This window comes from Arthrobacter sp. YAF34 (genome assembly GCF_052113245.1).
Lineage (GTDB): Bacteria > Actinomycetota > Actinomycetes > Actinomycetales > Micrococcaceae > Arthrobacter.
This window is the reverse complement of record NZ_JBFRCV010000005.1, coordinates 1-55,804: the sequence shown is the minus strand read 5'-3', so window position 1 is coordinate 55,804 and position 55,804 is coordinate 1. Positions and strand designations below refer to the sequence as shown.

At 66.9% G+C, this 55,804-nt stretch carries 54 protein-coding genes, 1 tRNA gene and 1 rRNA gene (1 of these 56 cut by a window edge); 15 read left to right on the top strand and 41 right to left on the bottom strand.

Annotation, left to right across the window (positions count from 1 at the left end):
- The 11 genes from AB4Y72_RS07720 to AB4Y72_RS07670 all read right to left on the bottom strand — a co-directional run.
- Positions 1-1,928 carry the 5' portion of a flagellar biosynthesis protein FlhA gene (locus AB4Y72_RS07720; RefSeq protein WP_441425572.1) on the bottom strand. The gene continues 121 nt to the left of window position 1, outside the view, so the window shows 1,928 of its 2,049 coding nt (coding positions 1-1,928); the start codon lies at positions 1,926-1,928; its stop codon lies beyond the left edge, outside the window.
- A gap of 109 nt (positions 1,929-2,037) precedes the next feature.
- A complete protein-coding gene (locus tag AB4Y72_RS07715) occupies positions 2,038-3,123 on the bottom strand; it encodes an EscU/YscU/HrcU family type III secretion system export apparatus switch protein (protein WP_441425571.1) in 1,086 nt (361 codons plus the stop codon).
- Positions 3,123-3,881, bottom strand: a complete 759-nt coding sequence (locus AB4Y72_RS07710; RefSeq protein WP_441425570.1) for a flagellar biosynthetic protein FliR — start codon at positions 3,879-3,881, stop codon at positions 3,123-3,125. Before AB4Y72_RS07710 ends, AB4Y72_RS07715 begins: the two co-directional genes overlap by 1 nt.
- A gap of 1 nt (position 3,882) precedes the next feature.
- Positions 3,883-4,158: a flagellar biosynthesis protein FliQ gene (gene fliQ, locus AB4Y72_RS07705; protein ID WP_441425569.1), complete on the bottom strand. Its 276-nt coding sequence runs from the start codon at positions 4,156-4,158 to the stop codon at positions 3,883-3,885.
- Positions 4,155-5,021 carry a flagellar type III secretion system pore protein FliP gene (fliP, locus tag AB4Y72_RS07700; RefSeq protein WP_441425568.1) on the bottom strand — a complete coding sequence of 289 codons (867 nt, stop codon included), beginning with the start codon at positions 5,019-5,021 and terminating at the stop codon, positions 4,155-4,157. The genes fliQ and fliP overlap by 4 nt, the downstream gene beginning before the upstream one ends.
- Positions 5,018-5,647 (bottom strand): flagellar biosynthetic protein FliO, encoded by a 630-nt coding sequence (fliO, locus tag AB4Y72_RS07695; RefSeq protein WP_441425567.1) that lies wholly within the window; start codon positions 5,645-5,647, stop codon positions 5,018-5,020. Before fliO ends, fliP begins: the two co-directional genes overlap by 4 nt.
- Positions 5,648-6,370, bottom strand: coding sequence for a flagellar motor switch protein FliN (gene fliN / locus AB4Y72_RS07690; protein WP_441425566.1), 723 nt, complete (start codon positions 6,368-6,370; stop codon positions 5,648-5,650).
- Entirely contained in the window at positions 6,367-7,263 is an 897-nt protein-coding gene (locus AB4Y72_RS07685) for a flagellar motor switch protein FliM (RefSeq protein ID WP_441425565.1), read from the bottom strand. The genes fliN and AB4Y72_RS07685 overlap by 4 nt, the downstream gene beginning before the upstream one ends.
- 110 nt (positions 7,264-7,373) lie before the next feature.
- A complete protein-coding gene (locus tag AB4Y72_RS07680; protein ID WP_441425564.1) occupies positions 7,374-8,198 on the bottom strand; it encodes an OmpA/MotB family protein in 825 nt (274 codons plus the stop codon).
- Entirely contained in the window at positions 8,195-9,013 is an 819-nt protein-coding gene (locus AB4Y72_RS07675; RefSeq protein ID WP_441425563.1) for a motility protein A, read from the bottom strand. Before AB4Y72_RS07675 ends, AB4Y72_RS07680 begins: the two co-directional genes overlap by 4 nt.
- 2 nt (positions 9,014-9,015) lie before the next feature.
- Complete coding sequence (locus AB4Y72_RS07670; RefSeq protein WP_441425562.1) at positions 9,016-9,309, bottom strand: flagellar FlbD family protein; 294 nt, start codon at positions 9,307-9,309, stop codon at positions 9,016-9,018.
- A gap of 288 nt (positions 9,310-9,597) precedes the next feature.
- Between AB4Y72_RS07670 and AB4Y72_RS07665 the strand changes: the two genes are divergently transcribed.
- A complete protein-coding gene (locus tag AB4Y72_RS07665) occupies positions 9,598-10,764 on the top strand; it encodes a cytochrome P450 (RefSeq protein WP_441425561.1) in 1,167 nt (388 codons plus the stop codon).
- 136 nt (positions 10,765-10,900) lie between these two features.
- On the opposite strand, the gene AB4Y72_RS07660 is transcribed toward AB4Y72_RS07665, so the two are convergent.
- From AB4Y72_RS07660 to AB4Y72_RS07575, 18 genes are all read right to left on the bottom strand, one after another.
- Entirely contained in the window at positions 10,901-12,076 is a 1,176-nt protein-coding gene (locus tag AB4Y72_RS07660; RefSeq protein WP_441425560.1) for a flagellar hook protein FlgE, read from the bottom strand.
- A gap of 31 nt (positions 12,077-12,107) precedes the next feature.
- Positions 12,108-12,572 carry a flagellar hook assembly protein FlgD gene (locus AB4Y72_RS07655; protein WP_441425559.1) on the bottom strand — a complete coding sequence of 155 codons (465 nt, stop codon included), beginning with the start codon at positions 12,570-12,572 and terminating at the stop codon, positions 12,108-12,110.
- Positions 12,573-12,590: 18 nt separating this feature from the next.
- Positions 12,591-14,258 (bottom strand): flagellar hook-length control protein FliK, encoded by a 1,668-nt coding sequence (locus tag AB4Y72_RS07650; RefSeq protein WP_441425558.1) that lies wholly within the window; start codon positions 14,256-14,258, stop codon positions 12,591-12,593.
- On the bottom strand, positions 14,255-15,028 hold the full coding sequence (locus AB4Y72_RS07645) for a C40 family peptidase (protein ID WP_441425557.1): 774 nt from the start codon (positions 15,026-15,028) through the stop codon (positions 14,255-14,257). The genes AB4Y72_RS07650 and AB4Y72_RS07645 overlap by 4 nt, the downstream gene beginning before the upstream one ends.
- Entirely contained in the window at positions 15,025-15,459 is a 435-nt protein-coding gene (locus AB4Y72_RS07640; protein WP_441425556.1) for a flagellar FliJ family protein, read from the bottom strand. Before AB4Y72_RS07640 ends, AB4Y72_RS07645 begins: the two co-directional genes overlap by 4 nt.
- The gene (locus AB4Y72_RS07635; RefSeq protein WP_441425555.1) at positions 15,456-16,784 is read right to left on the bottom strand and encodes a FliI/YscN family ATPase; all 1,329 of its coding nucleotides are present in this window, start codon (positions 16,782-16,784) and stop codon (positions 15,456-15,458) included. Before AB4Y72_RS07635 ends, AB4Y72_RS07640 begins: the two co-directional genes overlap by 4 nt.
- Positions 16,781-17,470 (bottom strand): FliH/SctL family protein, encoded by a 690-nt coding sequence (locus tag AB4Y72_RS07630; RefSeq protein ID WP_441425554.1) that lies wholly within the window; start codon positions 17,468-17,470, stop codon positions 16,781-16,783. Before AB4Y72_RS07630 ends, AB4Y72_RS07635 begins: the two co-directional genes overlap by 4 nt.
- On the bottom strand, positions 17,460-18,476 hold the full coding sequence (gene fliG, locus AB4Y72_RS07625) for a flagellar motor switch protein FliG (protein ID WP_441425553.1): 1,017 nt from the start codon (positions 18,474-18,476) through the stop codon (positions 17,460-17,462). Before fliG ends, AB4Y72_RS07630 begins: the two co-directional genes overlap by 11 nt.
- On the bottom strand, positions 18,473-20,083 hold the full coding sequence (gene fliF, locus AB4Y72_RS07620; protein ID WP_441425552.1) for a flagellar basal-body MS-ring/collar protein FliF: 1,611 nt from the start codon (positions 20,081-20,083) through the stop codon (positions 18,473-18,475). The genes fliG and fliF overlap by 4 nt, the downstream gene beginning before the upstream one ends.
- A complete protein-coding gene (fliE, locus tag AB4Y72_RS07615) occupies positions 20,083-20,388 on the bottom strand; it encodes a flagellar hook-basal body complex protein FliE (RefSeq protein WP_441425551.1) in 306 nt (101 codons plus the stop codon). Before fliE ends, fliF begins: the two co-directional genes overlap by 1 nt.
- Positions 20,388-20,780, bottom strand: coding sequence for a flagellar basal body rod protein FlgC (locus AB4Y72_RS07610; RefSeq protein ID WP_441425550.1), 393 nt, complete (start codon positions 20,778-20,780; stop codon positions 20,388-20,390). Before AB4Y72_RS07610 ends, fliE begins: the two co-directional genes overlap by 1 nt.
- Positions 20,780-21,121, bottom strand: coding sequence for a flagellar basal body rod protein FlgB (locus AB4Y72_RS07605; protein ID WP_441425549.1), 342 nt, complete (start codon positions 21,119-21,121; stop codon positions 20,780-20,782). The genes AB4Y72_RS07610 and AB4Y72_RS07605 overlap by 1 nt, the downstream gene beginning before the upstream one ends.
- 146 nt (positions 21,122-21,267) lie before the next feature.
- Positions 21,268-21,675, bottom strand: a complete 408-nt coding sequence (locus tag AB4Y72_RS07600; RefSeq protein WP_441425548.1) for a hypothetical protein — start codon at positions 21,673-21,675, stop codon at positions 21,268-21,270.
- Positions 21,676-21,685: 10 nt separating this feature from the next.
- Positions 21,686-22,189, bottom strand: coding sequence for a flagellar export chaperone FliS (locus AB4Y72_RS07595; protein WP_441425547.1), 504 nt, complete (start codon positions 22,187-22,189; stop codon positions 21,686-21,688).
- Positions 22,186-22,629, bottom strand: a complete 444-nt coding sequence (locus AB4Y72_RS07590; RefSeq protein ID WP_441425546.1) for a flagellin hook IN motif-containing protein — start codon at positions 22,627-22,629, stop codon at positions 22,186-22,188. The genes AB4Y72_RS07595 and AB4Y72_RS07590 overlap by 4 nt, the downstream gene beginning before the upstream one ends.
- Before the next feature lie 169 nt (positions 22,630-22,798).
- Positions 22,799-23,146, bottom strand: coding sequence for a hypothetical protein (locus tag AB4Y72_RS07585; protein WP_441425545.1), 348 nt, complete (start codon positions 23,144-23,146; stop codon positions 22,799-22,801).
- A 3-nt stretch (positions 23,147-23,149) separates the two neighbouring features.
- A complete protein-coding gene (gene fliD, locus AB4Y72_RS07580; protein ID WP_441425544.1) occupies positions 23,150-24,538 on the bottom strand; it encodes a flagellar filament capping protein FliD in 1,389 nt (462 codons plus the stop codon).
- Between the two features lie 135 nt (positions 24,539-24,673).
- Entirely contained in the window at positions 24,674-25,561 is an 888-nt protein-coding gene (locus AB4Y72_RS07575; RefSeq protein ID WP_441425543.1) for a flagellin N-terminal helical domain-containing protein, read from the bottom strand.
- 293 nt (positions 25,562-25,854) lie between these two features.
- Between AB4Y72_RS07575 and AB4Y72_RS07570 the strand changes: the two genes are divergently transcribed.
- The 4 genes from AB4Y72_RS07570 to fliW are packed head-to-tail and all read left to right on the top strand — an operon-like array spanning position 25,855 to position 29,099.
- On the top strand, positions 25,855-26,343 hold the full coding sequence (locus AB4Y72_RS07570; RefSeq protein ID WP_441425542.1) for a flagellar protein FlgN: 489 nt from the start codon (positions 25,855-25,857) through the stop codon (positions 26,341-26,343).
- Between the two features lie 10 nt (positions 26,344-26,353).
- On the top strand, positions 26,354-27,772 hold the full coding sequence (flgK, locus tag AB4Y72_RS07565; protein ID WP_441425541.1) for a flagellar hook-associated protein FlgK: 1,419 nt from the start codon (positions 26,354-26,356) through the stop codon (positions 27,770-27,772).
- A 2-nt stretch (positions 27,773-27,774) separates the two neighbouring features.
- Positions 27,775-28,698, top strand: a complete 924-nt coding sequence (flgL, locus tag AB4Y72_RS07560; RefSeq protein WP_441425540.1) for a flagellar hook-associated protein FlgL — start codon at positions 27,775-27,777, stop codon at positions 28,696-28,698.
- 11 nt (positions 28,699-28,709) lie between these two features.
- Positions 28,710-29,099, top strand: coding sequence for a flagellar assembly protein FliW (gene fliW / locus AB4Y72_RS07555; protein WP_441425539.1), 390 nt, complete (start codon positions 28,710-28,712; stop codon positions 29,097-29,099).
- Positions 29,100-29,207: 108 nt separating this feature from the next.
- Here fliW and AB4Y72_RS07550 read toward each other — a convergent pair whose 3' ends face one another.
- Positions 29,208-29,510 carry a DUF4193 domain-containing protein gene (locus AB4Y72_RS07550; RefSeq protein WP_390205829.1) on the bottom strand — a complete coding sequence of 101 codons (303 nt, stop codon included), beginning with the start codon at positions 29,508-29,510 and terminating at the stop codon, positions 29,208-29,210.
- Between the two features lie 169 nt (positions 29,511-29,679).
- Entirely contained in the window at positions 29,680-30,171 is a 492-nt protein-coding gene (locus tag AB4Y72_RS07545) for a GyrI-like domain-containing protein (RefSeq protein WP_441425538.1), read from the bottom strand.
- A gap of 243 nt (positions 30,172-30,414) precedes the next feature.
- Here AB4Y72_RS07545 and AB4Y72_RS07540 point away from each other — a divergent pair, with 243 nt between their 5' ends.
- The 4 genes from AB4Y72_RS07540 to AB4Y72_RS07525 all read left to right on the top strand — a co-directional run bounded on the left by AB4Y72_RS07540 (position 30,415) and on the right by AB4Y72_RS07525 (position 36,585).
- A complete protein-coding gene (locus AB4Y72_RS07540) occupies positions 30,415-31,512 on the top strand; it encodes a nitrilase-related carbon-nitrogen hydrolase (protein WP_441425537.1) in 1,098 nt (365 codons plus the stop codon).
- Positions 31,509-32,567, top strand: coding sequence for an agmatine deiminase family protein (locus tag AB4Y72_RS07535; RefSeq protein WP_441425536.1), 1,059 nt, complete (start codon positions 31,509-31,511; stop codon positions 32,565-32,567). Before AB4Y72_RS07540 ends, AB4Y72_RS07535 begins: the two co-directional genes overlap by 4 nt.
- Positions 32,564-34,132 (top strand): APC family permease, encoded by a 1,569-nt coding sequence (locus tag AB4Y72_RS07530; protein WP_441425535.1) that lies wholly within the window; start codon positions 32,564-32,566, stop codon positions 34,130-34,132. The genes AB4Y72_RS07535 and AB4Y72_RS07530 overlap by 4 nt, the downstream gene beginning before the upstream one ends.
- 662 nt (positions 34,133-34,794) lie before the next feature.
- Complete coding sequence (locus AB4Y72_RS07525) at positions 34,795-36,585, top strand: adenylyl cyclase (protein ID WP_441425534.1); 1,791 nt, start codon at positions 34,795-34,797, stop codon at positions 36,583-36,585.
- A gap of 199 nt (positions 36,586-36,784) precedes the next feature.
- Here the strand turns inward: AB4Y72_RS07525 and AB4Y72_RS07520 are convergent.
- Positions 36,785-36,861 (bottom strand) — tRNA-Thr (locus AB4Y72_RS07520).
- 230 nt (positions 36,862-37,091) lie between these two features.
- Complete coding sequence (locus AB4Y72_RS07515; RefSeq protein ID WP_441425533.1) at positions 37,092-37,982, bottom strand: DsbA family protein; 891 nt, start codon at positions 37,980-37,982, stop codon at positions 37,092-37,094.
- 182 nt (positions 37,983-38,164) lie between these two features.
- On the opposite strand from AB4Y72_RS07515, the gene AB4Y72_RS07510 reads away from it, so the two are divergent.
- Together AB4Y72_RS07510 and otsB are read left to right on the top strand one after the other, a co-directional pair.
- Positions 38,165-39,685: an alpha,alpha-trehalose-phosphate synthase (UDP-forming) gene (locus AB4Y72_RS07510; RefSeq protein ID WP_441425532.1), complete on the top strand. Its 1,521-nt coding sequence runs from the start codon at positions 38,165-38,167 to the stop codon at positions 39,683-39,685.
- The gene (gene otsB / locus AB4Y72_RS07505; RefSeq protein WP_441425531.1) at positions 39,675-40,499 is read left to right on the top strand and encodes a trehalose-phosphatase; all 825 of its coding nucleotides are present in this window, start codon (positions 39,675-39,677) and stop codon (positions 40,497-40,499) included. The genes AB4Y72_RS07510 and otsB overlap by 11 nt, the downstream gene beginning before the upstream one ends.
- Before the next feature lie 17 nt (positions 40,500-40,516).
- On the opposite strand, the gene AB4Y72_RS07500 is transcribed toward otsB, so the two are convergent.
- The gene (locus tag AB4Y72_RS07500; RefSeq protein WP_441425530.1) at positions 40,517-40,927 is read right to left on the bottom strand and encodes a VOC family protein; all 411 of its coding nucleotides are present in this window, start codon (positions 40,925-40,927) and stop codon (positions 40,517-40,519) included.
- Positions 40,928-41,189: 262 nt separating this feature from the next.
- Here AB4Y72_RS07500 and AB4Y72_RS07495 point away from each other — a divergent pair, with 262 nt between their 5' ends.
- Together AB4Y72_RS07495 and AB4Y72_RS07490 are read left to right on the top strand one after the other, a co-directional pair.
- Complete coding sequence (locus AB4Y72_RS07495) at positions 41,190-42,272, top strand: ABC transporter ATP-binding protein (protein WP_441425529.1); 1,083 nt, start codon at positions 41,190-41,192, stop codon at positions 42,270-42,272.
- A gap of 173 nt (positions 42,273-42,445) precedes the next feature.
- Complete coding sequence (locus tag AB4Y72_RS07490) at positions 42,446-43,861, top strand: DUF4032 domain-containing protein (protein ID WP_441425777.1); 1,416 nt, start codon at positions 42,446-42,448, stop codon at positions 43,859-43,861.
- A gap of 52 nt (positions 43,862-43,913) precedes the next feature.
- On the opposite strand, the gene AB4Y72_RS07485 is transcribed toward AB4Y72_RS07490, so the two are convergent.
- The 5 genes from AB4Y72_RS07485 to AB4Y72_RS07465 form a co-directional block, all read right to left on the bottom strand.
- Positions 43,914-45,284, bottom strand: a complete 1,371-nt coding sequence (locus AB4Y72_RS07485) for an FAD-binding oxidoreductase (RefSeq protein ID WP_441425528.1) — start codon at positions 45,282-45,284, stop codon at positions 43,914-43,916.
- 49 nt (positions 45,285-45,333) lie between these two features.
- On the bottom strand, positions 45,334-47,244 hold the full coding sequence (locus AB4Y72_RS07480) for a glycoside hydrolase family 13 protein (RefSeq protein WP_441425527.1): 1,911 nt from the start codon (positions 47,242-47,244) through the stop codon (positions 45,334-45,336).
- 2 nt (positions 47,245-47,246) lie between these two features.
- Positions 47,247-48,230, bottom strand: coding sequence for a sugar ABC transporter permease (locus AB4Y72_RS07475; RefSeq protein ID WP_441425526.1), 984 nt, complete (start codon positions 48,228-48,230; stop codon positions 47,247-47,249).
- Positions 48,227-49,879, bottom strand: coding sequence for an ABC transporter permease subunit (locus AB4Y72_RS07470; protein ID WP_441425525.1), 1,653 nt, complete (start codon positions 49,877-49,879; stop codon positions 48,227-48,229). Before AB4Y72_RS07470 ends, AB4Y72_RS07475 begins: the two co-directional genes overlap by 4 nt.
- A gap of 124 nt (positions 49,880-50,003) precedes the next feature.
- Entirely contained in the window at positions 50,004-51,302 is a 1,299-nt protein-coding gene (locus AB4Y72_RS07465; RefSeq protein ID WP_441425524.1) for a sugar ABC transporter substrate-binding protein, read from the bottom strand.
- Between the two features lie 280 nt (positions 51,303-51,582).
- Here AB4Y72_RS07465 and AB4Y72_RS07460 point away from each other — a divergent pair, with 280 nt between their 5' ends.
- Positions 51,583-53,361 carry a glycoside hydrolase family 13 protein gene (locus AB4Y72_RS07460; protein WP_441425523.1) on the top strand — a complete coding sequence of 593 codons (1,779 nt, stop codon included), beginning with the start codon at positions 51,583-51,585 and terminating at the stop codon, positions 53,359-53,361.
- Between the two features lie 2 nt (positions 53,362-53,363).
- Positions 53,364-54,395: a LacI family DNA-binding transcriptional regulator gene (locus AB4Y72_RS07455; protein WP_441425522.1), complete on the top strand. Its 1,032-nt coding sequence runs from the start codon at positions 53,364-53,366 to the stop codon at positions 54,393-54,395.
- A 159-nt stretch (positions 54,396-54,554) separates the two neighbouring features.
- Here the strand turns inward: AB4Y72_RS07455 and AB4Y72_RS07450 are convergent, their stop codons facing one another.
- Together AB4Y72_RS07450 and rrf are read right to left on the bottom strand one after the other, a co-directional pair.
- Positions 54,555-55,055 carry an SRPBCC domain-containing protein gene (locus AB4Y72_RS07450; protein ID WP_441425521.1) on the bottom strand — a complete coding sequence of 167 codons (501 nt, stop codon included), beginning with the start codon at positions 55,053-55,055 and terminating at the stop codon, positions 54,555-54,557.
- 382 nt (positions 55,056-55,437) lie between these two features.
- Positions 55,438-55,554, bottom strand: a 5S ribosomal RNA gene (gene rrf, locus AB4Y72_RS07445).
- Between the last annotated feature and the right edge of the window lie 250 nt (positions 55,555-55,804).

The window sequence follows — 55,804 nt, the reverse complement described above, 5'->3', positions numbered from 1 at the left end:
TGGATGGCGGGCCGGAGCGCCGGCGCGCAGACGAGCACGGCCTGGCGGTTGGCGGCGGCCGCGGCGTCCACGGCGGAGCCTACGGAGCGCAGCACGGCGTCGAGGCGGTCCTGCCCCATGACGATCTGGCTGCCGCCTTCCGCGGGCCTCATGTCCTCGAGCATGTGCTGCTCCAGAACGGGGTCGATCATGATGACGTTGAGCACGGGGCCGTCCATGAACTTGGCCGTGAGCGCCGGGCCGAGGGCTTGCCGTGCCGCCTCGACGAGGGATTCCGGGTCCGTGGAAATCTTGGCCCGGAGGGTGAGGGCCTCGTAGATACGGGGAAGGTCGTTGATGGGCACCTGTTCGTCCAGGAGGCCCTGGAGGACGCGCTGCAGCTCGGCGAGGGAGAGAAGTGCCGGGGTCAGTTCGTCTACCGCGGACGGACTCTGCTTCCGCACGCCCTCGGTCAGCACGCGGACGTCTTCGCGGGAAAGCAGCCGGGCTGCGTTCGCGGAGACGATCGAGGACAGATGGGTGACCAGCACGGACACCCGGTCGATCACCGTGGCACCGGTCATTTCGGCGTTGTGGCGCATCTCCCCCGGGATCCACTTCCCGGCGAGACCGAACACGGGCTCGATCGTCGCCGGGCCGGGGAGCGAGTCCAGGTTGTCGCCCAGGGCGAGCATCTGGCCGCTGGGGGCCGTGCCGCGCCCGGCTTCCACTCCCGCGATCCGGATTGAATACGTGGCCGGCGGCAGGTCGACGCTGTCCCTCGTGCGCACCGGCGGGATGACCAGGCCCAGTTCCATGGCGATCTTGTGCCGGAGGGACCGGACCCTGGCCAGGAGGTCATCGGACGCGCCCGAGACCATGTCCACGAGGTCCGGCGCCAGCAGAATCTCCACCGGATGGATGCGCATGTCCTCCAGGAGCTTCTCATTCGGATCCATCTCCGGGAAGTTCAGTGCGGTGGACTCCGCCTCCCGGGCGCTCGCCTCCCGTTTCTGGCTGGCGGCGGTGCGGCGGGACGCGAGGATCAGTCCGGCACCGACGAGCACGAACGGGATGGGCGGCATGCCGGGGATCAGTGCCATGGCCAGGGCGGCGACGCCGGCGATCATGAGCGCGTTGGGCGACTGCAGCAGCTGCGTGGAGGCCGTCCGGCCCATGTCCGACTCGGCATTGGACCGGGTCACAATCATGCCGGTGGAGACGGCCATGAGCAGCGCCGGGATCTGCGTGACGAGACCGTCACCCATGGTCAGCAGGCCGTAGGTGTTCAGGGCGTCACCGATGTCCAGGCCGCGCTGAATCATGCCGATGGCGATGCCGCCGACGAAGTTGATGATGATAATGATGATGCCCGCGATGGCGTCGCCCTTGACGAACTTCGAGGCACCGTCCATGGCGCCGTAGAAGTCGGCCTCGGCGGAGACCTCGGCCCGCCGTTCCCGCGCCTGGGTGTCGGTCAGGAGTCCCGCGTTGAGGTCGGCGTCGATCGCCATCTGCTTGCCGGGCATGGCATCGAGGGTGAAGCGCGCGCCCACCTCGGCCACGCGCTCGGCACCCTTGGTGACGACGACGAACTGGATCACCACGAGGATCAGGAACACGACCGCGCCAATGATCATGGAGCCACCGACCGTCACCTTGCCGAAGGCATCGATGACCTGGCCGGCGTACCCGTTGCCCAGGACCAGGCGGGTGGAGGCGACGTTGAGTCCCAGCCGGAACAGCGTGGCCACCAGCAGCAGGGACGGGAACACGGAGAAGTCCAGCGGCTTCTTCACGAACATGCTGGTCAGCAGGACCAGCAGGGCCAGCAGGATGTTGCAGACGATGAGGAAGTCGAGCAGCGGCGCGGGCACGGGGACCACCAGCAGCAGCACGATCCCCACGATGCCGATGGGCACCACCAGCCGGCTCAGTCTGTTGTTCATGGTGCGGTCCTTTCACAGACGCTGATTCCCAAAGTTTTCACGCCGTGATTCCCGCCGCGCGTCCGGTGATTCGCCGTGTGTTCCATCGCGTGTGTCCTGTACGGCGTGTTCATACGGCGTACGCCGTGCTCATGCGGTGCATCCCCGCGGCGGCACCGCGGGACTTCAGGGCCATGACGAACGCCAGGACGCCGGCCACGGCCCGGTAGAAGTCCACCGGGATCTCGTCCCCCAGCTCACAGGCCCCGTGAAGCGCCCTGGCCAGGGGGATGTCCTGGACCATGGGCACGTTCTTCCGCTCGGCCTCTTCCCTGATCCTGGCCGCCACGTGCCCGGCGCCCTTCGCCACTACCCTGGGCGCGGACTTGCCGGGCTCGTATTTGAGGACCACGGCCACGTGCGTGGGGTTGACCAGGACGACGTCGGCGTCCCCGATCGCGGCGATCATACGGTTCCGGCTCATGGCCATCTGGCGCGCCCGGCGCTGGGACCGGATGAGCGGATCGCCCTCGCTGCTCTTGTTCTCGTCCTGGACTTCCTTCTTGGACATCCGGGTCTTCTTGCGGTTGCGCCGCATCACCACGAAGAAGTCCGCCGCGGCCAGCACGATTCCGGCGGCTACGGCGAACTGGACCAGCGAGGAGATGCCGCCTGCCGCGGCCGCCGTGACACCGGCGACCGGCAGTCCGCCCGCGGTCAGCAGCACCGGGACCAGGCCCTGCACAACCGTGTAGAGCACCAGCCCCACCACGCTCACTTTCAGCAGCGCCTTGACGCCGCCCCACAACGCCTGCATGCCGAAAAGCCGTTTGATCCCGGCGAGCAGGTTGAAGTGTTCGAATTCGAGCCGGAATTTCTTCAGGTGGACGCCGCCCTGGAGGGCGGAGCCGGCCAGGACGGCCACAAAGACCACAATCAGCAGGGGCCCGACGATCCCGGCAATGGACGCGAACCCGCTGTCCAGTGCCTGGACGGCCTTGCCGGGATCGGGCGCGGAGACGATGCCGCGGGCAGTGAAGAGCTGGTCCGTCGCGGCGTTGGCCGCCCGCTCCACGGTGCTGGGCAGCATGAGCGCGGCGGCGCCGACGCCGAGCCAGGCGGTGAGGTCCTGGGAACGGGAAAGCTGGCCCTTGGAGCGGACCTCTTTCATCCGCTTGTCGGTCGCTTGCTCGGTTTTCTCCTGTGAATCAGCCATCAGCCCACCCCCAGCACTGCTTTGGCTGCCTGTCCGGCGAGGCTGGAGACGATCCGCGGCAGGGCCAGGAACATGAAGCCGGCCAGCGAGAGGGTCAGGAGGATCTTGAGCGGGAACCCGAGCTGGAAGGCGTTCAGGGCCGGCGCCACGCGGGTCAACAGGCCGAGGCCGACATCGGCGAGGAACAACACCACCAGGAGGGGGCCGGCGATCTGCACGGCGGCAAGGAACATGCCGGACACCGCGGTGATGATGGCCTGCACCGGCTGGGCCAGGTCAATTCCGCCGGCCAGGGGCAAGGCCGCGAAACTGCCGGTGAGGCCGGTGATGACCAGCTGGTAGCCGTCGGAGGCGAACAGCAGGGCCAACGCCGCCATCTGCATGAGCCTGGTGAACTGTGCGCCGTTGACCATCATTTGCGGGTCAAAGGCCTGGGCCATCTGGAACCCGCTGAATAGGTCGACCAGGCTGCCGGCGGACTGGATGGCCGAGAAGATCACCAGGACCAGGAATCCCAGGACGAGCCCGGTGAGGAGCTCCAGGACCACCCCGGTGAGGAATGCCGCGGTATCACGGGGCGTGTAGCCGCCAACCATGCGCTGCGTCACTGCCAGCCCCAGGCCCAGTCCCAGCATGGCCTTTACCCGCGCCGGAAAGGCTTGGTGCGAGAAAGGCGGTGCCACGATCAGGAAAGCGGTCATCCGGACCGTCGCCAGCAGCAGGACTTCCAGCCAGGTCGGGTCGATGGGGATGCCCACCTCACGGGCCTCCGAGCAGGGACGGGATCTTTGCGAAGAGGTCGTTGGTGAATCCGACCATTTCCGAAATCATCCAGTGTCCGCAAACGATCAGGGCCACGGCCACCGCGGCTGCCTTCGGCACGAAGGAGAGGGTGGCTTCCTGCAGCTGCGTGACGGACTGCAGCAGCGAGATGGCCAGGCCCACCACCAGTGCCGTGACGAGCACGGGCGCGGCGAGCTTCGCGGCCACGATCATGGCCTGGAGGCAGATGTCCAGGACGGCGTTGGTGTTCATCCGGTGCCCGCATAGCTTTGCACGAGCGCGGTGATGATCAGGCCCCAGCCGTCCACAAGGACGAAGAGGAGGATCTTGAAGGGCAGCGAGATCATGACCGGCGGCAGCATCATCATGCCCATGGACATCAACGCCGCTGAGACCACGAGGTCGATCACGAGGAACGGGATGAAGATGACGAAGCCGATGATGAACGCCGCGCGGAGTTCGGAGACCATGAACGCCGGAATGAGGGTCTGCAGCGGGACGGCCTCCGGCGTGGCCGGGTTCTCGGCCCCGGCGGCGCGGGACATCAGGGCGATGTCCTCTTCCCGCGTGTGGGCGAGCATGAAGTGCTGCAACGGTCCCGACGCGGCACTGACCGCACCGTTGAAGTCCAGTTTGCCGTTGAGGTAGGGCTGGATGCCGAGGTTGTTCATCTCGTTGATGACGGGCCACATGACAAAGATGGACAGGAACAGTGCAAGCCCTGCCAGGACCTGGTTTGGCGGGATGGACGGCAGGGAGAGCGCATTGCGGGTCATCGCCAGGACCACGAAGATCTTGGTGAAGGACGTCATCATCAGCAGTAGCGACGGCGCGACGGCCAGCAGCGTGATCCCGATCAGGGTCAGGACGGCGGTGGAGGGTTTGCCGTCCGCCCCGTTGATCTGGATGTTGACGTTCCCTGTGCCGGGGCTGGCCGGATCGGCCGGCGGCACCGGCGGTGCCGGGTCGATGGGTGCGGCGTGGCCGGCCGAGGCATTGAGCCACAGCAGCAGGAGGGCCAACAGCACGGCGGCAAGCCCCAGGGCCAGGAGCCGGAGGGGTCTGGCGCTGGCGGGATTCAGCCGGGTCAGAGGGGTGGAGAAGGCGGGAATCAATTGCGGCGTCCGCTCCTGAGAGCGGCCGCGGCCTGCTTCCACGTGGAGCCGGCAAGGATCGATCCGTGCAGGGGCGGATGGGCCGGGGCGCCGGGGGCACTCCCCCGGCCGGCGGGTCCGCGCGTCTGCGAGCCCCGGTGAAGGGAGCTGCGGCGGGACGGCGGCAGTTCCGGGCCCGCGACGGAGCCATCTGCGTGCGGGTCAGCACCGAGCGGGTCAGCACCGAGCGGGTCAGCCCCGTACGGGCTGTCGACGGCGGGCCCGGCGGGCCGGCCGCTGAAATGGTTACCGGCGAGCGGCTTGGCTTCGGCAAGCATCCGGGCGAAATCCCCGAAGCCGCGGCTGATGCCGGGGGCCGGGGCTTCTTCTGGTTCGGGCGGGATGTCCCCGGTGTGCAGGACGTTCACGGCGTGGTCGGTCACGCCCAGCAGGAAGCGCTGGCCGCCGGCGTCGACCACAACCACGGACGCCTTTTGTCCGAGGCTCTGCCGGCTGACGACGGTCAGGGCACGGTCAGCCCTGCGGCGCCCGGTGCCCTTGCCCAGCCTGCGCTGCAGGAGCCACATGAGGCCCAGCACCGCGCCCAGGGCCACGACTACCCGCAGCCCGAGGATCAGTGCATCCATTCAGCTGAGTCCCTCGGCGACGTCGAGGATGCGGGTGATTCGCACCGCGTAGTCCTGGTCCAGGACCACGACTTCGCCGTGCGCGATCAGGCGGCCGTTGAGCAGGACGTCGGCCGGGGCGCCCGCGGAGCGGTCCAGTTCGATGATCTTGCCCGGTTCCAGTGAGAGCACGTCGCGGACCGACATCCGGGTGCGCCCGATCTCCACGGTCAGCGCCATTTCGATGTTGTTGATCCGGCCGAGCCGGCCCGCCACCGTGTCTCCGCCGGCGAAAACGTCCCCGGCCCGCTCCTGGCTGTTGCCGTGTTCACGGAGCCGGACAGCGAACCAGGCCGCGGCGTTGACGCCGTCGGAGAGTTCGAAGACCGCCGTGTCGGGGTCCGAGAGGAGCCCGGAGACGTCGGATTCGCGCAGATCAGACAGGACGCCAGCGCCGAAGACCGAGCTGGCGCTTTCCATCGCCGGGCGCAGCACGTCAGTGACGGACACGTGTCCGAGCTGCGATCCTGCCCCGGCAGCCTCGTCCAGGAAGGTGCGGTCGCTGAGCATGAGCGCGAGGTCGGCGGTGACGGCGCCGACGAACGTCGCGGTGACCGCCTGGCGGGCGTAGGCGGCGGCGGCCCGGGCCGGGACCAGGGCGACGACCTTCAGGGCCACCGGGCTTGGCAGTTCCTCGACGAGCCGCTCCGCCGACAATTCGTGCTTGGTCAGGGTGATGCTCATCGTTGGTTCTCCTCGATTGTGACAATTACTGCGGCCGCGCGGGAGCCGTTGCGGGCCGGGGCGGCCGTGGCCAGCCGGGTTCCGTCCAGGGTGAGGTCAAAGGGCCGGTTTTCCAGGTGCGGCAGGGTCAGGACGTCGCCGACGGCGAGGCCCAGGATCTGGCTGGGGGTGACCAACGACGTCGAGAGCCGCACCGACAGTTCCACCGGCACCTGCTCCAGCTGGGCGCCGATGCGCGCGGCGGCGTCGCCGCGTGTGTCGGTCGGGTTGACCTTCTTGAGCCGTCCCAGCAGAATGGCGGCCGGAACGGCCAGGGTGGCGGGGGCGTTGACGTCGCCGACGCTCATGGTGAAGGACGCAACGATCATCAGCTCGCTCGGCGCAGCGGCCTGGGCGAACTGGGAGTTGTACTGGATCGTGTCCACGCGGACGGCCTCGCTGAGCAGCGGGCCCAAGGAGTAGCCGAGGTCCTCGAGGGCCTCGTCCATCAGGCCCTTGATCAGGGCCTGCTCGATCTGGGTGAACTTCCTGTCCGGCATGGGCGAATCGTGCGAGGCGCCGAGCATGCGGTTGACCCAGCCCAGGGCGGCTGGACCGGGGAACTGCACCACGAGTTTGGAATCGTGAGCCTCGACGGTGCACAGGACCATGGCGGTCACTGCGGGCAGCGAGGCCGCGTACTCGTCGTAACTGAGCATGCTGACGTCTTCGAGGCGCACCACGGACTTGACCCGGACCTTGGCGGTCAGCTGGGTGCCCCACTGGCGGGCGAAGGTTTCGAAGGCGAGTTCCAGCACCCGGCTGTGTTCACGGGCAAGCGTCGCCGGACGGCGGAAGTCATAGACGCTAACGGTCCGCTCCCGTACTACTTCCCGCTCATCCAGAACACTCACGGTTGCCACTATCGGCAAGTGATCCGCCGTCGTAAGCGTTCGGCCCTCGGCAATATCAACGGGCAATATTGGAAAATAACAACAGGCAATCCGCAGCGGGCAGGGACTGCCTATTTCTTGCTCAGCTTCAGCGCTTCCGGGATCAGCGCCCGCACGACGTCGGGCTTGTCGGAGAGGACAACGATGTCCACCCGGCGGTTGCGCTCCATCAGCGCCGGGGTGGAGTCGTCATTGACCTGGCGGGCTGAGCCGAAGGCGACGGCTCCGATGGTCCCGGGGGCAATGCCGCCGTTGTCCACCATGTACCGCAGCACATTGACGGCGCGCGCCGAGGACAATTCCCACGTGGACGGGTAGGCCGTGATGCCGTTCGCGGCGTGTCCCTCGATCATGATTTCCATCTTGGCCGGTTTCAGGACGGGGGCGATGATTCGCAGCACGTGGGTGGCCCGCGACGTGAGTTCGGGCCGGTCCGGTTCGAAGAATGCCTGGGATCCGACAAGTTTGACTGTCAGCCCGCGCTGATCGATTTGGAACTCGACATTGGCGGTCAGCCCGGCGGCCGCCAACCGGGACTGCATTTTCGCCTGCAGCGCCTTGAGCCGGTCCACTTCCTTGATTGCCTCGGCCATGTTCGCGGGGGATGTAGTTGCCGCGCCCTTGACGGCGGCGAACGCCTCAAGGTTTTTGTCGACCAGATCCGGCGGCACCACCGTGCCCGACGCCGTGTCCACGGTCTTCGACGAAACCGCGCCGAAGCCCGTGGCCAAGGAATTGCGGAGCTTTTCAAATTTGTTCGCGTCCACACTGGACATCGCGTACAGGACGATGAACATGCACATCAGAACCGTGACCATGTCCATGTAGGACGCCATCCAGCGCTCGTCTACGTGGTGTTCTTCCGGCTTCTTCCGCCCGCGCCTCCGGGAGCTCACGCTGCTTCTTCCAGCGCGTCGGAGTTTTCCTTGGCGCCGGCCTTCTTGTCCCCGCCGGAAGCCTTGAGCTGGTGTTCAGGAACCATGGAGCGCAGCCTTTCGGCGAGCAGCAGGGGCTGGGCGCCGGCCTGGACGGCCAGCATGCCTTCCATGAGCAGCGTCATGCGTTCGACGTCCAACTCCGACAGCCTGGCAAGACGGCCGCTGAACGGGAGCCAGAGGAAGTTGGCGGACAACAGGCCCCAGAGCGTGGCGACGAAGGCTGAGGCAATCATTGGCCCCAGTGCGTCGGGGGTGGAAAGGTTTTCCAAGACGTGTGTCAGGGACACGACCGTGCCGATGATGCCGACGGTGGGGGCGTAGCCGCCGAGGCTCGCGAAGAATTTAGAGTTGGAGTGGTCGCTGCGGGACTTGGAGTCGATCTCATCCTCCATCAGCATCCGGAGTTCCTCGGCGTCCGTGCCGTCGGCAATATTCTGCAGTGCCCGCGTCAGGAACGGGTCCTTGACGCTGGTCGCTTCTTCCTCGAGGGACAGCAGGCCCTCACTGCGCGCCTTTTCCGCGAACCTGACCACTTGGTCGATGCTTTCCTGCGGTTTGGACGTCTTTCCCGCAAACATCTTGGGCAGGGATTTGAAAGCCTGAATGACATCTTTGAGCGTGTTGCCCGCGATCCCGACGGCGAGCGTGGCACCGAAGACCAGGATCATGGGGGCGGGAAGCAGGAGCGAGGCGACACTGCCGCCTTCCATGGTCACCATTGCGATAACGGAGCCAAAGGCGAGGAGCAGTCCGATGACTGTTGCGGGATCCATGGTTACTTTCTGGGGTGCAGGGGCGCCGTAGGGCCGGCGCCGTCAAGGTCGTCGTCAGTATCGGCCGGGACCAGGCTCAGCGGGTACCCGGTGATGGCCGGAAAGTCCCGGGCCTTGCTCAGGATGTACGCCCGGTAGTCGGCGATGAGTTCAACCACTTCCGCGAGGCTTTCGAGCACTACGTAAGCGGCGCCGTCGAGCGTCACCAAATGCGTATCCGGGCTCTCGTGGATGCGTTCAATGAGGTCAGGATTGACCGCAAAGCGCGTTCCGTTGAGGCGTGTGACGACGATCATGGGCCGATTCTGCTTTGTGAGGGGAATGGTGTTCTGCTCCGTACTGTCGGCAGGACCGGCGTGTTCGTTAGGCGCCGTGGCCGGGTGCCGGTTCCGCCGGGCGGCCGACATGGGCCAGATTGCCCGGGTCAAGGGCTGGTGCGCGGTACTAGGGTGGGAGCTGACGGGGCCACGCGGCCCGCCCCGTTGGGTGCCTGCTCTGTTGCAGCCCGTCCCTGGCAGTTGGTCCATTGCAGTTGATCCTTTGCTAGGACGCGACGGCCGCCCGCCTCATCAGGAAGGCCAGCCATGGTGCCATATCCCGCTCTTGAGCAGCCGTTGAACCCGTTTCCCCGCTACGAAGCCATGCGGCGAAGTGAGCCCGTTTTCCAGGATCAGGAGACCGGCGTCTGGCACGCCTTCCGGTACGACGACGTGCAGCGCGTGCTGTCCGAGCACGCCACGTTCTCTTCCCGGATCGGCGGAGACAACCCCTCCGAAACGGGCCAGCTCTTTGCCGCCAGCCTGATCAACACGGACCCGCCCCGGCACCGCCAGTTGCGTTCCTTGGTGACGCAGGCGTTCACGCCGCGGGCGGTGGAAGCGCTCGCCCCGCGCATCTCTGACCTCACCGACGAACTTCTGGACCCGGTAGTGTCCGCCGGCACGGCGGACCTGATCGAACAGCTGGCCTATCCGCTGCCGGTCATCGTGATCGCGGAACTCATGGGCATCCCGGCCGCGGACCGGGACCGGTTCAAGCAGTGGTCCGACGTGATCGTGAGCCAGACCCGCCCGGGCGCCGACGAGTCCAGCCATACCGCCGCCCACCGGGAAATGGCGGAGTACTTCATGGGCATGATCGAGCAGCGACGGCGCCAGCCGGGCGACGACCTCATCAGCGCGCTCCTGGGCGCCGAGATCGACGGGCAGAAACTCAGCGTCATCGAGCTGCTCGGCTTCTGCAGCCTGCTCCTCGTGGCGGGCAACGAGACCACCACCAACCTGATCGGCAACGCGGTGCTGTGCTTCACTGAAACGCCGGGCGTGGCGGAGAGCCTGATCGCCGAGCCGGCCCGGCTCCCACAGGCGATCGAAGAGGTGCTGCGGTACCGCTCGCCGGTCCAGTCCATGTACCGGATCTCCGCCGTCGAAACGACGCTGCGGGACCGGTCCATCCCGGCCGGGTCGCCGATCGTCGCCTGGATCGGTTCGGCGAACCGCGACGGGGAGCAGTTCCCGCACCCGGACGTGTTCGACGTCGGACGCTCGCCCAACCGCCACCTCGCCTTCGGGCAGGGCATCCACTTCTGCCTCGGGGCGCCGCTGGCCAGGCTCGAGGCAAGGATCGCGCTGCAGGCCGTGCTGTCGCGGCTGCCGGGGCTGGCCGTGGACCCCGACGCGCAGTTGGAGCGGATGGAAAGCACGATCGTCTTCGGGGTGAAGCAGCTTCCCGTGGCCTGGCGGGCTGCCTGACGGCGAGCGCCGTAGTTCCTCCCCGCCCGTCCCCCACCGCCCGGCCCGCCCCGTTGCCCCATCAGTCCTTGCTGCCTTCGGACCAGAAAGGCAGCAAGGACTGATGGGGCAACCCCGGGGGGTAGGGCGCCTGGACCTAGCGCTTCAGCTGGGTCAGTTCCTGCAGGACCTCATCGGAGGTGGTGATGATGCGGGCGTTGGCCTGGAATCCGCGCTGCGCCACGATCAGGTTGGTGAACTCCTGGGACAGGTCCACGTTGGACATCTCCAGGGAACCGCCGGCCAGGGTGCCGATGCCGGGGTCGCCGGCGCCGCCCAGCTGGACTCCGCCCGAGTTAGCCGTGGCCACGTAGGAGGAGCCGCCGGCCTTTTCCAGGCCGGTGGGGTTGGTGAACTTGGCCAGCGCAATCTTGGCCAGGACCTGCTTGGTGCCGTTGCTGAACGAGCCGATCAGAGAGCCGTCGTTGCCGAGGGTGAAGGACTCCAGCTTGCCCGTGGCGGAACCGTTCTGGCCGCTGATTGTCAGTGAGCTCATGCCTGCGTAGCCGGAGACCTGGGAAAGATCGATGTCGATGCCGTCAACTGTCAGCGCGGCGCCGGGGTCGAGCTTCCCGTTGGTGAATGTCCGGGTGATCGGTCCGCCGCTGGCGATGCCGTCGGTGCCCCCGATCTTCCAGCTGTTGCCGCCGTTGGCTGTGAATGTCAGGGTCAGGTCGCGGGCCGCGCCAGTGGCGTCGTAGACCTTGACGACGCGATCGAAGGTGGTCCCGGCGGCCGCGTCGCCGGGCAGGTTGCCGTCCAACGTGACCTTGGAGGTGGCCGTGGCCACCATGTTGTTCGGGTTCAGGGTGATGTCGCCGATGGCTCCGGCCGTATCGATGACCCCACCACTCTTGGCCGTCCAGCCCTGGAGGATTCCGCCGTCGGGGCTGACCAGCTGGCTTGCCGCGTCAAAGTTGAAAGATCCCGCACGGGTGAACAACTGCTGTCCGCCCTTGTTGGTGACGAAGAAGCCCTCGCCGGAGATCATCATGTCGGTGGCGCGGCCGGTGCTCTGGGAGGAGCCCTGGCTGAAGTTGGTGCTGACACCGGCCACGCGGACGCCGAGGCCGATCTGCGCCGGGTTGCTGCCGCCGGACTGCGTCTGCGGGGCGGACGCGCCCTGGGTCATCTGCGAGAGGGTGTCCTGGAACTGGGTGGTGGAGGCCTTGAAGCCGGCCGTGTTGACGTTGGCGATGTTGTTGCCGGTGACGTCCAGCATGGTCTGGTGGGCGCGAAGGCCGGAGATTCCGGAGTACAGCGAGCGGAGCATGGGAACTGCCTTTCTACGGGTGGAAAATTGGTCAGGAAGCGGCCGGCGCGGTGAGCCCGGTGATGGAGTCGAGTGGGACGGAAAGATCGCCGACCTTGACGGTCGGAACTGCTCCGGCGTAGGACACGGAGCCGGCGAGACCGGTGCCCGTAGTGCCGTCGGCGAGGGTGTAGTCGACAGTGTGACCAATCAGCTGGGCTGCGGCGGACCGCATCTGGAGCGAAAATGCCTCCTTGTTGTTGGCGGTCATTTCGGTCGTCTTCTCCATCATGGACAGCTGGATGGTCTGGCTCATCATCTGGTTGGTGTCCATGGGGGCGCTCGGGTTCTGGTTCTTCATCTGGGCCACCAGCAAGGTCATGAAGACGTTGGCATCCATGCTCTGGACGGGGGTCCGTACGGCGGACGCTGCGGCCGTGGCCCCCGCGCCGGAGACCGGCTGAGGCGTGACCGACTGCGGCGCGATCGGCTGGGATGCGATGGGTTGGATCGTCATGAGTCGCGTTCCTTCGTGTCAGACAAGAATGTCGAGGGTGGTCTGGGGGCCGTTCAGGGTCCTGGCGCTGCGTAGGGCCGCGGCGTCGGCCAGTGCGTCCCAACGGGTAGCGCTGCGCGGTTCGCCGGGTCCGTTGCGGCTGCCTCCGCCGTCCCTGCCTGGGTCCCCGCCTGCACCGCCCTGCCCTGCCGTTCCGTGACCTGCGCGGTCCTGGGCTGCGCCGTCCTGGGCTGCGCCGCCCGGTCCGCTCTGCTCGGAGAGGTCCAGGCTCGCGCCGAAGCCGGCGTCCGTGAGTTCCTTGCGGAGCTCGGGCAGGATGCCCCGGACAGCCTCGCGTCCCGCGTCGCCGGGGGCGAAGAGCTCAATCCGGACCCCTGCGGCGTCGATATGCGCCCGGACCGTCAGCGGCCCAATGTCCTCGGGGCTGACTTTGAGGGTCATGATGTGCTGGCCGTGGGCTGCGCCGGCCAGGGTGAAGAGCGGCTTGGCGAGCTGCGGCTGGAGGGCCGCAGCGGTCTGGGGCGCGGCAGGCGCTGGCTGTGGCCCTGCCGACGGGACCGGGGCCGACGCCGGCTGGCCGGCCGGCGTCGCGCCTGGGACCGGCGTGCCGGCATCGAGCCCTCCGGCAGGGGCTGCCGGAGCCGCGGAGTCGAGAGCCGTCGTGTCGAGAGCGGTGTTGCCGGCGGTCTTGGATTCCGCCGGAGCGACGCCGGGAAGACCGGGCAGGGCTCCGGACACGCCGACGGCGTCCGCAGCCGTCACCGACGCCGTGACACCGGCCGCGGCAGCGACGACCGGCGCCGACGCGCTCACCAGGGCACCCACGGTGGCCGGCGCAGTGCCCGGGGCAGTGACCGGCGCAGTGGCCGGCGCAGTGGCCAGCGAGGAATTCGCGAGGGCCGAAGCGTCGGCCAATGGACGCATGGAGCCTGAGCCCGCCAGTGGCTGCGCCGTAGCTTTCGCCGGTGCATCCGAAGCGCCGCGCTGGACAGCGGTGCCGTTGGCAGCCGGAGTCAGGCCCGTCGCGGCCGGAAAGGTAGTCCCGGACTGAGATGCTGCTGTCTGAACAGTATTTGCCTGAACGGCACCTGTCTGGACCGCATTTGCCTGAACTGCACCAGCCTGAGCCGCACCTGCCTGAACTCCGGCATTCTGCGGGGCTGCCACCTGCGCGGTTCCGGCGAGGGCTGCGCCCGGCACCGAAAGGCGCGGGTCGGGCAGGCCGGACGTCAGAGTGACGGCCACCGTCCCGGGCGTCGTCGCCGCTGCCGGGGAAGTCGACACAGCCTGGTCGTCCGGCGTCCCGAGACGCGCAGCCTGCTGGGCAGGGATTGCAGACGGCGTGGAGCCAGCGGCTGAGGCGGCGGCAGTGCCGGCGACGGCGGCAGCGTTGACGGCGGTGCCGGCCGGAGCCGAATCAGTGGGAGCGCTCCCCTTCTCAGCCCGGAGAGCACGCTCGTGGCCGGAACCCTTGGCGGTCTTCGGCGTTCCGACCTGGCCAGCACTGCCTGCCGTCCTATCCGAAGACGTGTCCGGTGCGCCCTGGACATCGTTGAGGACGGTGTCGAAGGATCCGGCGTCGGCGTTCCCGGTTTCGGACCGCGAGCGCGCACCATGCTGCGACCGTGCGTGCACCGGAGCGGCGGGCAGCGCGGCCGCAAGATCCGCCGATGCCATGGCCTTCATGATGCCGTCCCTGCCGGAACGATGCGCCGGATGGCGGTCAGGTTGGACTGCTGCTCCCAGGCGTCGCGGATCTGGATGGTCTTGCCGGGCACGGGAGCGTCGATCGCCTTGCCGTTGCCCAGGTAGATGGAAATGTGGTTGCCACCGAAGCTGACCAGCAGGTCTCCGGGCTTTGCCTCGGCGAGGGATGCCACCGGGGTCCCCTGGCGCATCTGGTCGCTCACCACACGGGGAATCTCCACGCCGAGGTCTTTGAAGACCCGCTGGGTGAAGCCGGAGCAGTCCATGCCGGTGGCCGGATTGGTGCCGCCCCAGACGTAGGGAACACCGATGTACTTCTTGGCCATCGCCACAACGTCGTTGCCTGTGGCGGCTCCGCCGGTGTGGACAGTTCCGGTCGGTTGGGCGCCGGTCAGGCCAGCCGCACTGATCAGGGCAGCCGCGCCGGTGAGCGCGGTGGACCCGGCCGCCGTCGTCCCGCCCAGTCCGGGCGAGGTACCCAGTCCGAGCGAGGCATCCAGCCCCAGCGGGGTGCCCAGCGCCGGGTTGCCAGTGAGGGAGGCGGTGTCCGTTGATCCGGTCCCGCCCATTGCGGCGGCGAGTGCCTGCGTGAAGGATGCGGAGTCGCCGGTGCCCGTGGCGGTGGCGAGCGAGGACGCCGTCGCAGCTTTGGCGGTTGCGGCGGTGGTTTCCGTCGGCGCCGGGCGGGTGAGTTCCGCGATCATTGATTGGATGCCCTGCATCCGGCTGATTGCCTCGGTCATGCTCATGGCTTCACCTGCTGGTCTTCGCGGTGCCACAGGGTCGAGGCGATCTCGTCGAGAACTGACTGCTCGGCGCGCAGGTCCGCGGAGTTGATCTCGGCGTCGTGGCGGGCCTGGAGTTTTTCCAGGCCCACGGACCGGGTGCGGGCAGCGATGAACTCGTCGCGGGCAGTGGCTTCGTCGGCCTCGGCCAGGCGCGTGAGGTTCTGCAGATCCGCGAGCATGCTGTGGGAGGAGGACCGGGCGGCGGCCACGGCGCGCAGGGAGGCGGAGCTGGAGACGGGATCGTCCGTGGCTGCCAGTTCGCGGCGCGCGGCGGCTTCGCGAACCCGGACGGAACTGGAGCGGGAGCGGGCGCGCGCGAGCCCGGTGGCCGCCTGGTCCTGCTGGAGCTGGCGGAGGCGCAGGAGCCCTGCCAGAGAGAATTCGCGGTTCATGCTGCTGCTCCCAGGATCGAAGTAAGGTGGCCGAGCCGCTGCCAGGACTCGGGGTGGGCGGTGGATTCGTCCATCGGCTGCTGCAGGAAACCGCTGACCTCGTGTTCGTGGTTCAGTGCGGCGTCCACCAGCGGGTTGGTTCCAGTCTGATAGGCCCCGACGTCGATCAGGTCCTGCGCCGCCTTGCGGGCCGCGAGAACCCGGCGGAGGGTGGCCGCGGCGTCGAGGTGCGGCCGGGAATTGACCTTGGTGGCCACCCGGGACACGGATCCGAGCACGTCCACGGAGGGGAAGTGCCCGGTGACGGCGAGTTTGCGGTCCAGCACCACGTGGCCGTCCAGGATGGACCGGGCGGCGTCGGCGATGGGTTCGTTGTGGTCGTCGCCGTCGACGAGCACCGTATAGATACCGGTGACGGAGCCGGTCTCGGCCGTGCCGGCGCGTTCCAGCAGCCGGGCCAGGATGGAAAAGGTCGACGGCGGGTAGCCGCGGGTGGCGGGGGGTTCGCCGGCCGAGAGTCCGATCTCGCGCTGGGCCATGGCCACGCGTGTGAGGGAGTCCATCATGAGGACCACATCCTGGCCCTGGTCGCGGAAGGACTCGGCGATCCGTGTGGCGGTGAAGGCCGCGCGCATGCGCATGAGGGCCGGTTCATCGGACGTGGCCACCACCACCACGGAGCGTGCCAGGCCGGCGGCGCCGAGGTCGTCCTCGAGGAACTCCCGGACTTCGCGGCCGCGTTCGCCCACCAGGGCAATGACCGAGACCTCGGCGTCCGTGCCGCGGGCGATCATGGAGAGCAGGGAGGACTTGCCGACGCCGGAGCCGGCAAACAGGCCCATGCGCTGGCCCTTGCCGAGCGTCGTCATGGTGTCCAGGACGCGCACGCCGGTCTGCAGCGGGGTGTCGATGCGGGCGCGTTTCATGGCGTTCGGTGCCTCGTTGTCGATGGGCACGCGGGGTCCGCTGAGGAGCGGGCCTTTGCCGTCGATCGGGCGTCCCAGACCGTCCAGGACGCGGCCGAAGAGCCCCCGCCCGGTGGGGACGAGGACGGCGCCGCCCTTGGTGCGGACGGGGTCACCGGCCGCCACGCCGGCGAGCCGGCCCAGCGGCATGCAGCGCACGGAGCCGTCCAGTGCGGCCACCACTTCGGCGTCAAGGCCCGGGCGCTCCCCCACTGTGACGAGGTCACCCAGAGCGCAGTCCAGACCTGACACTTCAAGGCCCAGTCCGATGACTGAAGTGACGACGCCGACACGTTGCGGGGCAGCCGCGGCCAGCGCGGCGGCGTAGTCGGCACCCTTGGGGCGCCACTCGGCGATCATGCCTGGCCCCGGTACGCGCCGTCGGAACGAACTCCGGCGGGTGCGCCGGCGGGATCGGCGTCGGCCTGGTCGGCTTCTCCCAGCAACGCCGCGCGGGCACGGTCCAAGGCGCCGCGGAGGCTGGCGTCGAACCAGCCATGCTGGTATTCGACCTTCGCGTCACCGCGGCCCAGGGAGGGGTCGGCGATGAGCGGCAACCCGGCGGGCACTTCCTGCCCTTCCCGGCTGAGGACGTCGATGTCCGCCGGGTGAAGCCGGATCGCCAGCATCGTGGCGGCGTCGTTTCCCGAGAGGGCGCGGGCCAGGGCGGCGCGTGCGGTCCGCGTCCCCTCCGCCAGTTCGTAGCCCAGGATGGCCTCGGCCAATTCCAAGGCCGTGCGGGCCAAGATTTCTTCGGCATCCTGCAGAGCCTGCACGTTGCGGTGCGCGAAGTCGGTCCGCGCCACGGCGAGGGCGCGCACGGCACGGTCCAGGTCCTGCTGTCCGGCGGCCAGCGACGCAGCCTGCTCGGCGGCCATCCGGTCCCGCCAGCGGCGCTGTTCCTTCGCGGCGGCACGCACACCGGCGGCGTAGCCTGCGGCGTGGCCCTCGGTGTAGCCGGCCTGGTCAACGGCCGGGCCGTTCCCCCGCAACGAGGGAAAGACGATCCGCGCCGGGGCAGCGGCAGCGCCGCTGTCAGTAGACATAGTCTTCCTCGTCCCCGCGCTGGATGGTGATCTGGCCTTCGGCCTCCAGCTCACGGATGGACCGGACCACCGCGGCACGGGCCTCTTCGATTTGCGAGGCACGCAGCGGGCCCAGGCCGGCGATCTCGGATTCGAGGATTTCCAGGTTGCGCCCGGAAACGTTGGTGGTGATGGTCTCCAGGACCGGCTCGGAAGCGCCCTTCATGGCGACCGCCAGGACGGCCGCGTCGAGTCCGCGCAGCACCAGCTGGACGTCGCGGCGTTCGAGTTTCACGATGTCGTCGAACGTCACCATCTGCGCCCGGATCTCCACCGCGAGGTCGGGATCGAGCAGGTCCAGGCCGTCCAGCACCGATCGTTCCGTGCCGGCGTCGGTCCGGTTGATGATCTCCAGCAGCGGCTGGATTCCGCCCACCACCTTCGAGGCCTGCTGGGACACCGCCGCGCCGCCGCGGAGTTTGAGGGTATCGGCGACGATCCCGATCGCTTCGGGCGCGCCGGATCCCATCGTGGCGATGCTGAGGGCGACGTCGGCGCGCAGCGAGCCGGGCAGCCCGGACATCACGGCCGAGGCCTTGCGCGGACTGAGGTGGGCCAGCACCAGGGCGATGGTCTGCGGCAGTTCGCCGTCGATCAGGGCCAGGATCTGCACGGGTTCGATGTCTTCGAGGAACTCGAAGGATTTGCCCGCCATGTTGACCGTCAGGCGGTTCATGAGTCCGGCGGCCCTTTCCGAGCCGAAGGACGCCTCGAGCAGGCCCTCGGCGAGTTCCCGGCCGCCCCGGGCCTGGCGCGGGCTGGTCAGCGCGGTCTGGTGAAAGTCCTTCATGATCTGCTCGGCGACGTCCGGGTCCACCTTGCGGAGCTTGACGATCTCGCCGGCGATCTCCTCTGCCTCGTTGTCCGTGAGCTGGGCCATGACCTTGGCGGCATTCTCGGGGCTCATCTGCATCAGGACGACGGCGGCGCGCTGGGTGCCGGTGAGGAGCGTATCGGCCGGTTTCATGCCGGCTGCCTGTCATCCATGAGGCCGCGGAGGTAATCGGCGGCGCGTTCCGGGTTGGCGGCAACCATGCTGTCGATCTCAAAGCGGCGGCGCTCGGACTCCAGCTGTTCCGTGCTGGGACCCGGCAGCGGAGGCAGGGCGGTGATGGGGATAGCCGACGTCGCAGGCGCGGGCGGAAGGGCCACAACAGGCGGGGCCACCGGCATGATCTCCAGGTCCAGGCGTTCGCCAAGATCCACGGGCTCACGCTTCTGGCGACGCCGCAGGATGATGATGACCACCAGCGCCAGAATCAGCAGGCCGAGCAGGATGCTGCCTGCGATGATGATGGTGCTGAAGAACGCTTGCTGCTTTTCGGCCTCGGCGTTGGCCTGGGCTTCGGCGAGGGCTTTGGCTGCGTTATCGGCGGCAGCGGTGCTGAACGGCACCACCTCAACCGTGACGACGTCACCCCGCTTGGTGTCGACGCCGGCGGCGGAGGTGACGAGGTTCTTCAGCGAGGCGAGGTTCAGGCCGCCGGCTGCGGCCTGGCTGACGGCGACGGAAATCGTCTGCCGCGTGACGGCACCGGCCGGGATAACCCGGTCCTCGGTGACCTTATTGACGGCGTTGTTCTTGGTGGCGGTGGTGGAATCGAAGTTGCCGTTCCCGCTGGTTCCGCCGGGAACGGCGATGTTGTCCGGGCCCAGCACACCCGCGGCCCCTCCCCCGCTGCCGGTGTATTTTTCGGTCTTGGAGGACTCGCTGAGCGGCAGAGCGCCAGCCGTGTTGGAGAAGGTTTCGCTCTTCTGCTGCGCGGATTCCCCGGTGACGTCGGCGGCCACCGCGACCGTGGAGTTGCCCGGCCCCACCACGCGGTCCAGGACCGCCCTCACGGCGTCGGACGTGCGGTTTTGGTAGTCAGAGGCCTGCTTGGAGGTGGACCCCGTCGACCCTCCGCCGACCGTGGAAAGCACGTTGCCCTGCGAGTCGACCACCGAGACATTGTCCGGCTTGAGGTTTTCAATGGCGGCGGAGGTCAGGTGGACGATTGCCTGCACCTTGTCGCTGGAGAGCGTGGTCCCGGCCGCGGTATCGATGAAGACCGAGGCCGTGGTGTCGGGGGTCTTGGACACAAAGACGCTCTTGTCCGGGATGGCCAGGCGGACGGCGGCGGTCTTCACGCCGTCCATGGCTTCGATCGTGCTGGCGAGTTCGCCTTCGAGGGCGCGCTTGTAGGTGACGGACTGCTGGAATTCCGAGGACGTCACTCCCATTTTGTCCAGCAGGGAGTACCCGGTGGCCGCAGCTGTCGGCAGCCCGGCGGAGGCCGCCTTGAGCCGTTCGTCGTAGACCTTGTCCTGCGGGACCAGAATGGTGGAGCCGCCGTCGCTGAGCTCGTAGGCAACGTTGTCCTTCTTGAGCTGGTCCACGATTCCGCTGGCGTCGGTGCTCTTCAGCCCGGAGAACAGCGGGGTCAGGGCCGGGCGGGTGAGCCAGGCGGACAGGGCCACAATGCCCACCACCAGCAGGGCAGCACCGAGCACGGCTAGGGTGCGCTGGCCGGCGGTGAAGCTTTTCAAGCCCGCGCCGAAGCGCTGGAAGAAGACGGTTATCTGCGGAGGCATCAGGCCTGCATCCTCATGATCTCGTTGAAGGCGTCAACGCCCTTGTTGCGCACGGTGGCCATGAGCTCGAGCGTGACCTGGGCGCGGGTGGCGGCGAGCGTGGCGTTGTGGATGTCGTCCAGGTTGCCGGTGACGGCGGAGACGGCCAGCTGGTTCGACGTCGACTGCAGCTGCTGGAGGTTGTCCACGGCACCGGTCAGGGACGTCGCGAAGGCGGAGCCGTCGGTGCCGGCGGCGGGGGAAGTGCCTGCGACGTAGTTCGTGGGCAGCACACCCTGGACGGGGGCGATGGGGGCAACAGTCATTAAGAGCGTCCAATCTGAAGGGCAGCCGTGTAGGTCTCGCGGGCGCGGTCCACCACCTGCGCGTTGGCCTGGTAGCCGCGCTGGGCGATGATGAGCGCGCCCATCTGTTCTGCCATGTCGATGTCCGGGTACTTCACGTTGCCATTGGCGTCGGCCAGCGGGTGGTCCGGCTGGTAGACGACCCGGCCCGCGGCGCTGCCGAGCTGGGTCCCTTGGACGTACACGCCGGAGGTTCCCGAGCCCGCTGCGGCCTCGACGTAGCGGGCCTGGAAGGCCGGGCCCGACGTGCGGGAGACGTTGTTCATGTTGGCGAGGTTGTCCGAGACGGCGTCGAGCCACTTGCGGTGGACGGTCAGGGCGGAGCCGGCGATGCCGATCATGTCGAAGGTCATCAGCTGGTCCTCAGTGCGGAGCGAACGGCGGTGAACTCGTTGCCGGCGGCCTGGGCGGCGAACTGGAACCGCAGCACGGTGTCGATGTTGGACAGGGTTTCGGTGTCCAGGTTGACGTTGTTGCCGTTCAGCTGGGTGGGCTCCAGGGAATCCGCGGTCGTTGCCTGAACGTTGCCGTCGCCGGCCTGCACCGATTCGGCGAGGGCGTCCTCAAAGCTGACGCGCTTCGCGTGGTAATTCGGCGTGTTGACGTTCGCGATGTTGTTCGCGATGGTCCGCTGGCGCAAAGCCAGCCCGTCCATGGCACTGGCCAGGGCGGCGGAAGTCACGGATTCGAGCACAGAGTCCTGCCTGGGAAAGGTGGAGGGTGGCCGATCCGTGGCCGGGAAACGAGCGATCCGTGCTCTTACAGTGGTTATCGGCACTGCTCAGCGCCGCGTTAGGGGAAATCAAGAGAGTATTTCAGATGTTTTGGAGCCGGCGATTCTTAGCCGTTGACATCGAGGTAGATCGCGCCGGACGGGCCTCCGACGCCGGGCACCGAGGAGACCGCCTGGAGCTGCCGGGCTACGTCCTGCCGGGCCTCCTCCAGCCGGCGCGCAACGCGCTCCTGGGCCGCTGCCAGGGCGGTGGCGCGGCGCCGGGCAGCCGCCGGTAACTGCCCCGGCAAGGATGGCGGGGTCCAGCGCTTTTCCGGCCGCGGCTCCGCCACGGACCCGGCGGGTGAGGCGAGTGGGCCCAGCGGATCCTTCAGGGTGCGTTCGGCGGCCTGTACAGCCATTTCGAGCACGTCCAGGACAGCCAGCCAGGCGGCCAGGGTGGTGTCTGGAACCGGGGACTCGGCCGGGGTTGAATCGGTGTGGTCGAAGCTGGCTCCCCCAAAACCAGTTTCCACGCCCGTGTGGTTACCCAAAACCGAGGCTCCCGCCACCTGTTCCTGGCTGTGTGTTCCAGGCCCCCGTTCCCGCGAACGCGGGTGTGGCGGCCCTGGCCGGGAAAGGGGCTGCGCCCGTCGCCGGCGCGGGAATTGCCGCAGCAGCATCATGCCAGGCCTGGCGCAGGGGTTCCAACAGCTCAATAGCTTCGCGGGTCAAGGCAGGATTGCGCTGGATGTTGGCGTTGACCAGGGCAGTCAAAGCGTAGTTGTAGATGCCCAGCAGTCCGTCAGCACCGTCCCAGACGTCTACCTTCAAGGACGAAGCCAATTCAGTAATGATGGCCTGCGCATGAAGGAGATTCTCCGAGGCGACGGGCCAGTTAGCGGCCTGCTGCGCGGTCTCCGCGCGGCCAAGGTCCAGCAGGAGCCGGTCGTAGAGCATGGTCAGCAGCCTCGCTGGTGGGGCCGAGAGCACGGAATCCGCCAAATACTGGTTCCGCTGGGCTGCGCTTCCATAGCTTGTCGAGGTCATGCCGGGGTGCTTCCTGTGGAGGGGCCGAAGATCTGCGCTGAGAGCCAGGCAGACTGGGACTTGATTTCGCTGAGCGACACGTCGAGGGCGGACTGGGATCGCTGGAGAATGGACTGCCGGGCAACCAGCCCGCTGTCCCAGCCGGATGGACGGTCCGCCGCATCCCCGGGCTGCGCGTCGATCTTCAGGTGAGCGTTCTTGGAGTCCGGGACGAGGGTCGCCGCTGCTCCCGACTTATTAGCTGAAAATTCCAGTCGGTACTGTCCACCGCCTGCCGGTACCTTGCTGGCCTTGATCCCCGCATTGGCGCCGTTGACGGCTGCTGCGACGTCGTCGATGGAGCTAGTAGCCGGCGTGACCGTAACTGGAGTGCCACCGCTGTTGATCGTGATGGTGGTGAACGGCCAGACGAATACCTTTTGCGAGGACACCTGGGTCATAGCGGCCTGCCTTCCGGCGTAGGAACGAAACGGCCCGGTTGGCGCCGAGCCTGGAGCAATCCCTGCTCACCATCAGTTCTCGGCATACCAAGGGCTGTGCGTTAGTGAAATTTGAGAACAACTTGAACGGGCTTGTATGGCAGTGAGCGCCCTATCACGGGCCTGCATGTCAGCCTCGGACGTCAACGAGGAGCGCATGGCCTGAGCCTGACGAACCCGGGACTGAATTGAGTGCCTCCAGATGTGCTGCGGCGACTTGTCGATTCTTCGTGAGAATGGCGATGCTCTCCTGCTGGGCTTCAAGAACCCGCCGCGCCCGGTCTTCCAGTTCCGCCGGGATGGGCCCGGGAGCAAGCGGCGCAGCCCATGGTTCAGGTTCCACACCCGAAAGGGCCACAGCGAGGTCAGCCTCGAGCCGGTTCAAGATCGCGGTCCAAAGTGCTGTGGTCTCATCGAGCGTCGAGGAGCCGTCAAGGAGATGAGCCGGAACCTGAGGATGGAGGGCGGTGGTAGTCATTGCCTAATTTCCGCTCGAGGAGGACGTGGACAGCCCGGCAAGCTGGCCGGTTAGCCAAGATGACTGGGCTTTCAACCCCCCAAGCAGGACTTCCATATTGGTGAACTGGGACTGCAGGGCCGCGCGTCGGTCAGAGAGCCGCGTGTCCCAGTCTGAGATCTGGCTAGTCAGGTCCGTGACCTCGGATTGTTGGCCCTTGATGAGTGACGTCACAGAGCCTTGCGCCGGGTCCGTGGCGCTCTGCGTGGTGGCTGCGACACGGGATGCGATTGTCTGGAGCGCGGCACTCGTACCGGCAGGATCGCTCGCCAGGGCCGTCGCGAGCTTGTCCTTGTCGAAAGTGAAGTTTCCGTCACGCGTGATCACGATGCCGTATTCGGAGGGGGACTTGCCGTTGACGGGTGCGGCCATTGCGTTGAACAGCGCATCGCCTACGGCGCGGACGCTGGAGTTGCCGGTGAAGATTCCGCCTTTGGCGGCCGAGGCTCCTGCGGAGGTCGTGGTCGTCGTGACCGCGCTGTTGTCTGAGATGTAACCGAGGGCGTCATTGACGGCCTTGACGAGGTCTCCGGCTTTCTGGGTGATCGAAGCCGTGTCGCTGGCGACGGTGACGGTGACCGGTGCGGCGCTGATGGCTGTCGCGGTCACCGAAACCCCGGGGAGCAAATTCGTGAACGTATTCGTTGCCGAGTTGATCTTCTGTTCGGCGGCCGTCCCTGCGTAGAGGACGGCTTCGGCGTCCTGGGCGGTCCGCACGACGGCGGCGGCAGGATCCGCCATCATGTCAACGGCGGTGCCCGCAGTGACGTCCGCGGCGCTGCCCTGGTAGATCTGAAAAGCGCCGGCCGCACCGGAAGCGGTCGCGGTGAGCTGGAGGCGGTAGGTGCCATTGCCGGCCGGGACTTTCACGGCGGCCGCCCCTCCGGCAGCCGAGTTGATGGCCGTGACCACGTCGTCGAGCGAGGTGGAGGCAGGGTTGATCTCCGTCTGCTTGCCCGTGGCATCCACGATGGTCAGCTTCGCGGGCGCTCCTCCGGCGTCGACCGGCCAGGAAGCCATCGCAGCGGTGACATCGACCTGCGTCTGAGCGAGCCTGGTGACCGTTACATCGAGGGTCCCGGCCACCGCGGAAGTGCTCGCGCTGGCGGTGAGGGACGGCGCGGAGGTGCTGGCGGTGAACAGGTTCAGCGCGTTGGCCGCGGCGTCTCCAGAGGCGGTGCTGTTGAGGAGCGTCAGACGGGTGTTGAGCCCCTGCAAGGAGCTGATCATCGACTGATCCGACGCCATTTTTGTCTTCAGCTGCGTCTGCGGCAGCGCCTCGACAGACATCAGGGCGTTGATCATGGACGTTGTGTCCAGTCCACTGGACAGACCATCAATCGCTGTTCCCACAGGAGTTCCTTCCGGGTGGTGCTTGATACCGGGATCGGCAAGGGATTCATACACCGATGGCGGTCAGGCGGGTAAAGTGCCCGACCTAACCGCCACCGGCGACGAGGAGATCCGTTTTTACGGTTCCGCTATTGTCTAGCGCAGGAGCGACAGAACGCCCTGGCCGGACTGGTTGGCCTGAGCCAGCATTGCGGTACCGGCCTGGGACATGATGTTGGCCTTAGTGAACTTGACCATTTCCTGCGCCATGTCGGTGTCCGTGATGCGCGAAGAAGCGGCGGACAGGTTCTCGCCGGAGACCTGGAGGGTCTTCGAGGCGTGTTCCAGACGGTTCTGGGTGGCACCCAGATCGGCGCGCTGTGCGGAGATGTTCTTGATCGCGGTGTCGATGCGGCCGATCGTCGACTGCGCGTTCGTGGAGGACGAAACGTCGAAGCCAGCGTTGGAGGTGGGGTCGGACAGCACGTCGGCCGGAAGAGCCCCATTCACTGCCGTGGCCACGTCCCCGACCGTGACCTTGATGATGTCGTTAGTGTTGCTGACACCGGTGCCGACCTGGATGCTCAGGGTGCCCGCGACCGGATCGACGCCGGTGCCGTTCTTGCCCTTCAGCAGGTCGATACCGTTGAAGTTGGTGCCATTGGTGAGACGGTCCAGCTCCTTGCCGAGGGCGATGCCTTCCTTGCCGATGGCATCGCGGGCGTCGCTGTTGTTGGTGTCGTTCGAGCCTTGGACAGCAAGGTCACGCATGCGCTGCAGGATGGACGTGACCTCGGTCAGCGCGCCTTCAGTGGTCTGGATGGCACTGATGCCGTCCTGCGCATTGCGGCCCGCAACGGCCGAGGCGTTGACCTGTGATTTCAGGCCTTCCGAGATGGACAGGCCAGCCGCGTCGTCAGCAGCACGGTTGATGCGCAGGCCGCTGGAGAGCTTCTCCATCGACTTGGAGACAGCGTCCTGCGTGTTGTTCAGGTTGCGGTAGGCGTTGTTCGCCATCGTGTTGGTGTTAATCATCATGCCCATGGTGTTTTCCTCCGTGATTGGGACTGTAATCGACGGCCCATCCGTGGGCCTTCAGGAGTAGTTATCGCCGTTTCAGAACCACAGGTAAGGAGAAACTCAAAATTGTTTTCGGAAACTCCAATGCGCCGCATTCCGCTTGCAATCAGCCTTATTCCAGCTAACGGCTGCGGAAACCCTGCCGATAGTTTGTACGAATCCTGCTTCAGGCTGCATCATCCGCACGATGCAAAGATGCCTCTGCAGGCATTACTTCAGAAACCGCACCAGTCACCTATGAGGGAGCCGTCCGGACCATGGCCATCCACGAACTTTCAGCCCTGCTGTGGCGGGAGCGTGAACTTCTGGACGTTCTCACTTTCAAACTTGAAGAAGAGCAACTGCTGCTCACTGCCGGCAAGTCCCGTTGGCTCCCACACGGCACCCGGGAAGTGGAGCAGGTACTCGGGCACCTGTCTCAGGCGAGCCTGGCGCGGACCATCGAGGCCGCCGTCGTCGCCGAAACTTGGGGCCTGCCCACGGACGCCAGCCTCGGCGAACTCGCCGCCGCGGCGCCGGAAGGTGCCTGGTCCGAGGTGCTCACCGCGCATCTGACGGCGCTGACGCGCCAAACGGCACTCATCAAGGAACTGCGCGACTCCAACGAGCAGTACCTGCGCACCGCCGTCCGTTCCACCCAGGAGTCGCTGGCTGACCTGCGGCCCAGCGCTGCGGCCGGCACCTACGACGCCCACGGCAAGACCGGGGACTCCTCCGGCTCACGCATCTTCGACAAGCAATTCTAAGGAAGCGACCATGAGCACCTTCGGCGCCCTGAACACCGCCTACCGCGGACTGACCGCCGCCCAGCAGGCGATGAACGTTGCCGGCCAGAACATCGCCAACGCCGCCACGGAGGGCTACACGCGGCAACGCGTGGAGCAGTCGTCCATGGCCGCTCCCGCCCAGGGCCTGTTCGGCACCGGGGCTCCGGCCGCGGGCCAAGGCGTGTCCGTGGACGGCATCGCACGGCTGGGCAACAGCTTCCTGGACTCAAGCGTTCGCTCCGCGGGCGCCCAAGCAGGTTACGCCAGCGTCAGGTCCTCGGCCCTGCAGGGAATCGAAAGTGTCCTCAATGAACCCGGAGACAACGGCATATCGGCCTCCCTGCAGGCGTTCTGGTCAGCCTGGCAGGGCGCGGCCAACCACCCTGGCGAGTCAGCTCCGGCCGGTCTTGTCCTGCAGGCTGGGAACGATCTGACCGCTAAGATCTCGGCTTCCTACCAGGCCCTCGACGCCCAGTGGACCAGCGTACGCGGCCAGGCCTCGACCGCCGTCGACGAAGTCAACGCCGCCGCCACCCAGGTGGCCGCCTACAACACCACCATCCGCTCCACTCTGGCCGCCGGCGGATCAGCAAATGAGCTGATCGATGCCCGGGCCAAACTCACCGAGACCATTTCCCGGCTCGCGGGCGGGACGGTCCGCGAACAGGCCGACGGCACGGTGGACGTCCACGTGGGTGGCAACGCCCTCGTCATGGGCAGCTCAACGCGCTCACTGGTCCTGAAGGGTTCCACATCCATGGATCAGGCGGCCGGCGACCCCCCGCATGTGGAGTGGTCAAACCCCGGAGGCACTGCAGGACTCGACGGCGGAGAAATCGCCGGGGCGTTGTCCGTCCTGGCACCGGCCGCTGCAGGCTCCGGCGGAGCCATCGCCGAGGCCGCCGCCTCCTACAACCAGTTCGCCGGCAACCTCCGGGACGCGGTCAACGCGGTCCACGCCGGCCAGCAGACGTCCACGGGCGCGACAGCTGGCAACTTCTTCGAAACTGCACTCACGGGTCCCGCCGCCCTCAGCCTCACGGTAGTCCCGCAGGGCGTCGGTGAAATCGCCTCCGGTGTTGCGGGCGCGGGAAATCTGGACGGCAGTGTTGCAGACAAGATCGCGCAACTTGGCACGGGCGCAGCCTCCCCCGACGCCCTCTGGCAGGGGATCGTCACCAACATCGGAGTTCAGTCCCGCGGCGCCCAGCAACAAGAAAGCCTCATGTCCGCCGCGTCGACCTCGGCACTGACGAACCGCGCCTCCAGCGCCTCGGTGAGCCTTGACGAAGAAAACGTCAGCCTGCTCACCAACCAGCACGCCTACCAGGCCGCGGCCCGAGTCATGACCGCCGTGGATGAGGCCTTGGACGTTTTGATCAACCACACTGGGCTGGTAGGAAGGTAGACATGCTGAACCGGGTTACGAATTTGACTATGACGTCGGCTGCCCAGCGCAACCTCCAGACGCAGCAGTCCAAGCTCGCCGAGTTGCAGGACAAGGCGTCCACATTGGACAAAATCAAGCGGCCGTCGGATGACCCCGCTGCGACCGCCCAGGCGCTCCAGACACGTTCTCGGCAGGCGGCCGCGGCCCAGTACGGCCGCAACATCGACGACGGCGACAGCTGGCTGACCGCGGCCGATTCCGCCCTAGGGCAAGCCACCAATCTGCTGAACAAGATGCGTGACCTGACGGTCCAGGCCGGCAACGGCACACTCAACCAGTCAGGAAAAGACGCCATTGCGTCCGAACTGGACGGTCTGAACCAGGACCTGCTGTCGATCGCCAACACCCAGCATTTGGGCCGAAACATTTTTGCGGGAAGCTCAGATACCGCTGGCGCGTTCACTCCCGGCACGCCACCGAACCCCAGCATTCCAGGCGACACGGGAACACCGCCCGTCTACCAGGGGCTCGCCAACGGCTCGGTGGAGCGACGCGTCAGTGCCAACCAAACCATCAGGGTCGACGCCGACGGCCAAGCAATCTTCGGCACCGGCAACAGCTCGATATTTGCCACCGTCAGCCAGATCACCAGCGACCTGCGCTCGGGTACCGACATTTCGCCCCGGTTGGCGCAACTCGACGCCGGATTCAAGAATGTTGTCAACGGACGTGCGGATATCGGAACACGGCAGGCACAGTTGGAACGTGCCGGCAGCGTCAACACAGATTTGGAGGCCACCTTGGATGCCCAGAAAACGGGAATCGAGAAGGCAGATCTCGGCAGCGTCATCATGGACCTGAAGCTTCAGGAGACCAACTACCAGGTGGCCCTGGCCGCCACGGCGAAGGTTCTTCAGCCCACGCTGATGGACTTCCTGCGGTGAGCGCCCCGGTCATGGACACTCCCGTCACCAGCCTGCCCCTCACATTCACCGCCCCCATGCCGGGCTTCGAGGAGCTGCACGACTTTTCGCTGCGCAGCGTCGAAGGCGCGGCCGGCCTCTACGCGCTGGAGGCGGGTTCCACCCCGGTGCGGCTGTTCCTGGCCGACGCCGCCATGTTCGCCCCGAGCTACGTTCCGCCGATTCCGGCCGCCTCGCTGGAGGCCCTGGAGTTCGGCGAGCGCGAGCAGCCCCAGGTCCTGATCGTGGTCAACCATGCTCCCGGTTCGACCACCGTCAACCTCATGGCGCCGATTATTCTCAACCGCCGCACGGGCCGCTGCACCCAGCTCGTGCTGGACGGCCGGGACTACCCGCTGCGGGCCGAGCTCAACTCGCTCTAGCCCACGTGGTCCGGCAAGCCGGGAACCAAGCCGGAAACGGCGAAGCGCCGGCACCCTGACGGGTCCGGCGCTTCAAGTGGTCTCACTGGGCCAACAGTTGCGAGTTTCTTAGCCTTCGCAGTCGCGGCAGTACTTCATGCCGTTCTTTTCGAGGGCCACCTGGGACCTGTGGCGGACCAGGAAGCAGGAGGCACAGGTGAATTCGTCGGACTGCTCGGGAACAACAATGACGGTCAGCTCTTCGCCGGACAGATCCGCCCCCGGAAGATCGATCCCTTCCGCGGTGTCGTTCTCATCGACGTCGATCACAGCAGTCTGCGCGCCACCACCGCGGGACGCCTGAAGGGCCTCCAGCGACTCAGCGGGAGATTCTTCTTCTGTCTTGCGTGGGGCGTCGTAATCGGTAGCCATATCGGGGTTCACTTTCGTTGCTGCACAGCGCCATTTCAGGCACCTCAGTGAAGCAGTTTAGGACATTATGCGTGGAGTTGAAGAATAGTGTGGCCAAAGCGACACTATGCGTCGTTCGGGTGCCTGAAAACGACACTTCGCGGCAATCAAGTCATACTTTTCACGCTTTTCACGCGACCGGCCAGACCACGAGGGTTTGCCATTTTGCCGGGTCGGGTTCGACGCCCGGATCAGTGAGGTAGTACTCCCACATAGCCTCCCCCGGGCTCGCACCATCCTCCTGCATCCGCGCCATGATCGCGCCGTAGGTGTGCTGCAGCGATTCATAGGGGCCGACGTGCATCGCCTCGTACGCCCGGCCCGCAGGCAGGCTCCCGGCGACGACCGTGGCGTCCTCACCGCCCGCACTCTTGAAGGGTGCGGCCAGGGGGAACCCGGCTTCGACGTCGACGACGTCGGTCGGCATCCCGCGGTACAGCGCAAACGGGGGGCCGGCCAACTGGACATGCTGCTCCTGCACCGTGGTCATGACGGCGCCGAAGGCGCGGCCGAAAAAGTCTCGCAACGCGTTCATCGGCACAATCTCGCGCACCACCGCCGTCGACTTTTCCTCGAGTTGAGCAGGTTTGATGTCCGGAGTTCCGGGGGTCGCTTCTGTCATACGCCCAGACTGTGCTGTGTCCTTTGCACGGTCTAGGGCCTTACGACCCGCGCCCGACGGCGGCCCGGGACTGCCCGACAGCGGCCCCGCAGGTGCCCCGGGACGTGCTCCGGCCTGGGTCCCAGCCCCGCAGCGAAAAACTAAATGAACTTTATTCATATTAGGTCTTGCCCCGCGCGCCGATCACCCCGATACTAAATGAACACTGTTCATTTATGTGACGCCCGTCTCACTGGAGTAGCCATGATCGAAATCACTTCCCTCGACACCCCGCCCTCCCTCGCCCGCACGCTGCCCTCCAGCCGCCCGGCGCTGCGGGTCGGCGTCGTGCAGCACCGCTGGCAGCCTGACGCCGCCGCGCTGCGCGCCGAATTGGACGAAGGGATCGCTCGGGCCGCCCTGCTGGGAGCCACCGTCGTCTTCCTGCCCGAGCTCACACTGTCCCGCTACCCTGCCGACACCCCTCCCGAAAACGACACCGCCGGGGGAAGCACGCGCCCGCGGCCCTCGGACATCGCCGAGGACCTATTCACCGGCCCCACGTTCCGCTTCGCGGCCGACGCGGCCCGCAGGCATGGAGTCTGCGTGCATGCCTCGCTATACCAGAAGGCGGAAAACCCGGACGGCTCCGATGACGGACTCGGCCTGAACACCGCCATCCTGGTATCCCCCGAGGGCAAGCTCCTGGGCCGCACCCACAAGCTGCATATCCCGGTCACGGCCGGCTACTACGAGGACCAGTTCTTCCGCCAAGGCCCTAACGGCGACGACGCCTACGAGGTCCACTCCCCCGCCGAACTCGGCGGCGCACGCCTGGGCATGCCCACCTGCTGGGACGAATGGTTCCCGGAGCTGGCGCGGATCTACTCCCTCGGCGGGGCCGAACTGCTGGTCTACCCCACCGCGATCGGCTCCGAACCGGACCACCCGGACTTCGACACCCAGCCGCTGTGGCAGCAGGTCATTGTGGGCAACGGCATTGCCAACGGGCTGTTCATGGTGGTCCCCAACCGGTACGGCAGCGAAGGCACGCTGAACTTCTACGGTTCCTCCTTCATCTCCGATCCCTACGGCCGGATCCTCGTCCAGGCGCCGCGGGATGAATCCGCCGTGCTCGTCGCCGACCTCGACCTGGACCAGCGCCGGGACTGGCTCACGCTCTTCCCCTTCCTGGCCACGCGCCGCCCGGACACCTATGCGCGGCTGACCGAACCCGTGCGGCCCGACGCCCCGCTGGGCCCCGAAGCACAGGAGGGCACTGCACAAGAGACCAAAGCACAAGAGCCCACTGCACAGAAAGCGAACGCCCAGAAGGCGACCACGCAGAAGGCCTTCGCATGAGCATCTGGCGGATGCCGTCCGAAACGGCACCCCAGGACCGCGTGTGGATGGCGTTCCCCACCGGCGGCTACACCCTGGGCGAGACCGAAGCAGAAGCCCACGCCGCCCGCTCCGTCTGGGCCGCCGTCGCGAACGCCGTCGTGGACTTCGAACCGGTCACCATGCTGGTGGCGCCGGACGATGCGCAGACCGCCGCCCGGTACCTCCGCCCGGAGGTCGAGGTGGTTCCCGCCGCCCTGAACGACGCCTGGATGCGGGACATTGGCCCCACGTTCGTCTTGGACGACGCCGGCCGGCTTGGCGCCGTGGACTGGGTCTTCAACGGCTGGGGCGGGCAGGACTGGGCGGCCTGGGACAAGGACTCACTTGTGGCGGCTGCCGTCGCGGCGCGTTCCGGTGCCAGCCACGTCGTCTCGCCCCTGGTGAACGAGGGCGGCGGCATCCATGTGGACGGCGAAGGCACGGTCCTCGTCACGGAGACCGTGCAGCTGGATCCGGGCCGCAACCCCGGGCTCACCAAGGCGGATGTCGAGGCCGAGCTGGCCCGGACCCTCGGCGCCAGCCACGTCGTTTGGCTTCCCCGCGGACTGACCCGGGATTCGGAACGGTTCGGCACCCGCGGCCACGTCGACATCGTCGCGGCCATCCCGTCCCCGGGCACCCTGCTGGTCCATTCCCAGCAGAACCCGGCCCACCCCGACTTCCAGGTCAGCCGGGACATCATCAGCCACCTTGCCAGCACCCGGGACGCGGCGGGCCGGCATTGGAACATCATCGAGGTCCCGGCCCCGGAGGTCCTGAGCGACGAGGACGGCTTCGTCGACTACAGCTACATCAACCACCTGGTGGTCAACGGCGGCGTTATCGCCTGCACGTTCGACGACCCGATGGACGAGAAGGCGCTGCGCATCCTCGGGGACGCCTACCCCGGCCGCACGGTGGTCGGCATCGACGCCCGCGAGCTCTTCGCCCGCGGCGGCGGCATCCACTGCATCACCCAACAGCAACCGTCCACCCAGAAGACGCCCTCCCCCCAGAAAAAAGGTCAGCAATGAGTCAGACAATCGGCCGCGAAGACGGCACCATCACGCACGACGTCGTCGACCCGGCCGGTTCCAAGCACGGCATCACCGGCAAGGGTCTCAAGGGCGGCCAGCTGGGCCTGCTCGCCGTCGTGGTCCTGGGCATTTCCTCCGTGGCACCGGCCTACAGCCTGACCAGTTCGCTGGGACCCGCCGTCGGCGCCGTCGGCCTGCAGCTCCCGGCGATCTTCATCGTCGCATTCATCCCCATGATCCTCGTGGCGTTCGCCTACCGGGAACTCAACGCCGATTCCCCGGACAGCGGCACCACCTTCACCTGGGCCACCAAGGCATTCGGTCCGTTCGTCGGCTGGATGGGAGGCTGGGGGCTGCTGGCCGCCAACATCATTGTCCTGTCCAACCTGGCCGGCGTCGCGGTGGACTTCTTCTACCTCTTCCTCGCCCAGGTGTTCAACAACCCGGATCTCGCGGACCTGACCTCCAACACGGCCGTAAACATCATCACGTGTCTGGTGTTCGTGGCATTGGCCGTCTGGGTCAGCTACCGCGGCCTGCACGCCACCAAGCTGGTGCAGTACACCATGGTCGGATTCCAGGTGCTCGTCCTGGGCATCTTCGTCGTCATGGCGCTCACCCACGCCGCCTCGGGTGACGCGGGCACCTCCATCGCCTTCAGCTGGGACTGGTTCAACCCGATGAAGATCGGCAGCTTCGAGCAGTTCGCCGCCGGCATGTCGCTGGCCGTCTTCGTCTACTGGGGCTGGGACGTCTGCCTTACCGTGAATGAGGAAACCAAGGGTGGCAAGGGCACCGCGGGCCGGGCAGGAACCACGACGGCGGTCGCCGTCCTGGCCCTCTACCTGGTCGCGATCGTCGCCACCATGATGGTGGCCGGCACCGGAGCGGACGGCATCGGCCTGAACAACCCGGACAACCAGTCGAACATCTTTGCAGCACTGGCCTCCCCGGTCATGGGTCCGCTGGCCATCCTGATGTCCCTGGCCGTACTCTCCGGCACCGCATCGTCGCTGCAGTCCACCATGGCCTCCCCCGCCCGTAGCCTGCTGGCGATGGGCCACTACGGCGCCCTGCCGCCGCGCTTCGCATCCGTCAGCAAGCGCTTCGGATCCCCGGGCTTCGCCACGGTGATTGCCGGCGCGATTTCCGGTGGTTTCTACGCCGTCATGAAGGTGGTCAGCGAAAACGTCCTCAACGACACCATCATGGCCCTGGGCCTGATGATCTGCTTCTACTACGGCCTCACGGCGTTCGCCTGCACATGGTACTTCCGGCACAGCCTGTTCTCCAGCGTCCGCAACTTCTTCATGCGGCTGCTGTTCCCGGTCCTGGGCGGCCTGGTCCTCACCGTGGTCTTCTTCCAGACCGCCGTGGACAGCTGGGCACCGGAATTCGGCAGCGGCTCGGAGGTCTTCGGGGTAGGCCTGGTGTTCATCTTGGGGATCGGCATCCTCGCCCTTGGCCTCGTGATCATGCTGGTCGCCGCGAAACTGCACCCGGGCTTCTTCCGCGGCGAGACCATCCGGAAGGACACCCCCGCCCTGGTGGTTCCGGAGTAACCGCCCGGTTTCCAGCGACCTACGGCCCTGCTCCCGGACTCCGGGAGCAGGGCCGTACGTCTTTCGCGCGCCTTGCCGACGCCAGCCGATGCGCGGCAGACCCACGTGATCGAGGCGTCCTGTCGATCTTGACGGGCACGTACCCGCCTTGGTAACAAGGGCTGGATGCCCTGCACACCGAGACAGCACGCGGCATGCGGCCACCGAAGGAGCGCCCGATGACCACCAACAGACCTGGAAGCGTTCGCACTCTGGGCACGCTGCGAGCAGCCGACGGCAATCCACGTCGAGGATCTCGACGCCTTCCTCGCCGGCCGTGAGCGCTGCGACGCCCGGGCGCGGTGGCAAGAACTCCACGCCGCCTATCAACAGCTGTCCGTCGATATCACCTAGACGAGGGCCCGGCACACCCGGCGCCCGTTGACACCTAAGTTTGCGGCAATTCAGAAAACCGTCACCGGCTGACGCCCATCTCCTGACCCAGCTGTTACATTTGTGCGGTTCCACCCCTCCCGAAGGTCAGCGGTGCCCGTCCCGGGAGCCAGAACGGTTCCCCTGCGTTAACAGCACCCTGCCGGTCTCTCACGGAAGCAGGTCCAACGGTGTCCCTGTCATCACCATCACTACCAGTCGCGACCAAGTTGCGGCGTCGCGGTACGGGCTTGGCCGCCGCGGCGTTGGCGGCTGCGCTCGGCGTCTTCGCATCAGCACCGGCGGCTGTCGCCGCGCCGGCGACCTCGACTCCCGACCTCGGCCCAAATGTAGTCGTCTTCACGCCCGATATGCCGCAAGCCCAGATTCAGGCAAAGGTTGACGCCATTGCCAAGCAGCAGGTCGACAGCGAGATGGGTACGGGCCGCTACGCCCTGCTTTTCGAGCCGGGAACCTACGGCTCGGCCGCGAACCCGCTCGTGTTCCAGGTCGGCTACTACACGGAGGTTGCAGGCCTCGGCGCTTCCCCCGACGACGTCACGATCAACGGCCACGTCGACGTGTACAACCGGTGCACCAACAACGGCACGAGCAACTGCATCGCCCTCGACAACTTCTGGCGCTCCGTCTCGAACCTGCACATCAACGCGGTAGGCGGTAACGGCTGTCACGGTTCGGCCGAGTTCTGGGCTGTTTCCCAAGCCGCTCCGATGCGCCGGGTCCACGTGACCGGGCAGCAGCTGTCCTTCATGGATTACTGCACGGGCCCGTCCTACGCGAGCGGGGGCTTCCTTGCCGATTCGAAGGCCGAATCGGGGATCGTGAACGGGAGCCAGCAGCAGTTCTATACCCGTGACAGCAGTGTTTCGAGTTGGTCTAATGCGGTGTGGAACCAGGTCTTCTCCGGGGTGCAGGGGGCCCCGGCGCAGTCGTTCCCGAACCCGCCGTACACCACGCTCGCTGCCACTCCTGCGGTGCGTGAAAAGCCGTACCTGGTACACGGGGACCAAGGCCTGGCGGTCGTCGCACCTTCCGCGAAGACGAACTCGTCCGGCGCCGCCTGGGCGACGGGCGGCTCCTCCGGCCGCTCCATCCCGCTTTCGGACTTCTTCGTCGCGAAGCCCGGCGATTCGATCAGCCGGATCAACGCAGCCCTCGCCGGCGGCAAGAACCTGCTGCTGACGCCGGGTGTCTACTCCGTCGATCAGTCCATCCGCGTCAAGCGGGCAGGCACGGTCGTGCTGGGCCTCGGCCTCGCCACCTTGACCGCGGAGGGCGGCTCCACCCCGCTCGTCATTGACGACGTACCCGGCGTGGACGTGGCCGGGGTCACCGTCGACGCCGGCCCGGTCAACTCGCCGGTGCTGATCCAGGTTGGCACGAAGCATCAACGCGGCCGGGGTGGTTCGAGCGCCGCGGACCCGATCTCGATGCAGGACGTGTTCCTGCGCGTCGGCGGCGCGCACGCAGGGAAGGCGACCGTCGGCGTACAGGTCGACAGTGACAACGTGCTGCTGGACGACCTGTGGCTCTGGCGCGCCGACCACGGCATCGGCGGTGTCGGCTGGACGCAGAATACCTCCGACACCGGCCTCGTGGTGAACGGAGACGACGTCACCGCCACTGGCCTCTTCGTGGAGCACTTCCAGAAGTACAACGTGATCTGGAACGGCGAGCAGGGCAAAACCGTGTTCTTCCAAAACGAGCTGCCCTACGATGCCCCGAACCAGGCCGCATGGCAGCACGGCAGCACGCTCGGCTACGCCGCCTACAAGGTGGCAGACACCGTCAAAACCCACGAACTATGGGGCGGCGGCAGCTACATCTTCACGAACGTCGACCCGAGCCTGCACGCAAGCCACGCGTTCGAAGTGCCGCAGACGGCTGGCGTGAAGCTGCACGACCTGAGCACAGTCTCGCTAAACGGCGCCGGAACTATCGACCACGTCATCAACGACACCGGCGGCGCCGTCACACCGACGCACCAGGGGCCGGAAACAGTCACGACCTACGGCGGCTGACCGTCTCGACAGAACACGCGGGCGCCCCCGTGGTCCTTTGACCACGGGGGCGCCCTATTTTCATGCTTCTTTTATGCCGGCAGATCGCTGACGGGCATTGCCCATCCTCCCGAAAGCGTGTCGCAACCGTGTAGCGACGACTTTTCGGGCATAAGAAACCCCTCCATCCCGGGCAAAATCGCTGGAATGGAGGGGTTCGTGGGGCCCCCTGTCGGATTCGAACCGACGACCCCCGCTTTACAAGAGCGGTGCTCTGGCCAACTGAGCTAAGGAGGCATTCCTGCAGCCTGACTATCCACACACCAGAATGAAATAAGGCGCAGATATCAGGGCGCTAGACAAGGGTAGCCCACCGACGCCGGGTGAGAAAAACGCGCAACGCCCCTGCCGCGAAGCAAAGCGCGAAGCGACGGCCAAAACGAAGGCCCGGCGCCGGAGTGATCCGGGCCGGGCCCTCAACGGCGCGCCGTCGCCTTCGTCCGTGCCAGCGACAGTGCCGCAGACGGTTACTTCTTGGCGTCGACCGCGGCCTGCAGGAACTGGTCGAACGGGGTCTTGGCGCTATCGCCAACGCCCCACTGCTTGCCATCGACGAACACGGTGGGCGTGCCGGTCACGCCGATCACCGCGGCTTCCTGGGTGGTGTGCTTCACGTACGGACGGTAGGTCTTGTCATCCACACACTGGTCGATGCTCTTGGCCCCGACGTCGGTGGCCATCTTCTTCAGCTCAGCATCGGAGAGCCCTGCGCTGCCTTCGGCCGGCTGCTTCGCGTACAGCTGGTCGAAGAAGTCCGAGTACTTCTCCGGCGATTCGTTCACCACACAGGCCGCAGCGTTGGCCGCGCGCGAGGAGTAGTTCGTGGTGGACCGGCTGTCGAGGAAGCCGAGGGGGCGGTATTCCACGGTGATCTTGCCGTCATTGCGCAGCTTGGTCATGGTCCCGTTGTACTGCGCCTCGAAGTCCTTGCAGACGGGGCAGATGAAGTCGACGTAGAGGACCACCTTGACCGGCTTGCCGGCCTCGGCCTCCGCGCCCGGGGCCTTGACCGGAGACGGCGGGGTGGCCGGCGCGGACGGGAGGTCCGAAATCTTCACCGTCGCGGGATCGGTCTTGGCAACGGCGTTATTCGCCAGCAGGGTGACGCCGCCGTGGATGTTGCCGTTGGCCGGAGTGGGTCCCTCGTCGGCAACCGGGGCGTTGTTCTTGATGTTCGACGTGACCACGAGCGCCACGATCACAATGATGGCGACGACGGCGGCAACAATGCCCCAGCCGATCAGCAGCTTGTTGCGCTTGTCCTTCTTCAGCTGCGCCTCGCGGATCTCACGCGCTTTCTCGCGTGCCGCGGCCGTGCGCTCGGCCTTAGACTGTCGGGGTTCGTTTGCGGGGCTCATTGGTTCCTCGGGTCGTTCGGCCAGGGACGGTCCACTCAGTGGCAACTTCATCATTTTAGGGGAGAAACCCGAGAGCTTGCGCTTTCAAGTTTCCCTTCCGCCTGCCCAACGGACGAATAGCCCGGAAGATTCCGTGCGGCTAGGGTTGACGGAGAGCCGCGAACGACCCCAAGGGGGCACCAATGGAAGCAACGGACCGCGCCGGCCACGGCGCACACGAGACCACTACAGCTGCGCCGAGAGCCACGGACGGCGCCGCAGAGAGCGCCGGGGCGGGGGATCAGTTCGACTTCATTGTGGTGTCCAACCGGTTGCCCGTGGACCGCTGCTCCGCCGACGAGCCCGGCTGCGAGGACGGCTGGCGCCGCTCCCCCGGCGGACTCGTGACTGCACTGGCCCCGATGATGACCAAGACGGACGGCGCCTGGGTGGGCTGGCACGGCGCACCCGATGAAACCGTCAAGCCCTTCAGCCACGGCGGCATTGACCTCATCCCCGTCCAGCTGAGCACGGATGACATCGAACTCTTCTACGAGGGATTCTCCAACGCCACGTTGTGGCCGCTCTATCACGACGTGATCGCCCCGCCGGAGTTCCACCGCACCTGGTGGGACTCCTACCGGAAGGTCAACCGCAGGTTCGCCGACGCCACCATCCACCACGCGGCCGAGGGCGCCACGGTCTGGGTGCAGGACTATCAGCTCCAGCTGGTCCCGAAGATGCTCCGGGAGGCCCGGCCTGACCTGAAGATCGGGTTCTTCAACCACATCCCGTTCCCGCCGCCGGAAATCTTCGCCCAGCTCCCGTGGCGCCGCGCGATCATCGACGGCCTGCTCGGTGCGGACCTGGTGGGCTTCCAGCGCAGCAGTGACGCCGGAAACTTCATGCGCTCGGCCCGGCGGTTCCTGGGCGCCAGCGTCAAGCAGCAGCAGGTCCATGTCAGGGGGAACGACGGCGACACCACCCACATTGCCCGGGCCCAGGCGTTTCCGATCTCCATCGACGTCAAGCAGATCAGCGAGCTGGCCAAGAAGCCGGAAGTCATTGAGCGCGCCCAGCAGATCCGCCGGGATCTCGGCAATCCCAAGACCATCCTGCTCGGCGTCGACCGGCTCGACTACACCAAGGGCATCAGGCACCGGCTCAAGGCCTACGAGGAGCTGCTGCAGGACGGCAAGGTAACCGTCGAGGACGCGACCCTGATCCAGGTGGCCAGCCCCAGCCGGGAACGCGTGGAACAGTACCGGCTGCTCCGCGAGGAGGTCGAGGGCACCGTGGGCCACATCAACGGCACCTTCGACACCATGGAGAGCACCGCCGTCCGCTACCTGCACCACAGCTACCCCATCGAGGAGATGGTGGCGCTGTACCTGGCCGCGGACGTCATGCTGGTCACGGCCCTGCGCGACGGCATGAACCTGGTGGCTAAGGAATACGTCACGGCCCGGACGAACAACGACGGCGCACTGGTGCTCAGTGAATTTGCCGGCGCCGCCGACCAGCTCAAGCAGGCCCTGCTGATGAACCCTCACGACATCGACGGCTTGAAAGACACCATCATGAGGGCCGTCAACATGCAGCCGGCCGAGGCATCCCGGCGGATGCGGGCCATGCGCAAGCAGATCCTGGACCACGACGTCGACCTCTGGTCCTCGGACTTCCTGGCCGCCCTTGCCGAAAAGGTTGTGCGCGATGACTCCTGACGCCGCAGGCACCAACAATCCGGAAACGGCCCCGCTGTCGCTGTCCCCCGAACTGCTGGAGGCGGTGCGGCGCGTCGCCGGCACCGATCACCTGCTCGTGGCGATGGACTTCGACGGCACCATGTCACCGCTCGTGGATCACGCGGCCGACGCCCGCGCGCTCCCGCGCTCCGCCGCCGCCTTCGCGGCCCTGGCGGAACTTCCCCGGACCACGACGGCGCTCATCTCCGGCCGGGCGCTGGACAGCCTGCGGGCCGTCGCCTCCCCGCCCGAGAAGACACTTCTGATCGGCAGCCACGGCGCCGAGGTCTGGATGGGGCCCGGGTCCTCGCAGCTCATGCTCGACGACGACCAGCGGGAACTGCTGGCCGAAGTCCGGAAGGAGCTTGCGGAAATCGTGGAGCAGGCCCCCGGGACGCTGCTGGAGGACAAGCCGGCCGGCGTCGTCCTGCACACCCGGCTCGCGTCCGGGGACGTTGCCGAGGACGCCGTCGCCGCGGCGCGGGCGGTCCTGCAGGACCGCAGCGGGGTGTTCCTCAAGACCGGCAACCGTGTCCTGGAGACCTCGGTGGTGCACGCCTCCAAAGGCGAGGGCATCGCCTTCCTGCGGCAGGCCACCGGAGCCACGGCGGTGGCCTTCGCCGGGGACGACACCACCGACGAGGACGCCCTGGCCAGCCTCGTCCCGGGCGATCTCGGCGTGAAAGTCGGGCTTGATTTCACCCAGGCCGAGTTCCGGATCGAGTCACCGGTGCACGTCTGCGAACTGCTGGAGGCACTGCTGCGTGAGCGGAAGAAGGCCGTCAACAGCTAACGGCCTCACTCCCCCAACTAACTCGGTGAGGCCGACTGTTCGTAGCCGATCAACCAGTGCAGTCCGTGACGGTCGACGACCTGGCCATCTGTTGCGCCCCAGGGCCGCGGGGAAAGGGGGTCGATCACCCGGCCGTCAACGGCGAGCTTGTCGAACCACTCGTGGAGCACTGCCGGTTCCGCCGTCCCCAACAGCGAGAGCATGAGGCCTTCGAACCGGACGCTCTTCTCGCCTGCAGCCGCGTCCGACCCGGCCAAAGCGACTGCGCCGCTCAGCTGTCCGTGGGCAATGGCATCCGGCGGCCCATCGCTGCGGCTGAACTCCTCGTATGTGAACAAGGCAAGCTCTCCCCCGAAAACGTCGGCATAGAAGCTGAGTGCTTCACGCGCCGTGCCGGGGAAACTGACATAGATCTGCAGTGCCGTCATGCGCACAGCCTACACACCCACATCTGGCGCCACGTGACGGACCCCACGTGTGACATCCGTAACTTTTTAGCCCAAATGCCATAAATCTGACATACTCTAGTTGTGATGTGGCGCACAACTACCGTGCGGCGTCACTGGATACTCCTCGGCTTCGGCCGAGGAGTATGCGCATGAGAACCCATAATTGAATTAACAACTGCATAAAACGACCATTCACTACGGATCGTCCGGCACGTACCTGCCGGTGAAGGGATTGATAACTGTGGCTACAGTTACTTTTGATAACGCAACACGTCTATACCCGGGCACCGAGAAGCCCGCTGTTGACAAGCTCAACATCGATATCGCCGACGGCGAATTCCTCGTCCTCGTTGGACCCTCCGGCTGCGGAAAGTCGACCTCCCTGCGCATGCTCGCAGGCCTTGAGGACGTCAACTCCGGCCGCATCCTCATTGGCGACCGTGACGTCACGGACGTTCCGCCGAAGGACCGCGACATCGCCATGGTGTTCCAGAACTACGCCCTGTACCCGCACATGACCGTCGCGGACAACATGGGCTTCGCGCTGAAGATCGCCGGTGTCAGCAAGGAAGAGCGCGCCGAGCGCGTCCGGGAAGCCGCCAAGCTGCTGGACCTCGAGCCGTACCTGGATCGCAAGCCGAAGGCACTCTCCGGCGGCCAGCGCCAGCGTGTTGCCATGGGCCGCGCAATCGTGCGTAACCCGCAGGTCTTCCTCATGGACGAGCCGCTGTCCAACCTTGATGCCAAGCTGCGCGTGCAGACCCGCACCCAGATCGCGTCCCTGACCCGCCGCCTCGGCGTCACCACCGTCTACGTGACCCACGACCAGGTCGAGGCCATGACCATGGGTGACCGCGTCGCCGTGCTGAAGGACGGGCTGCTCATGCAGGTCGACACCCCGCGCAACCTCTACGACAAGCCGAAGAACGTTTTCGTGGCCGGCTTCATCGGCTCCCCCGCCATGAACCTGCTCGAACTGCCGGTCGTCGACGGCGGCGTGCAGTTCGGCGGCACCGTCTACCCGGTTCCGCGCGACGTCCTCGAAGAGGCCCACGGCCAGACCGTGACCCTCGGTTCACGTCCGGAAGACCTTGAAACGGTCGCCCAGGGCGAGGGCCTCCAGGTCGAGGTCGACGTCGTCGAGGAACTCGGCGCCGACGCCTATGTCTACGGCCACACCACACTGGACGGCACGAGCTACGACATCGTGGCCCGCGTCGACGGCCGCCGCCCCCCGATGAAGGGTGAGTCCATCTGGGTCCGCCCGCAGTCAGGCCACGTGCACCTGTTCGACACCAAGACCGGTCTGCGCCTCGGCGACTAGTCCCCGTAACTTCGCTCCGCTTCGGCCAGAAACACTGCCGGCGTGGGCCAAGTAGCCCTGCATGACTGACGGCGGTCCTCCCCTGGGGAGGGCCGCCGTCGGGCTTTAACCGCACCGCTTTAGGTACGGCCCAACAAATACGGAAGAATTGATCCATGACCGAGGAAAACCCCATGACCGAGGAAAACAGTGCTCAGTGGCACGACGAGCCCACCGACTACGGCCAGATTGGGAAGTTGCCCCGGTTCGAGGCCGCCAGCGCCAATGACGAGAAGGCCTCGCTGGCGAGTTCACTGAGCATCACGGCGGCGGCCACCGAGCCCGAGCTCCTCGACCTGCCCTGGCATATTGCCCTCGAGGACTGGCCGGCGGAGTACTTGGCGGCACTCCCCCGCGGCATTTCCCGGCACATCGTGCGCTTCGCCCACCTGGGCGGGTCGGTCATCGCCATCAAGGAAACCTCGGAGCATGTCGCCCGCCACGAGTACCACATGCTCCGCAAGCTCGCCCGGCTGGACGTGCCCTGCGTGGAGCCGGTGGCCGTCATCACCGGGCGCACCACTCCGGAGGGCCGGCCGCTGAACCCCGTGCTGGTCACCCGGCATCTGAAGTTCTCGATGCCCTACCGCGCCCTGTTCTCCCAGATGCTGCGCAAGGACACCCTGACCCGGCTCATCGACGCCCAGGCGCTGCTGCTGGTCCGGCTGCACCTGATCGGCTTCTATTGGGGCGATGTCTCGCTCTCCAACACGTTGTTCCGCCGCGACGCCGGCGCCTTCGCCGCCTACCTCGTGGATGCCGAGACCGGTGAGCTCTATCCGGACTTGTCCACCGGCCAGCGCGAGTACGACCTCGAAATCGCCCGGGTCAACATCGCCGGGGAGCTCATGGACCTGCTCGACGGCGGCCTGATCGAGGAAAAGGTCGATCCGGTGGCCACCAGCGAGCTCATCATGGACAGCTACCGGCGGCTGTGGACCGAGCTGACGGCGAAGGAATCATTTGAGATCGGCGAGCGCTGGCGCGTGGCTGCCCGCATCCGGCGGCTCAACGAACTCGGGTTCGACGTCGAGGAATACGCCATCAAGACCACACAGAACGGCTCCACCATCCAGCTCCAGCCGAAGGTGGTCGACGCCGGGCACCACCAGCGCCGGCTGCTGCGCCTCACCGGCCTGGACGCCCAAGAGAACCAGGCCCGCCGGCTCCTGAACGACATGGACTCGTTCCGGGCAGACAACAACCCGACCATGGACGAGGAATACAGCGCGCACCTCTGGGTCAGCCAGATCTTCGAGCCGATTGTGCGGGCCATCCCCCGCGATCTGTCCGGCAAGCTCGAGCCCGCCGAGGCGGTGCACGAGGTCCTGGAGCACCGCTGGTACATGTCCGAGAAGGAGAACCGGCACATCCCCTTGGCCGAGGCGGTCCAGTCCTACATCGACAACGAGCTCCGCCACCGGCGGGACGAGGCCGCCATCATGCTCAATCCGGATACCGGGCTGCTCAAGATCCTCGAGGTCGAAACCGAGGAATCACGGTACGGCGGGGACGAATCCATTGACGAATACCCGGACGTCGACGACTAGGGGCCCTGCCGCCAGCAATCTGCGGGCCCACCCACGTTGTGGCACGGGCGGGCTAAATCGCTTTTCCGGGATTCAGGATCCCGGCCGGGTCAAACAGCTCCTTGATCCGGCGCTGCAGCTCGCGCACCGGCTCCTTTTGCTCCAGGCCAAGCCAGCGCAGCTTGTACTGCCCGATCCCGTGCTCGCCTGTGATGGTGCCGCCCATGGCCAGCGCCACGGCAATGGACTTGTCCAGGGCGGCACCGAGACGGGCCATGGCATCGGCATCCACGGTATTGTCCACCCGCTCGATCCAGAAGGTGGGGTGCAGGTTCCCGTCGCCGGCATGCGCCACGACTTTGAGCCGGACCCGGTACTCCGACGCCATGGCCTCCAGTTCGGCCACGTAGTCCACCAGCCGCGAGCGCGGCACGGCGACGTCCTCGCCCACCCGGTATTCGTCGTCCACCTCGGTCCCGCGGCTGTTGCGGCGCAGCTCGACAAGCTGCTCGGCCTCCGCGCTGGCTTCCATGCTCACCACCGCTCCTCCCGCGACGAGGACCGGTCGGATGGCCGCGGCCTCCGCCGCCGCGCCGAACCCGTCAGTCTGGATCAGCAGCAGGGATGCCCCGCGCGCGGCCAAGTCCGAGCCGTGGAGGTCATCGAGCTGGACGAGCGAGCCGCCGTCGAGCAGTTCCATGATCGCCGGCTGGACGCGGGCCCTGCCGACGGCGAGGACGCCTGCCGCGGCGCTGCGGAAGTCGGGGTAGAACGCGGCGATGGTGTGCACCTCACGCGGCAGGTACTTCAGCCGCACGGTCACGCCCACCACGATTCCCAGGGTTCCTTCCGAGCCGACGAACAGCCCGGTGAGGTCGTAGCCGGCGACGCCCTTGAAGGTCTGGTGGCCGGTGTGGATGAGCGAGCCGTCGGCGAGCACGACGTCGAGGGCCAGGACCGAGTCCCGGGTGACCCCGTACTTCGCGCACCGCAGCCCGCCCGCGTTGGTGGCCACGTTGCCGCCGATGGTGGACATCTTGAAACTCGCGGGATCCGGAGCGTACATCAGCCCGTGCACGGCGGCGGCGGTATTGAGCTCAGCGTTGATGACGCCGGGTTCCACGACGGCGGTCTCGTCATCCGGGTTGAGATCCAGGATGCTGTTCATCCGCTCGAGGCTAAGCACCACGCAGCCCTCACTCGCGTGGGCACCCCCGGAGACGCCCGTACCGGCCCCGCGGGCCACGAGAGCGACGCCCCGTGCGGCGCAGGCACGTACCGTGGCCTGGACGTCGGCCACCGATTCGGCGCGGACCACCGCCTGCGGGAGCTGATAGTCCAGGACGGGCGCTTGGTCCACGGCGTAGGCGGCCAGGGTCGCCTCGTCCACGGCGACTTTCGCCCCGCCCAGGGCGGACGTCAGCTCCTCAACAATGCTGCGCATGTGCTCTCCAGTTCTCCGTCGAATCCGGCCTTCAGTCCTGGCCTTCAGTCTAGGGCGCGGGGAGCCTGACTCCGGGGAGCGCCCAGGCGGCTGCCGCGAGGCCGCCGGTTCGGATCAGGGCAAGCGCCTCGGAGCCCGTTGTTTCAGGGCCATCGGTGTCCGGTGTTACCGGGTCCGCCGTGATGTGGCCGGCGGCGAAGGCCGGCGGCTGCGCGAGTGCTGCGAACTGCGGTTCGGAGAGCATACCGGCGGCCAGTTCCAGTTCCGCGACGTCCCGGGCGACGATCACGAGCACCGCGCTGTCCCCGGTTTCCCGCACAAACGCCAGCGCGTCGCCCCGGGCGTACAGCCAGCGGATGCCGCCGCCGGTCAGCGCGGGCTGGTCCCGGCGCAGCGCGGCGAGGGCGGCATAGTCCGCTGTCAGGTCGGTGAGGATGCGGTTGGGGTCGTCCCAGGGCATGGGCGTCCGGGAGTACTCCCCGTTGTCGCCTTTGAGTCCGAACTCGTCGCCGGCGAACACCACGGGAACACCCGGCAGGGTGAACATCAGGAGCGCCCCGAGCCGCTGGCCGCCGTCGATCATCACCGTGGCCGCCCGAGCGGTGTCGTGGCTGTTCAGGGCGTTCATGTTTTGCTGCCGGACGTCCCAGCTGAACGCGGCAGCGAGGTCCAGGTGCGTGGCCAGGAAGTCCTCCGCGGCGGTCCGGTTGGGGCCCGGCAGCGGGGTTCCAAAGAAGTTGACGTGTCCCGCGTCCCCTGCCAGCCAGGACCACAGCGGGCGGGTGAAGTTGGAGTAGGTCATGGCGCCGTGCCAGTTCTCGCCGCTGAAGTCCGGTGCCGCGTCGTTCGTGGCCTCGGCGAGCAGCGCCGCGTCCGGGTTGATCTCACGGACTCGGTTCGCGATCAGCCGGGCGACGTCGTGGTTCAGATCGGTGCCGCCGAGCCTGCCGGTCATGTTGCCGACGTCGATCCGCCAGCCGTCCAGGTTGAACGGCGGCCGGAGCCAGCGCGCCACGGGGGAATCGTCGTCCAGGACAAATTTCTCGCGCAGGCCCGGGGAGGCCCAGTTGAGCTTGGGCAGCGACGTGACGCCGTACCAGGACTCGTACGCCGTGTGGTCGGCATTGAAGTAGTAGTACCCGGCTTCCGCGGAGGCCGGGTCGGCCAGGGCGCGCTGGAACCATTCGTGGGCGTCGCCGGAATGGTTGGCCGTGAGGTCGCCCATCACCCGCAGACCGCGGGCGTGGGCGGCCGAGACGAGTTCCACGAGGGCGTCGTCCCCGCCGAGCAGCGGGTCCACACAGGTGAAGGTGGCGGCGTCGTAGCGGTGGTTGGAGCGGGCGGGGAAGAACGGCGTCAGGTAGATGACGTCGGCCCCGAGCGCCTGAATGTGGTCCAGCCGCTCGGTGATGCCCCGGAGGTCGCCGCCGTAGTACTGGTAAGGGGTCTGCGGACCGGAGCCTTCGACCTCGGTGGTGTCCCACCCGCACGGCACGGCCCAGTCCGGGACCAGATGCGCCGATGCCCGGTCCGAGCGGGCGAAGCGGTCCGGGAAGATCTGGTACATCGTTCCCCGGCGCAGCCATTCGGGGGCGGGCCGGAACGTGGTGAGGCGGAAGTCGGCGTAGTCGGACACGTCCCGGCTGAACAGTCCCTGCGCGTTCAGGGTCCAGTACCGCGGGCCGACCTCGATCAGGAACCGGTAGCGGGCAACCGGGTTGGTGACTGCCATGACGCCTTCCCACCAGGCCCACCCGTCGGCCTCGCCGAGTTCCACACAGCTGTCATACCGGGGCTCGCCGTCGTGCATTGAGCGGAGCCAGACCCGGCTGGCCTGGCCCCACGCCGCGGGGATGCGGATCCGGAGCCGGGCCGGCGCTCCGGCCACGGTCGCCTGCGGTGCGTGGAGCGCCGAGCCGTCGTGGTGCGGCAGCAGTCCGGCCGGAAGAGCGCCGGACATGCCTAGCCCTTCACCGAGCCCGCGGTGAGGCCGCTGACGATGTAGCGCTGCAGGAACAGGAACAGGGCCATCACCGGGATGGCGGAGAGGACGGCGCCGGCGGCGAAGACGCCCCAGTTCTCCGAGCGCTGCTGCGCCACGAAGGAGTACAGCCCGACCGCCAGGGTCTGGCTGTCCGGGTCCGTAAGCACCACGGAGGCGATCACGAACTCCCCGGAGATGCCGATGAACGTCAGGAGGCCCACCACCGCCAGGATCGGCGTGACCAGGCGCATGATGATGCCGAAGAAGATCTGTGCGTGGCTGGCGCCGTCGATCTTCGCCGCCTCGTCCAGGGACTGCGGCACGGTGTTGAAGAAGCCGTACATGAGGTAGGTGTTCACCCCCAGCGCGCCGCCCAGGTACACCATGATCAGGCCCAGCTGGCTGCCCAGGCCCAGCGCCGGGATGACCTCGGAGATGCCGCTCAAGAGCAGGAAGATGGCGACGACGGCGAGCAGCTGCGGGAACATCTGGAGCAGCAGCAGGCTGAGCAGGCCGATCCGACGCCCAGTGAAGCGCATCCGGGAGAAGGCGTACGCCGCCATGGCACCCAAGAAGACGGTGGCCGCCGAGGTCACGCCGCCCACCACCATGGTGTTGCCGAACCAGCGGGCAAAGGGCCGCGAGGGCATGTCGAACAAGGCGGTGAAGTTGCCGAAGTCGATCCTGCTGAACAGCGCGTTGGATCCCACCAGGGTGCCGGTGGAGTTGAGCGCTGCGGAGAGCACGTAGAGCAGCGGGAAGACCGCGAAGACCGTCACGATGCACCCCACCAGGTGGCGCCATCCTTTGTCCTTGAACCAGACGCCGAACGGGCGCCGGCGCTGCAGGGACTTGAGGTATTCGAAGTCGGTCCCGCCGGTGGCGATGGTGCCGGGGCCGGTCCCTCCATCCTGCCGGGTTTTCTCCGCCGGAGCGGCGGTGCGCGCTGCTGACCCGTTCATGCGTTCACGTCCTCGAGTGCCTTGGTCTGCTTGAAACTAATGGCCGAGACAGTGGCCACGATGATGAAGATGATGATCGCCAGTGCGCTGGCGAGGCCGTAGTCACGGCCAGTGCCCTGCCCGAATGCCACCTTGTACACCAAGGTGATCAGGATGTCGGTGGCTCCGATGTCCCGGTTGGTGTCCTCGAAGCGGGGTCCGCCGCCGGTGAGCATGAAGATCACGTTGAAGTTGTTGAAGTTGAAGGCGAAGGAGGAGATCAGCAGCGGCGCGATCGAGACCAGCAGCAGCGGGAGCTTGATGGAGCGGAACACCCGCCACGGGCCGGCACCGTCCATCCGGGCGGCCTCGTCCAGCTCGCTGGGCAGCGACTGCAGCGCGCCGGTGCAGACCAGGAACATGTAGGGGAACCCCAGCCAGAGGTTGACCACCAGCACGCTGATCTTGGCCAGGAACGGGTCGGTGAGCCAGCCGATGGATGCCCCGCCGAACAGGTTCTGGTTGAGCCACCCGAATTCCGGGTTGAGGATGCCGGACCAGACCAGGCCGGTGAGGAAGGCGGGGAAGGCGTACGGCAGGATCATCAGGATCCGGTAGACCTTCTTGCCCCTGAGGTCCTCGCGGTTGAAGGTGATGGCCAGGAACAGCCCCAGCGCAAAGGTCAGAGCGACGGAAGCCAGGGCGAAAGTGAAGGTCCAGAGGATAACGCCGAGCAGCGGGCCGCGCAGGCTGGGGTCGGTGAAGGCGCGGGCGAAGTTTTCCATCCCGACGTCGATCTTCCAGCCGGTGGAGAGCGTCTCGCCGTTGTCTGCCGCGAAGGCGCCCTTGCCGTTGTCGCGGTAGACGGCACCGGAGGCGGTGTCCGTGAAGGTGTCAGCGGCGGCGTCGTACTTCAGCGACGGCTTGAACTCGTAGGCGTTGCTGCCGTCCGCGGTGCGCAGGGTGCCATCGGCCGGGTTGGCGGAAACCGGGACGGTGATGCCAAGGATGCTCTGCTGGTTGGCAACGATCTCCTGGAAGTTCAGGGTCCGGTAGCCGGCCAGGGCGTTGGCTTTCCCGGCCGAGTCCTTGCCGGCGCCGGGGGCTTCCGCGAGCGGCGTCTCGGTGTTACCCAGCGAGACCTTGCCCTGCGGGTCGGTGAAGAGAAGGTAGAAGGAGTTGTCCTTGGTGAGCACGGCGGCCTTGTAGGCCGGCGAATCGGGCACCCGCTTCTGCGCGGTGAGCTGGATGGCGGCGATCGCGTCATCCTTGGTGCTGTTGTGGCCGTCGCCGTAGTTGGTGAACGCGATGTAACCGCTGAACATGACCACGAAGACCTGGAACACCAGCAGGAAGAGCACACCCGGGGCCAGATACTTGGCGGGCAGGCCGCCCTTGCGCAGGTAGATCCAGTTGATCACCAGCACGACGGCGGCGGAGACTCCCAGCGCCAGCCAGGACTGGCTCAGGAAAAGCATCATCAGGATGTAGACAGCAAGGGCGTCCACGAGGCCCAGCAGCACGATCTTGGCGATGGTTCCCTTCACCCCTTCGGGGCCGCTCCTGCGTGGGCGGGCGCTGCGGGCCCGCCGGGCGGAGGTTGTGGGGGCGGCGTCCGGGGCGGACGACAGTGCGGGGTCTATGTCCTCGCGGAGTTCGGTATCTGACATGGCTGTCTACAGTCCTTGGGAGAAGCTGGGGTGATGCAGGAACGGGCCGGGCGGCCTCACGGCCGCCCGGCCCGGTGCTGCCGGTTACTGGCGCCTGGAGAAGCGTCAGGAACCGGCGCGGGGACTAGCCCTTGATTTTGCTCTTGATGCTGGCTGCCATCTTGGCCCAGTCAGCGGCCGGGTCGCCCTGGCCCTTGATCAGGGCGAGCTCGGTGGCTCCCCAGTCAGCCCAGACGGCGCTCATTTCGGGGATGGCCGGCATCGGGACGCCGTTGGCGCCGATCTTGCCGAAGGCGGCGACAACCGGGTCGCTTGCTGCCTTATCGAAGGAGGCCTTCAGTGCCGGCGGGCGGCCGCCGGCCTTGTACATGGAGTCCTGGGCGGCCTCGGACGTCAGGTAGTTGGTGACGAACTCGTTTGTGGCCAGGGCGTTGGCGCTCTTGGCGCTGATGAAGAAGCCGTTGACGCCGATGAACGGCTGGGCCGGCTGGTCGCCGGTGGTCGGCAGCTCGTCAACAGCGAACTTGATGCCCTTCTTCTGCACGTCCGGGACGTTCCACGGGCCGGTCAGGTAGTAGGGGGACTCGCCGGCGAGGAACTTCTCCTTGGCGATGTCACCGGTGATGTTGGAGTTGATGATCTTTTCGCCCTTGTCGCCCCAGGCGGCGAGCTTCTTGGCGAACGCGACGCCGGAGGCGTCGCCGATCAGGAGCTGCTTGGGGTCGTAGCCGCCGTCGGCTGCCTTGCCGAAGACCTGCGAGCCCATGGAGGCCTGCAGCGGGTAGAGGTGGTACGGATCGCCCTGCTTCGGGTCCATGCCCACGAGGAACGGGAACTTCGCCTTACCGTCGGCCACGGCCTTCTTGCCGTTGGCGACGACCTCGTCCAGGGTCTTGGCCGGGTCGGAGACGATCGCCGTGTTGCGGAGCAGGGCGATGTTCTCGATCGCGTACGGGACGCCGTAGACGGAGCCGTTGTACGTCATGGCCTTGATGGAGGAGTCCTGGAACTCGGACTTCTTGTCGCCGAGCTCCACCGGAGCGATCACGCCGTTCTGGACGAACTTGCCGACCCAGTCGTGCGGGCCAACGATCAGATCCGGGCCCTTGCCGGTCGGGACCTGGGTGATGAAGTCGTCGCGGACAGCGGCGAAGTCCTTGACGACGAGCTTGACCGCGATGCCGGTATCGGCCTGGAACTTGGCCGTGATGTCCTTCAGCGCGGGCGCACGCTCGGCATCGACCCACATGGTGATCGTGCTGGCGCCGGAGGCTTTCAGGTCAGGCTTGGCCGTCGCGGTCGCGGGTGCGGTGGCTGCGGCGCCGCCGCACGCGCTGAGGGCCAGCGCGGCCGCTACGGAAATGGCGCCCGCGGTGAATACGCGGCGGCTCGTTCCGTTCGTGAGGGTGTTCTGCACCTTCATTGGTGTCCCTTTCATAAATTCCTGCATCCACGCGTAAGGCCCTGGAAGTCCGTTCCAGAGCCCCGTGGCATCGTCGGTGATGTGGCTCACAACTGCAAGCGCTTCCAAAGTACACGCTACGTGCCGCTTTGAAAAGTCACCGCACCGGCCCGGGGCGAAGGGCGTTGCCAGCCAGCCGTGCGCCGGACCCGAGACAGCCCAACGACTGTCCGAAACTCCCGGTTTCGATTGTGACTGGAAGCGTTTTCATTTTTCCCGTGTGGGACTTACGATTACCGTCATGTCCGTTGATTCAGTTCTCCTCTCCCCCGCCGCGCTGGCCGGCCCCCTGACGGGTCCGCTGACCCCGGTGCACGCCGCAGACCACATTCCGGGATGGTGGCGTTCCGCCGTCATTTACCAGGTCTACCCTCGCTCGTTCCGGGACCTGAACGGCGACGGGATCGGCGACCTCGCCGGAATCACGGCCGAGCTTCCCCGGCTTGCCGAACTGGACATCGATGCCGTCTGGCTATCGCCGTTTTACCGGTCTCCGCAGCGCGACGCCGGCTACGACGTGAGCGACTACTGCGACGTCGACCCCCTGTTCGGCACGCTGAACGACTTCGACGCCATGATTGCCGAGGCCGCGCGGCTGGGACTGCGGATGATTGTTGACCTCGTGCCGAACCACTGCTCGGACCAGCACGCGGCCTTCCTGGCCGCCCTGGCCGCTCCGGCCGGCAGCCCGGAGCGGGACATGTTCATCTTCCGCGACGGCAAGGGAACCTTCGGCGAAGAACCGCCGAACAACTGGCAGTCGCACTTCGGCGGGTCGGCGTGGACCCGGATCGCCGAACCCGACGGGGCCCCTGGCCAGTGGTACCTGCACCTCTTCGACTCCTCCCAGCCGGACTTCAACTGGGACAACCTCGCCGTCCACGAGGAATTCGAACGGGTCCTGCGCTTCTGGCTGGACCGCGGGGTCTCCGGTTTCCGGGTCGACGTGGCGCACGCGCTGGTCAAGGCCCCCGGCTTGCCGGAGTGGGGCGGCCGCGCAGACGGCAACAGCTGCGACGGGTTCCCCGGCCACGACGCGCCGATGTTCGGCCAGCCCGCGCTGCATGATATCTACCGGCAGTGGCGGCGGATTCTTGCCGAGTACGGACCGGACCGGATCCTCTGCGCCGAAGCGAACGTGGACCCGCTCCCCCGGCTCGCCGATTGGGTCCGCCCGGATGAAATGCACCAGGCCTTCAACTTCCCGTACCTCCATGCCGGCCTGGACGTGCACCGGATGCGCACCGTCATCACCGAGTCGCTGACGGCGCTGGACTCCGTCGCCGCCCCCAGCACCTGGGTGCTGTCCAACCACGACGTCGTCCGCCACGCCACCCGCTTCGGGTACAACGGCCAGCCGCCGCGCGACGGTGACGGAATCGGCACGGCGGACCCGCAGCCGGACGAGGAACTCGGACGCTCCCGGGCGGCCGCTGCGTCCATGTTCATGCTGGGGCTTCCCGGCGGGGCCTACCTTTACCAGGGCGAAGAACTCGGCCTTCCCGACGGGATCAACATCCCGGACACCCGGCGCCAGGACCCCACCTTTGCCCGCACCGGCGGCGCACGGCTGGGCCGCGACGGCTGCCGCGTCCCGCTGCCCTGGCGGGCCGGGGAGCTCCACGCAGGATTCGGCGACGGGCAGGACCCGTGGTTGCCGCAGCCGGAAAGCTTCGCTCGGCTGGCGCGGGACGTGCAGGCCGCATCGCCGTCTTCGCACCTGAGCCTCTACAAGCGGATGCTGGACGTGCGCCGCGAGCTGGAACTCGGCCGCGGATCATTGTCCTGGTATGAGGACCTGTGCACGGACACGAGCATCGCCTTCCTCAACGGCACCACGCTCGTGGTGCTGAATACGGGATCCGAACCTCTTCAGCTGCCTGCCGGGCGGGTGCTGCTGCGCAGCTCAACGTCCCCTGGCGCAGGTTACGACGCCGCGGACATGTCCACCGCCGGCGATCAGTTAAGCTCAGGTGAAACTGTTTGGCTGGAAATCTACATCGAGGACACGGAGGGGTAGGCATGCCCGGCATCAAGGACGTCGCGGAACGGGCCGGCCTCTCCATCGCCACCGTTTCGCGCGCCTTGAGCGGCAAAGGCAACGTTTCCCCGCGCAGCCGGGAACGCGCCCGGGCCGCAGCGGCCGAGCTCGGCTTCGTCCTGTCCTACCACGCCTCCAGCCTCGCCTCCGGGCGCAACCACAATGTCGGCGTCGTTGTACCTTCGGTCCACCGCTGGTTCTTTTCCTCGGTGGTCGAAGGCGTCTCGGCGACGCTGCTGGATGCCGGCTACGACCTCACGCTGTACAACGTCAGCGGGGGGCAGGAGCGCCGGCACAGCGTGCTGAACGACTTCCTGCTGCGCAAGCGAGTGGATGCCGTGATCGCCGTCTCCCTGGAGCTGTCCGAGGCGGAGATCGATCAGCTGCTGGCCATCCACCGTCCGATCGTGGGAATCGGCGGAGCGCTGCCTGGGGCGTCGACCATCCGCATCAACGATTCGGGCATCGCCGAGGCCGCGGCCCGGCACCTGATCCAGCTCGGCCACAGCAGAATCGCCCATATGACCGGCGACGCCGCCTATGAGCAGGACTTCCGCCTGCCCGGTACCCGTCAGGCGGGGTTCAAAAAGGCCATGCGTGCGGCGGGGCTGGAGGTCCGGCCGGAGTGGCAGGTCTCCGCAGATTTCACCATCCAGGGCGCCTATGCCAGCGCCCGGCAGCTGCTCGGCAGCTCGCGGGAACGTCCCACCGCAGTCTTCGCCGCCTCCGACGAGATGGCCATCGGCACCATTCTTGCAGCCAGGGACTTCGGCCTGCGGGTGCCGCAGGACCTCTCGGTCATCGGCATCGACGGCCACGAGCTGGGTGAGGTCTTCGGCCTGACCACGATCGACCAGGACGCGCGTGGCCAGGGCGCGCTGGCCGTGCGCCGCCTGCTGGCAGGGCTCGACGGCGGCTCAGACTCCGCGGCCCCGGACACCGAATACCCCACCCGCTTCGTGGTCCGGTCCAGCACCGCCGTTCCGCCGGTTGACCAGGGCCCGCTACGCTAGTTGCTGGCTATTTTCTCCGGGTCGGCGTTCCTGCCCGGTTCCTCGCCCCATCGCGTGGCCAGACCTGCAGAACAGCCCGGAAAGCCTGCGGCTTCCGCGCCCCGACCCTCCGAGCAACTGGGAAGGAACGCCGCGACGCGGCCCGCCGACCAAGCAAGCTCAGGCGCTCACGCCGCCCATGAACCGCACGAACCGCTCCAGGACGCCGGGCCAGCCGGCCAGATAGTCGGCTCGCGTCGCAGCAGGGTCCTCGGCGCCCTCCCATCCGCTGTGCACCAGGCGGAGCTCTGTGCCGCCTTCGACGGCCTTGAAAGCGACACGGAGTTCGGTTGACCATATGGCCGTAGTCCCGGGATGCCAGCTGGCATGGAAGGACAGCGGCGGCTGCCAGTCGTCAATGGACCCCCAAACGGCCGTCCTGCCATCGTCAGCGGTCTCCATGATCAGGTTCTCCTCGAACTCCACATAGGAGCCGACGCCATAGACGCTGTGGTCCTCGAGTGGCCACCAGAGGTGCGTATGCTCGGTGAACCCCACAAAGGCCCGGGCGACGGCGCCGGGCACTACCACCGTGCAAACGACCGGCTCCAGGCCATCCGCGGCCTCCGGCGCGGGGCCATCAGGCGGGTCAACGGGGGCGTGGCTAAAGAGGTTATCCATGGGCAATTACTCTACCCGCGCGTTCCCTGCCCGACGCTCCCTCACGTATGGCGGGCTCCGGCGCGATCCTCTCTCACGTATGGCGGGCTCCGGCGCGATCCTCTCTCACGTATGCCCGGGAATCCCGGGACTCTGCCTCACGTATAGCGCGCTCCGGCGTCCCTTGGCCCGCCGACCCGGCTGTCCGGCCAGCAGCCTGTGCGGGTGCGGGCGTCCGGCAGGAACGTGCCGGTGCTGCGGGGGCGTCCCCCGGGGAGGTGCCGGTGCTGCGGGAGCGTCGTGGTTGGGCGTGCCGGACGTGCGGGAGGGCCGGTTTTTGGGTGGGGGTTTAAATGCGGGAGGACCCCCACCTGGTGGTGGGGGTCCTCGACCKTTAATGATGTTCCGGCGGTGACCTACTCTCCCACACCCTCCCGGGTGCAGTACCATCGGCGCTGTGGGTCTTAGCTTCCGGGTTCGGGATGGGACCGGGCGTTTCCCCCACGCTATGACCGCCGTAACCCTGTTACCCGTCCCCGCCCTGGAAAGGGTGCGGGGTGGGAAGACTTGTGGTTACAACATGGCCGCTGCAGTGAATGCAGCTGTGGTGTTGTTATTCARTTGGTTTGGTTCCTGTCGCAACGTGCCCGGTGACGGGTTTGTTGGTTGGGAACCACATAGTGGACGCAAGCAGTCTTGTTTCTTTGTACCCTTCCCATGGTGTGAACGTCTTTTGAATCCGTTCACGGGAGGGGTGTGTGGTGTAAGTT

Coding starts and splice junctions, on each gene's coding strand:
- AB4Y72_RS07655 (WP_441425559.1), bottom strand. CDS start 12,572: ATGACGATCCAACCCATCGCATCCCAGCCGATCGCGCCGCAGTCGGTC.
- AB4Y72_RS07545 (WP_441425538.1), bottom strand. CDS start 30,171: ATGACAGAAGCGACCCCCGGAACTCCGGACATCAAACCTGCTCAACTC.
- AB4Y72_RS07660 (WP_441425560.1), bottom strand. CDS start 12,076: ATGCTCCGCTCGCTGTACTCCGGAATCTCCGGCCTTCGCGCCCACCAG.
- AB4Y72_RS07510 (WP_441425532.1), top strand. CDS start 38,165: ATGGAAGCAACGGACCGCGCCGGCCACGGCGCACACGAGACCACTACA.
- AB4Y72_RS07530 (WP_441425535.1), top strand. CDS start 32,564: ATGAGTCAGACAATCGGCCGCGAAGACGGCACCATCACGCACGACGTC.
- flgL (WP_441425540.1), top strand. CDS start 27,775: ATGCTGAACCGGGTTACGAATTTGACTATGACGTCGGCTGCCCAGCGC.
- AB4Y72_RS07670 (WP_441425562.1), bottom strand. CDS start 9,309: ATGATCGTCGTCACACGCCTCAACGGAACGCGCTTTGCGGTCAATCCT.
- AB4Y72_RS07665 (WP_441425561.1), top strand. CDS start 9,598: ATGGTGCCATATCCCGCTCTTGAGCAGCCGTTGAACCCGTTTCCCCGC.
- AB4Y72_RS07480 (WP_441425527.1), bottom strand. CDS start 47,244: ATGTCCGGCGCTCTTCCGGCCGGACTGCTGCCGCACCACGACGGCTCG.
- AB4Y72_RS07585 (WP_441425545.1), bottom strand. CDS start 23,146: ATGACTACCACCGCCCTCCATCCTCAGGTTCCGGCTCATCTCCTTGAC.
- AB4Y72_RS07590 (WP_441425546.1), bottom strand. CDS start 22,629: ATGACCCAGGTGTCCTCGCAAAAGGTATTCGTCTGGCCGTTCACCACC.
- fliG (WP_441425553.1), bottom strand. CDS start 18,476: ATGAAACCGGCCGATACGCTCCTCACCGGCACCCAGCGCGCCGCCGTC.
- AB4Y72_RS07485 (WP_441425528.1), bottom strand. CDS start 45,284: ATGCGCAGCATTGTTGAGGAGCTGACGTCCGCCCTGGGCGGGGCGAAA.
- AB4Y72_RS07575 (WP_441425543.1), bottom strand. CDS start 25,561: ATGGGCATGATGATTAACACCAACACGATGGCGAACAACGCCTACCGC.
- AB4Y72_RS07540 (WP_441425537.1), top strand. CDS start 30,415: ATGATCGAAATCACTTCCCTCGACACCCCGCCCTCCCTCGCCCGCACG.
- AB4Y72_RS07595 (WP_441425547.1), bottom strand. CDS start 22,189: ATGACCTCGACAAGCTATGGAAGCGCAGCCCAGCGGAACCAGTATTTG.
- AB4Y72_RS07630 (WP_441425554.1), bottom strand. CDS start 17,470: ATGTCTACTGACAGCGGCGCTGCCGCTGCCCCGGCGCGGATCGTCTTT.
- fliW (WP_441425539.1), top strand. CDS start 28,710: ATGGACACTCCCGTCACCAGCCTGCCCCTCACATTCACCGCCCCCATG.
- fliO (WP_441425567.1), bottom strand. CDS start 5,647: ATGGATGCACTGATCCTCGGGCTGCGGGTAGTCGTGGCCCTGGGCGCG.
- otsB (WP_441425531.1), top strand. CDS start 39,675: ATGACTCCTGACGCCGCAGGCACCAACAATCCGGAAACGGCCCCGCTG.
- AB4Y72_RS07490 (WP_441425777.1), top strand. CDS start 42,446: ATGACCGAGGAAAACAGTGCTCAGTGGCACGACGAGCCCACCGACTAC.
- AB4Y72_RS07460 (WP_441425523.1), top strand. CDS start 51,583: ATGTCCGTTGATTCAGTTCTCCTCTCCCCCGCCGCGCTGGCCGGCCCC.
- AB4Y72_RS07475 (WP_441425526.1), bottom strand. CDS start 48,230: ATGAACGGGTCAGCAGCGCGCACCGCCGCTCCGGCGGAGAAAACCCGG.
- fliN (WP_441425566.1), bottom strand. CDS start 6,370: ATGAGCATCACCCTGACCAAGCACGAATTGTCGGCGGAGCGGCTCGTC.
- AB4Y72_RS07640 (WP_441425556.1), bottom strand. CDS start 15,459: ATGAACCGCGAATTCTCTCTGGCAGGGCTCCTGCGCCTCCGCCAGCTC.
- AB4Y72_RS07535 (WP_441425536.1), top strand. CDS start 31,509: ATGAGCATCTGGCGGATGCCGTCCGAAACGGCACCCCAGGACCGCGTG.
- AB4Y72_RS07570 (WP_441425542.1), top strand. CDS start 25,855: ATGGCCATCCACGAACTTTCAGCCCTGCTGTGGCGGGAGCGTGAACTT.
- fliQ (WP_441425569.1), bottom strand. CDS start 4,158: ATGAACACCAACGCCGTCCTGGACATCTGCCTCCAGGCCATGATCGTG.
- flgK (WP_441425541.1), top strand. CDS start 26,354: ATGAGCACCTTCGGCGCCCTGAACACCGCCTACCGCGGACTGACCGCC.
- AB4Y72_RS07645 (WP_441425557.1), bottom strand. CDS start 15,028: ATGAGCATGACCGAGGCAATCAGCCGGATGCAGGGCATCCAATCAATG.
- fliE (WP_441425551.1), bottom strand. CDS start 20,388: ATGACTGTTGCCCCCATCGCCCCCGTCCAGGGTGTGCTGCCCACGAAC.
- AB4Y72_RS07675 (WP_441425563.1), bottom strand. CDS start 9,013: ATGGATCCCGCAACAGTCATCGGACTGCTCCTCGCCTTTGGCTCCGTT.
- AB4Y72_RS07650 (WP_441425558.1), bottom strand. CDS start 14,258: ATGAAGGCCATGGCATCGGCGGATCTTGCGGCCGCGCTGCCCGCCGCT.
- AB4Y72_RS07455 (WP_441425522.1), top strand. CDS start 53,364: ATGCCCGGCATCAAGGACGTCGCGGAACGGGCCGGCCTCTCCATCGCC.
- AB4Y72_RS07550 (WP_390205829.1), bottom strand. CDS start 29,510: ATGGCTACCGATTACGACGCCCCACGCAAGACAGAAGAAGAATCTCCC.
- AB4Y72_RS07635 (WP_441425555.1), bottom strand. CDS start 16,784: ATGATCGCCGAGTGGCGCCCCAAGGGTGCCGACTACGCCGCCGCGCTG.
- AB4Y72_RS07610 (WP_441425550.1), bottom strand. CDS start 20,780: ATGACCTTCGACATGATCGGCATCGCCGGCTCCGCCCTGACCGTCCAC.
- AB4Y72_RS07465 (WP_441425524.1), bottom strand. CDS start 51,302: ATGAAGGTGCAGAACACCCTCACGAACGGAACGAGCCGCCGCGTATTC.
- AB4Y72_RS07715 (WP_441425571.1), bottom strand. CDS start 3,123: ATGGCTGATTCACAGGAGAAAACCGAGCAAGCGACCGACAAGCGGATG.
- AB4Y72_RS07515 (WP_441425533.1), bottom strand. CDS start 37,982: ATGAGCCCCGCAAACGAACCCCGACAGTCTAAGGCCGAGCGCACGGCC.
- AB4Y72_RS07450 (WP_441425521.1), bottom strand. CDS start 55,055: ATGGATAACCTCTTTAGCCACGCCCCCGTTGACCCGCCTGATGGCCCC.
- fliF (WP_441425552.1), bottom strand. CDS start 20,083: ATGCCTCCGCAGATAACCGTCTTCTTCCAGCGCTTCGGCGCGGGCTTG.
- AB4Y72_RS07500 (WP_441425530.1), bottom strand. CDS start 40,927: ATGACGGCACTGCAGATCTATGTCAGTTTCCCCGGCACGGCGCGTGAA.
- AB4Y72_RS07470 (WP_441425525.1), bottom strand. CDS start 49,879: ATGTCAGATACCGAACTCCGCGAGGACATAGACCCCGCACTGTCGTCC.